Origin of the sequence: Pseudomonas sp. FP597, assembly GCF_030687435.1 — a bacterium.
In the GTDB taxonomy this organism is placed as follows: domain Bacteria; phylum Pseudomonadota; class Gammaproteobacteria; order Pseudomonadales; family Pseudomonadaceae; genus Aquipseudomonas; species Aquipseudomonas lactucae.
The window spans coordinates 6353152-6410822 of sequence record NZ_CP117432.1 but is presented as its reverse complement, the minus strand read 5'-3'; the positions used below and the strand labels follow the sequence as shown (position 1 = coordinate 6410822).

Sequence of the window (57671 nt, the reverse complement as noted above, 5' to 3'; positions counted from 1 at the left end):
AGGTCCGGGAACTGGCTGGAATCGAACACCGGGGTCTTGATGCCCGCCGCGCGCTGGTTGTCGTAATCGTTCAGGATGCGCATGGCAATCTTGAACAGGAACGCCAGGGCGAACAGGTTGACGAACGCCAGCAGGGTCATGGTGATATCGGCAAAGGCAAACACGGTGCTCAGGTTCTCGATGGAGCCCCAGAAAATCAGGACCAGCACCAGCGTGCGGTAGCCGATCAGCACCTTGCGGTTGTTGCCCACCAGGAAGCGCAGGTTGCTCTCGCCGAGGTAGTAGTTGTACATGATCGAGGTGAACACGAACAACGCCAGGGCCACCGAGATAAACATGCGGCCCCAGTCGCCGACGACCGCCGCCAGGGAGTTCTGGGTCAGGGCAATGCCATCGCCTTCAAAGCCTGGGGTGTAGAAGCCGGAGAGCAGGATCAGCAACGCGGTGCAGGTGCAGATCACGAAGGTGTCGAGGAACACGCTGAACGCCTGGACCACGCCTTGGGCGATCGGGTGTTCAACCGACGCTACCGCCGCCACGTTCGGCGCACTGCCCAAGCCGGCTTCGTTGGCGAACACGCCGCGCTTGACGCCCATGATGATCGCGCTGCCCACCAGGCCACCGAAGGCTTGGTCGAGGCCGAACGCGCTCTTGACGATGGTCGCGAGCATGGCCGGTACGTGGTCGAATTGCAGCACGATCACGTACAGGGTCACGGCGATGTAGACCAGGGTCTTGACCGGCACCAGCAGGTCGGCGATCGAGGCGATGCGCTTGATCCCGCCGATGAATACCAAGCCCAGCAATACGGCCAGGGCCAGCCCGGTATAGGTGGTGTCCAGGCCGAACGCGTTGTTCAGCGAGTGAGTCACGGCGTGGGCCTGCAGGCCGTTGAAGGCAAAGCCGAAGGTCACCAGCAGCAGGAACGCCATGACCATGCCCAGCCAGCGCTTGTGCAAACCGTGCTGGATGTAATAGGCCGGGCCGCCACGGTAAGTGCCTTCGGCGTCGGTGCGCTTGTACAGCTGGCCGAGGGAGCACTCGATAAAGCTCGAAGACATGCCCACCAGCGCGGTGACCCACATCCAGAACACGGCACCGGGACCACCCAGGGTCACGGCAATGCCGACACCGGCGATGTTACCGGCACCCACGCGGCCGGCCAGGCTGAGCATCAGCGCCTGGAACGAACTGAGTTGATCGGAGCTGCTTTTGAGGCTGTCGCGAAACACCGCGAACATGTGGAAGAAATGACGAAACTGAACGAAACGCGAGCGGATCGTGAAATAACCGCCGAGCCCGACAATGAGCACGATCAGTACTTTCCCTGAGAGGAAGTCGTTGATGACTTCGAGCATGGAGTGTTCCTCGCTGATTTTTCTAATGGCAAACGCAGGACGGTTCGACGCATCGCTCGGCACCAGGCAGTGCACGACGCTTCGGCCCCAATCCTTTTGCGGGTGTTGTTATTCATGCGCTTTCGCTGCGTGCTAGCCGTTGTCGACGGCCGCAGATGCGAAGAGGGGCGGCACTATACCTAGGCGAACGTGATCCGTCTGCCCGGGCCGATTAAAGGTTTCAGCCAAGCCATTACAGGGGAGGTGGGTTTGCGGTGCGATATTGGATTTTTTATGGGCGTCATTTCACAACCTCGGAGCAAAAAAAAGGGCCTGAAGAACGAGCCTTCAGGCCCTCAAAAGGTGAGAGGTGTCTAGTCCCTCAACCTGGTGAGCGGTGCAACAAGCGCTTAGGCCTTCAGCGGGACCAAACGTGGAGCGATCATATTATCGGGGCGCAGGATGTCGTCGAGCATGGCGTCGTCGAGCAAGCCTTCTTCGCGCACCAGTTCCAGTACCCCACGGCCGCTTTCGAGGGCGATACGTGCGATACGGGTGGCGTTTTCATAGCCGATGTACGGGTTCAGCGCAGTCACCAGGCCGATGGAGTGCTCCACCAGTTCGCGGCAGCGCGCTTCGTTGGCGGTGATACCGACGATGCAGTGCTCGCGCAGCATGTCCATGGCGCGTTGCAGCAGGCGGATCGAATCGAAGATCTTGAAGGCGATCAGCGGCTCCATCACGTTCAGTTGCAGTTGGCCACCTTCGGCTGCCATGGTCAGGGCCAGGTCGTTACCGATAACTTGGAACGCTACCTGGTTCACGGCTTCCGGAATCACCGGGTTGACCTTGCCGGGCATGATCGAACTGCCTGGCTGGCGCGCCGGCAGGTTGATCTCGTTGATGCCGGTGCGTGGGCCGCTGGACAGCAGGCGCAGGTCGTTGCAGATCTTCGACAGTTTCACGGCGGTACGCTTGAGCATGCCGGAGAACAGCACGAAGGCGCCCATGTCGGAGGTGGCTTCGATCAGGTCGGCTGCCGGAACCACGGGCTGGCCGCTGATGATCGCCAGGCGTTGTACGGCCAGGGCCTGGTAACGCGGGTCGGCGTTGATACCGGTACCGATGGCGGTGCCGCCCAGGTTGACTTCGGTGAGCAGCTCCGGCGCCAAGGTTTTCAGGCGTGCCAAGTCTTCACCCAGGGTGGTGGCGAAGGCACGGAATTCCTGGCCGAGGGTCATCGGCACAGCGTCTTGCAATTGGGTGCGGCCCATTTTCAGCACATGGCTGAACTCGACGCCTTTGGCGGCGAAGGACTGGATCAGGCTGTCGAGACTGGCCAGCAGCGCGTCATGGCCCAGCAGCAGACCCAGGCGGATCGCGGTCGGGTAGGCGTCGTTGGTCGACTGCGCCATGTTCACGTCGTTGTTGGGGTGCAGGTACTGGTATTCGCCTTTCTGGTGGCCCATGGCCTCCAGCGCGATGTTGGCGATGACTTCGTTGGCATTCATGTTGGTTGAAGTGCCGGCGCCGCCTTGAATCATGTCCACCACGAACTCTTCGTGGAAATCGCCGCGGATCAGACGGGCACAGGCTTCGCTGATGGCAGCGTGCTTGGCTTCGCTGAGCTGGCCCAACTCGCGGTTGGCATCTGCGGCTGCTTGCTTGACCATTGCCAGGCCGACCACCAATTTCGGGTAATGCGAAATCGGAACGCCCGAGAGGCGGAAGTTATTCACCGCACGCAGGGTCTGGATGCCGTAATACGCTTGAGCAGGTACTTCGAGTACGCCAAGCAGGTCTTTTTCTGTACGGAAAGATGCAGCAGAGGACATGACGGAAATCATCTCGATAGGGACCCGGAACTGGCCGGAACGCTGCGAATGCTAGGCGCGTACGAATTTTTGGGCCAATGCTGTTAAACACTGGCCTATGCATAAACGGCATAATGCAGGTGTGACCCGGCTATCATGGCGGGCGTGTGTGCCAAAATGGTGCGTACCCGTGGGAGGCAGTGATGAACCTTGAAAGCAAATGGCTGGAAGACTTCAGCGCCCTGGCCGCGACCCGCAGCTTTTCCCAGGCGGCGGAGCGGCGGTTCGTCACCCAGCCGGCGTTCAGCCGACGCATCCGCAGCCTGGAAGCCGCCTTGGGCCTGACCCTGGTCAACCGCTCGCGCACGCCCGTCGAGCTGACAGCGGCGGGGCAGCTATTTCTGGTCACCGCGCGCACCGTGGTCGAACAGTTGGGTGAAGTGTTGCGCCATTTGCATCATCTGGAAGGCGGGCAGGGCGAAGTCATGCAAGTCGCCGCCGCCCACTCTCTGGCGTTGGGCTTCTTCCCGCGCTGGATCGCGCAATTGCGCAACGAAGGCTTGAACATCGCCACGCGGCTGGTCGCCACCAACGTCGGTGACGCCGTGCACGCCCTGCGCGAGGGGGGCTGCGATCTGATGCTGGCGTTCTACGACCCGGACGCCGCGATGCAGATGGACGCCGAAATCTTCCCGTCGCTGCACCTGGGCGACACCGAAATGCTCCCGGTGTGCGCCGCCGATGCCGACGGCAAACCGCTGTTCGACCTCGAAGGCGAGGGCAGCGTGCCGTTGCTGGCCTACAGCGCCGGTGCATTCCTCGGCCGTTCGGTGCATCTGTTGCTGCGCCAGCGTGCGCTGCGCTTTACCACCGTGTACGAAACCGCCATGGCCGACAGCCTCAAGAGCATGGCCCTGGAGGGGCTGGGCATTGCCTGGGTGCCGCAACTGAGCGTGCGTGCCGAACTGGCCCGTGGTGAATTGGTGGTGTGCGGCGGGCCGCAATGGCATGTGCCGCTGGAGATTCGCCTGTATCGCTGTGCGTTGGTGCGCAAGGCGAATGTGCGGTTGTTGTGGCGCAAGTTGGAAGGGGGAGCGGCGCAAAGCACCTGAGCCCAATATCGGGCCGATTACGGTGTGTCAGGCACTGAATCTGGCACTTATACACCTCGATCGGGAGCAAGCCCCCTCCCATAGGGCTTTGTGGTGTTTTCGCTGACTCGGAAGTCAATAAAACCGCAGGTTTGTGCCGCTGGACGGATGGTCATTCCAGGGGCTGTTTATCTGCATTATTACGGTATACTGCGCGGCCTTCGGCCGGTCCAACCGGCCTAAATTCGTACACCAAGCCACGCCGGATTTCCCGCGTGGCTTGTTGTTTTTTGACGCGCCCGCGGGCGCCCAGAGAGAAGAGGCACGACGATGAGTGCATTGGTTGGCGTGATCATGGGCTCCAAGTCCGATTGGTCCACCCTTAGCCACACCGCCGATATGCTGGAAAAGCTCGGCATTCCGTATGAAGTGAAGGTGGTCTCCGCCCACCGCACCCCGGATTTGCTGTTCCAGTATGCCGATGAGGCAGAATCCCGTGGCATCGAGGTGATCATCGCCGGTGCCGGCGGTGCAGCGCATTTGCCAGGCATGTGTGCGGCCAAGACTCACCTGCCGGTGCTAGGCGTGCCAGTGCAGTCGGCGATGCTCTCGGGCGTGGACTCGCTGTTGTCCATCGTGCAGATGCCGGCCGGGATCCCGGTGGCCACCCTGGCGATCGGCAAGGCTGGCGCGATTAACGCAGCCCTGCTGTCGGCCAGCATCCTGGGCGCCAAGCACCCGCAGTTTCACGCGGTGCTGAAAAAATTCCGTGCTGAGCAGACAGACAGCGTGCTGGACAATCCAGACCCACGTATCGCCTGAGGTTGTTGACGATGAAAATCGGTGTAATCGGTGGCGGCCAACTGGGCCGCATGCTGGCGCTGGCGGGAACCCCGCTGGGGATGAATTTCGCTTTCCTTGACCCGGCGCCGGACGCCTGCGCGGCCGCCCTGGGTGAACACCTGCGCGCTGACTACAGCGACCCGGACCACTTGCGCCAATTGGCCGACGAAGTGGATCTGGTGACCTTCGAGTTCGAAAGCGTCCCGGCCGAAACCGTCGCGTTCCTTTCGCAGTTCGTACCGGTATACCCAAGCGCCGAAGCCCTGCGCATCGCGCGTGACCGCTGGTTCGAGAAGAGCATGTTCAAGGACCTGGGCATTCCGACCCCGGCCTTCGCCGATATTCAATCCCAGGCCGACCTCGACGCCGCTGTCGCCAGCATTGGCCTGCCGGCCGTGCTGAAAACCCGCACCCTGGGTTACGACGGCAAGGGCCAGAAAGTCCTGCGCACCGCTGCCGATGTGGTCGGCACCTTCGCCGAGCTGGGCAGCGTCGCCTGCCTGCTGGAGGGCTTCGTGCCGTTCACCGGCGAAGTCTCGCTGATTGCCGTGCGGGCTCGGGATGGCGAAATCCGTTTTTACCCGTTGGTGCACAACACTCACGTCAACGGCATCCTCAAACTGTCCGTGGCCAGCACCGACCACCCGTTGCAGGCGCTGGCCGAAGACTACTCCAGCCGTGTGCTCAAGCAGCTGGATTATGTCGGTGTGATGGCGTTCGAGTTCTTTGAAGTCGACGGCGGCCTCAAGGCCAACGAAATCGCCCCGCGTGTGCACAACTCCGGGCACTGGACCACCGAAGGCGCCGAGTGCAGCCAGTTCGAAAACCACCTGCGTGCCGTGGCAGGCCTGCCGCTGGGCTCCACGGCCAAGGTCGGCGAGAGCGCCATGCTCAACTTCATCGGTACGGTGCCGCCGGTTGAGCGGGTGATGGCGATCGACGATTGCCACGTGCATCACTACGGCAAGGCCTTCAAGGCCGGGCGCAAGGTCGGCCATGCCAACCTGCGCTGCAAGGACCGCGCGACGCTGCAGGCGCAGATCCTCAAGGTCGAAGCGCTGATCGCCGAGCAATAATTTGCCTGGCGATGGCGGGAACCATTCGGGGATCGCCATCCTCTGATTGCAGGATGCCAAAGCCTGTCTAGGCTTTGGCATAGTTCACTTCATTCAGAGGGAAATGCCATGGGTATCATCGGAACCATCGTTATCGGCTTTATCGTCGGTCTGCTCGCGCGTTTCCTCAAGCCAGGCGACGACAGCATGGGCTGGATCATGACCATTCTGTTGGGTATCGCCGGCTCCCTGGCCGCGACCTATGGTGGTCAGGCCCTGGGTATCTACCAGGCCGGTCAAGGCGCAGGCTTCCTCGGCGCGCTGGTCGGCGCCATTGTGCTGCTGGTGATCTACGGCTTGATCAAAAAGAAGTAATCAGCCGACGAAGTCCTCTGCGCTGCGTAGGCGCAGAGGGCTAGAATGCTCGGCACTTGTACTTGCCGAGCTTCTTCATGCGCCGTCTTCTCTTGACTCTTCTCTTGCTGGGCTCTGGCCTGGCGCACGCCGGTGAACTGCCGGAAACCGACTGGCTCGACCTCATGCCGCTTTCAGACCAGAAAGCCCTCGAAGCCATGCCCGAGATTGACCACAACTCCCCCGAAGCCCAGGGCACCTTTACCGATAAGGGCGGCCTGAAGCAGAGCAAAGGTCTGCCGGCGGTGATGTATTCCACCAAGACCGTGGCCGCCATGAACGGCAAGAACATCCGTATCGGCGGCTACCCGGTACCGTTGGAAACCGACGCCAAGGGCCGCAGCACGTTGTTCTTCCTGGTGCCGTACCCAGGCGCGTGCATCCACGTTCCGCCACCGCCACCTAATCAGTTGGTGCTGGTGCGTTATCCCAAGGGGTTGAAGTTGGATGATATCTACACACCGTTGTGGGTCACCGGCACCTTGAAGGTGGAGAAGGTGAACAACGACCTGGCGGATGCGGCGTATGCGCTGGATGCGGGGAAGGTGCGGGTGGTGAAGGAATCCGATCTCTAAACTAAAACACAAACCAATGTGGGAGGGGCGGTGCGACGATTCGGCTTGCTCCCGATAGCGGTCTATCAGTCACAAATGTGCTGACTGACCCTCTGCTATCGGGAGCAAGCCCCTCCCACATTTTGATTGGGTTTATAAAGTAGTACTGGTAATGCTCACGCCCAAGATGTGGCTTTTGCCGGGCGCCAATTCAACCACATCGTCCAGCACATTCGCCGTCTCGATGCACAGCATGCCCTGCCAGCCATCGTCGACCATATCGTCGAACGCCTTGGCGCGTTCGGTCCAGGGGTTCCAGATCACGGTCGACTTCGAACCTTCGCTGGAGAGCTGGATACGGCGCTGCCAGTCGTTGTCGACAATACTCAGCTCAGCGGGCGTGCCCAGGTAGATACGGTCAGTCTCTGCGGTAAAGCTCAGCAGCCCGGACTGGGTTTTCTCGCTCCAGCCATCGGCGGTGTCGATATACGTCGTCCCATCCAGGCCTTCGACCTGCACATTGCGCACATCGCTCACGGCGAAGTAGGTGTGCAGCGCCTGGCTGAGGGTCACGGTGTCTGTGCCACGGTTATGGCTGGTCAGGCGGATATGCAGGTGGTCGTCCAGCAGCAGGCTGAGTTTCAGGTCGACTTGATGGGGCCAGCCGGGGAAACCGCCTGCAGGCACCGGTAGTATCAGGTCGATGCGCAAAGCCTCGCCTTCAAACGCCGTCCCGGCCAATTCCCACAGCGCTGTACGCACAAAACCATGGGCGCCGGCCGGCTGATCGCTTTGGCGCATCGCCTTTACGCTGGGCGGGTTGCGGTCGAACACGCCAAACCACGGCCAGCACACCGGGACTCCGGTGCGGATGCCTTTGCCCTGCTTGAACACGGCTGCCGGGTTAGGCCAGATCAGCGGCTGCTCGCCGTCACGCTGGTAACTGAAGATGTGCGCGCCCTGCTGGGCCACCCTCAGTTCGGCGCCGTTGTGGCGGATGAGCCAGCAGTCCAGCTCGTCGATTTTCAGGGTTTCAACGTGGGGCAAAGGCATGACACAGCACTCTTGATAGCAGGCAATGGGGCAATTGACCGTCAAAACCCGGTGATGTTTAACGCGCGCGTGACGGCACCGAGCGTGTGCGGCCGCTACCATCGATGGCAACGAAGACAAACACCGCCTCGGTGACCTTGCGCCATTCGCTGGACAACGGGTCGTCGCTCCACACTTCGACCATCATCTGGATCGAGCTGCGGCCGATTTCCAGGGCCTGGGTATAGAAGGACAACTGCGCACCCACCGCCACCGGCACCAGGAACGCCATGCGGTCGATGGCGACGGTCGCCACACGGCCACCCGCGACCTTGCTGGCCATCGCTGTACCGGCCAGGTCCATCTGCGCCACCAGCCAGCCGCCGAAGATATCGCCGAAACCGTTGGTTTCACGCGGGAGCGCGGTGATTTGCAGGGCGAGATCGCCTTGCGGGATAGGATCTTCTTGTTCGAGTTCGATCATGCCGGGGGTGCCTCTGACCCGTGACGCTTCATGGGTATTTCAAGTGGATAGCCGTCTTGTAGAAAAACGTTTCAGCACCAACATACACCGCTCAATGCGTTTCTCGTAAGGCGTACTAAAGGGAAACTCTGCCAAATCGGCTGGGTGGCACCCAACGGCGTTTTGGCACAGCAGCCCCTCAAGACTGAGGTTCTTGCGCCTGCAAGGGCCGAGTATATCGACACCCTGGCATCACGACGACCTCTCGAGGCTCATTTGGTCGGTAAATAGGCGCTGTATCGGGGCTTTTGCGGGCAACTGTTCTCCTGGCGCTGTGCTTTTACAAGCGATTTGCTATCTTGCCAAACCCGCCGCCAGTCACGGGCGTGCCGTCCTTGATATCGATAATGACTATAAGAGAAGCCTTGCCATGTCCTCCGTGCCCGCAAGCAGTGCGCAACCCTCGCGCCCGCTGACCCGCAACGACTACAAAACCCTCTCGCTGTCTGCCTTGGGCGGGGCGCTGGAGTTCTACGATTTCATCATTTTCGTGTTTTTCGCCACCGTGGTCGGAAAACTGTTTTTCCCCGTCGACATGCCCGAATGGCTGCGCATGATGCAGGCCTTCGGCATCTTCGCCGCCGGTTACCTGGCGCGGCCCCTGGGCGGCATCATCATGGCGCACTTCGGCGACCTGCTGGGCCGCAAGAAAATGTTCACCCTGAGCATCTTCATGATGGCCGTGCCGACCTTGATCATGGGCCTGCTGCCGACCTACGCGCAGATCGGCTTGTGGGCGCCGGTCCTGTTGCTGTTGATGCGCATCATCCAGGGCGCCGCAATCGGCGGCGAAGTGCCGGGCGCCTGGGTGTTCGTCTCCGAGCACGTACCGCCGCGCCATATCGGCTATGCCTGCGGCACTCTGACCAGTGGCCTCACCGCCGGGATCCTGCTGGGTTCACTGGTGGCCACCGCCATCAACACGATTTACAGCCCGGAGCAGGTTTCGGATTACGCCTGGCGTATCCCGTTTCTGCTTGGCGGCGTGTTCGGCCTGCTGTCGGTGTACCTGCGCCGCTGGCTGCATGAAACGCCAATCTTCGCCGAGATGCAGCAACGCAAGACCCTGGCCGCCGAGTTGCCCTTGCGTGCCGTGCTGCGCGACCACCGCGGCGCCATTGTGCTGTCGATGCTGCTGACCTGGCTGCTGTCGGCTGGTGTGGTGGTGGTCATCCTGATGACCCCGACCGTGCTGCAAACTATCTACCACTTCAGCCCGACCGTTGCGCTGCAGGCCAACAGCCTGGCCATCGTCACCCTGAGCCTGGGCTGCATCGCCTCCGGCGCGTTGGCCGACCGCTTTGGCGCCGGCCGCGTGCTGATTACCGGTTGCGCCTTGCTGCTGGCGACGTCATGGACGCTGTACCACAGCCTGATGGCCCACCCGGACTGGCTGTTCCCGCTTTACGCGCTGACCGGTCTGTTCGTCGGCACTATCGGCGTGGTGCCGTATGTGATGGTCAAGGCGTTCCCTCCAGTGGTGCGTTTCAGTGGTCTGTCGTTCTCCTACAACGTGGCCTACGCCGTATTTGGCGGACTGACGCCGCTGGCGGTGTCGCTGCTGATGAAGGAAAGCCCGATGGGCCCGGCTTACTATGTTGCCGTCCTGTGCGTGATGGGGATGGTGGTGGGTGGGTATCTCTGGAAGCGCGGGCGGTAATACCCTGCCCGATTCACTGTGGCGAGGGAGCTTGCTCCCGTAGGACTGCGCAGCAGTCCCCCTCTTCAGGGCCGCTTCGCGACCCAGCGGGAGCAAGCTCCCTCGCCACAGGGACGGTGTTCATCCCACTTTTAGTCTTCTTAAACCTTTGCTTGCGATAGTGGCCTTTCATCTAATTGTCATATTCCAGACATAGAGTGTTCACACGGCCTCTCGATACTTGGCCCCGATCCAATTATCCCTATCTGCTAGGAGCAAGGCATGAAACTGAAACGTTTGATGGCGGCAATGACTTTTGTCGCTGCTGGCGTTGCGACCGCCAACGCGGTGGCCGCTGGTGTTGACCCGGCAATCCCGGCTTACGTTAAGACCACTGGTGTGTCGGGCAACCTGTCCAGCGTCGGTTCCGATACCCTGGCTAACCTGATGACCCTGTGGGCCGAGGGGTACAAAAAGGAATACCCGAACGTCAACATCCAGATTCAAGCTGCCGGCTCCGCCACCGCGCCACCTGCGCTGACTGAAGGCACCTCCAACCTGGGCCCGATGAGCCGCAAGATGAAGGACACCGAACTGGCGGCCTTCGAGCAAAAGTACGGCTATAAGCCTACCGCTATCCCGGTCGCCGTCGATGCCCTGGCCGTGTTCGTGCACAAGGACAACCCGATCCAGCACCTGACCATGGAACAAGTCGACGCGATTTTCTCCTCGACTCGCCTGTGCGGTGGCAAAGCTGACGTGAAAACCTGGGGCGACCTGGGTGTGACCGGCGACCTGGCCAACAAGCCGGTCCAATTGTTCGGTCGTAACTCGGTATCCGGCACCTACGGCTACTTCAAGGAAGAAGCCCTGTGCAAAGGCGACTACAAGCCTAACGTGAACGAACAGCCCGGCTCGGCTTCGGTCGTGCAGTCGATCAGCTCTTCGCTCAACGGCATCGGTTACTCGGGCATCGGCTACAAGACCGCCAGCGTGAAGACCGTGGCCCTGGCCAAGAAAGGCAGCACTGAATTCGTCGAAGACAGTGAAGAAAACGCCCTGAACGGCAAATACCCGCTGTCGCGCTTCCTCTACGTGTACGTCAACAAAGCCCCGAACAAGCCTCTGGCGCCGCTGGAAGCCGAGTTCGTGAAACTGGTTCTGTCCAAACAGGGCCAGGAAGTTGTAGTGAAAGACGGCTACATCCCACTGCCAGCCAAGGTCGCCGCCAAGGCCCTGGCTGACCTGGGTCTGAAAGAAGGCAACTGATTGCCTCTGCGGGGCCGGAATACCGGCTCCGCATCCGAATTTTACAATCCGCTGCCAGCCTTGCTTCGCGGCGGATTCGTTGCGTCACTGCACTGTCATCTTTCTGTCATACAGGATCGCTAGGGTGTGCGCATGAATGATCTGGCCAATTCCACCATGACGACGACTTCTCCTCCCAAGCGCATTGATTTCAATACCCCTGAGCTGCAACGCAAGCGCCGCATTCGCGCGCTCAAGGACCGCCTGACCCGTTGGTACGTGCTGGTGGGCGGCCTCGCTGTCCTTGGCGCTATCACCCTGATCTTCTTCTTCCTCGCCTATGTAGTCGCGCCGCTGTTCCAGGGTGCCTCGCTGACCAAGGAAGATGCGCTGACACCTGCCTGGATGCAGGACGCCGGCAAGCCGTTGCTGATCTCCCTCGAAGAACAGAACCAAGTCGCCATGCGGGTTTCCGACAAGGGCCAGGCGCTGTTTTTTGCAGTCGACACCGGTGCTGAACTCAAGCGTTTCGACCTGCCGCTTCCGGCCGGTGTCAGCGTTGCATCCATCGGCGAAGACCAGCCGGGCAGCCCGCTGGTGATTCTTGGTTTGTCCAATGGTCAGTCCCTGGTGTTCCGCCACACCTACAAGGTGTCCTACCCGGACGGCAAGAAGACCATCACCCCCGCGATCGAATACCCCTACGGTGAAACGCCGATCGTGCTGGACGAGGCCGGTCGCTCGCTGGAGCACGTAGCACTCAATGCCACCGACACCTCCCTGGTGGTGGCCGGTTCCGCCGGTTCGCACCTGAATGTGCTGACCCTGAGCCGCGAAGAAAACATGATGACCGGCGAAGTCACCAGCGAGCAGAAACGTGTCGAGCTGCCGCAGATGACCGAGCCGGTGAAGGCGATCTTCATCGACCCGCGCCAGCAGTGGCTGTATGTGATCAACGGCCGTGCCTTGGCCGATGTGTTCAGCCTGCGCGACAAGAGCCTCAATGGTCGATACAAGCTATTGGAAGACGGCAACGCCGAAATCACCGCCAGCACCCAGCTGGTGGGCGGTATCTCGCTGATCGTCGGTAACTCCAAAGGTGGCCTGGCCCAGTGGTTCATGGCCCGCGACCCGGATGGCGAGCAGCACCTCAAGCAAATCCGCACCTTCCAGATGGGCACCGCGCCGATTGTGGAAATCACCGCCGAAGAGCGTCGCAAAGGTTTCACCGCCCTCGACGCTTCCGGCAAATTCGGCGTGTTCCACAGCACCGCCCACCGCACTTTGCTGGTGGACCCGGTGGTTGACGGCCAGGGCGTGTTCGGTCTGTCGCCTCGCGCCAACCGCGTGATCGTGGAGGCCGACGGCAAGCTGCAACCGCTGCTGCTGGATAACCCGCACCCCGAAGTGTCCTGGAGCGCGTTGTGGAGCAAGGTCTGGTACGAAAACTACGACGAGCCTAAGTACGTCTGGCAATCGACCGCCGCCAACACCGACTTCGAACCCAAGATGAGCCTGGCGCCATTGACCTTCGGTACGCTGAAGGCGGCGTTCTACGCCATGCTGCTGGCGGCGCCACTGGCGGTTGCCGCGGCCATCTACACCGCTTACTTCATGGCCCCGAGCCTGCGCCGCAAGGTCAAGCCGGTGATCGAATTGATGGAAGCGATGCCGACGGTAATCCTCGGTTTCTTCGCCGGCCTGTTCCTGGCGCCGTATGTAGAGGGGCATCTGCCGGGGATTTTCAGCCTGCTGATGCTGCTGCCGATAGGCATCCTCGTCGCCGGTTTCGTCTTCAGTCGCCTGCCCGAATCGATTCGCCTGCGGGTTCCGGATGGCTGGGAGAGCGCGATCCTGATCCCGGTGATCCTGTTCGTGGGCTGGCTGTCGCTGTACATGAGCCCGTACCTGGAGACCTGGTTCTTCGGCGGCGACATGCGCATGTGGATCTCCCACGACCTGGGAATTACCTACGACCAGCGCAACGCACTGGTGGTGGGGCTGGCCATGGGTTTTGCAGTGATCCCGAACATCTACTCCATCGCCGAAGACGCCGTGTTCAGCGTGCCACGCGGCCTGACCCTGGGCTCGCTGGCCCTGGGCGCCACGCCGTGGCAGACCATGACCCGCGTGGTGATCCTGACCGCCAGCCCGGGCATCTTTTCGGCCTTGATGATCGGCATGGGCCGCGCCGTCGGCGAAACCATGATCGTGCTGATGGCCACCGGTAACACGCCAGTGATGGAGATGAACCTGTTCGAAGGCCTGCGCACCCTGGCGGCCAACGTCGCGGTGGAGATGCCCGAGTCGGAAGTGGGCGGCAGTCACTATCGCGTGCTGTTCCTCTCGGCGCTGGTGTTGCTGCTGTTCACCTTCATCATGAACACCCTCGCCGAGCTGATCCGTCAGCGTCTGCGCAAGAAATACTCGTCGCTTTAAGAAAGGTAGAAGTCTGTGAAACAGAACTCCCTGAATGGATGGTTCAAGAGCGGCGCCCCCGGCGTCTGGATCAGCGGTGGCGCGGTGTCCATCGCGGTCATCATGACCATTGGCCTGCTGGCTGTGATTGCGGTGCGTGGCTTGGGCCATTTCTGGCCGGCCGACCTGATCCAGGCCAACTACAGCGTGCCGGGCCAGGAAAACCATGTCGTCATCGGCGAAGTGGTGCAGAAGGAAGAAGTGCCGCGCGAGCGTCTGAAAAGCGCGGGCCTGCCGGTGCCGGACCAGGGCCCGGAATTCATGACCCGCGAGCTGATCAAGGTCGGCAACCGCGACCTGAACGGCAACGATTTCACCTGGATCGTCGGCGAATGGCTCAAGGATCAGACCAGGCCCGCGAACCTGATGACCATCGAACGGCGCGAGTGGGGTAACTTCTACGGCACCCTGGTCAACGTCAAGCAGGACGGCAAGGTCATCGCCGAAGGCGAGGCCGCGTGGCCGGAGCTGCAAGCCCGCGTCGACCGCGTCAACGCGTTGGCCGCCCAGCTCAAGACGCTGGAAAAAACCGATATCGGCGCGATCAACGCCGGGTTGGAGCGCATCCGCCTGCACGGTCGCAAGCTGGAGTTGGAAGGCAAGCTCGACGCCGCCGCCCAGGCCGACATGGACGCCGACCGCGCTGAGCTGAACGCCCGTTACCAGGACATCGAAGCGCGCCTGGCCGACCTGCACGCCCAGTTCAACCGCGACGCGTTGACGGCCCGTGACGGCAACGGCAAGGAAATTGAAATCGGCATCGGCAAAGTGGTGCACGCCTATCAGCCGAACGCCATGGGCACGCTGACCAAGATCGGCTTCTACTTCAGCAAGGTCTGGGAATTCCTCAGCGATGACCCACGGGAAGCCAACACCGAAGGCGGGATCTTCCCGGCTATCTTCGGCACCGTGATGATGACCCTGATCATGGCGATGATCGTGACCCCGTTCGGCGTACTGGCCGCGGTGTACCTGCGTGAGTACGCCAAGCAGAACACCCTGACCCGCATCATCCGCATCGCCGTGAACAACCTGGCCGGTGTACCGGCCATCGTCTACGGCGTGTTCGGCCTGGGCTTCTTCGTGTATGTACTGGGTGGTTCGGTTGACCGTCTGTTCTTCGCCGAGGCCCTGCCGGCCCCGACCTTCGGTACCCCGGGCCTGCTCTGGGCCTCGCTGACCCTGGCGCTGCTGGCCGTGCCGGTGGTGATCGTGGCCACCGAAGAAGGCCTGGCGCGGATTCCTCGCACCGTGCGCGAAGGCTCGCTGGCGCTGGGCGCGACCAAGGCGGAAACGCTGTGGAAGATCGTGCTGCCGATGGCCAGCCCGGCGATGATGACCGGCATGATTCTCGCCGTGGCCCGTGCCGCCGGCGAAGTCGCGCCGCTGATGCTGGTAGGCGTGGTGAAGCTGGCGCCGTCGCTGCCGCTGGACGGCAACTACCCGTACCTGCACCTGGACCAGAAGATCATGCATTTGGGCTTTCATATCTATGACGTTGGCTTCCAGAGCCCCAACGTCGAAGCCGCGCGGCCGCTGGTGTACGCCACCGCGTTGCTGCTGGTGCTGGTGATCGCCACGCTCAACCTGTCGGCGGTGTGGATTCGTAACCACCTGCGCGAAAAATACAAAGCGTTGGACAGCTAAAGCTATTAGCCACAAGCGGCAAGCTACACGCCGCTTTTGCTCAAATCTTGCGGCGTGCAGCTAAAAGCTTGCAGCTACGAACGGAGTGAGACCATGCAACAAGACACCCATTCCCACGGCATCAACATGTCTGCCCTGGGTCGCGACAAGCAGAGCCTGAGCCTGGCCCAGGAAACTGTGGCCATCGAAGTACCGGGCCTGAGCCTGTACTACGGTGAAAAGCAGGCGCTGTTCGACGTCAGCATGAACATCCCCAAGCAGCGTGTGACCGCCTTTATCGGCCCGTCGGGCTGCGGTAAATCCACGCTGCTGCGCACGTTCAACCGCATGAACGACTTGGTGGACGGTTGCCGTGTGGAAGGCGCCATCAACCTCTATGGCACCAACATCTACCGCAAGGGCGAGGACGTGGCCGAGCTGCGTCGTCGGGTGGGCATGGTGTTCCAGAAGCCCAACCCATTCCCCAAGACCATCTACGAAAACGTGGTCTACGGCCTGCGCATCCAGGGCATCAACAAGAAGCGCATCCTCGATGAAGCCGTCGAGTGGGCCTTGAAGGGCGCGGCGCTGTGGGACGAGGTCAAGGACCGCCTGCACGAATCCGCACTCGGCTTGTCCGGCGGCCAGCAGCAACGTCTGGTGATCGCCCGTACCATCGCCGTGGAGCCGGAAGTGCTGCTGCTCGACGAACCGTGCTCGGCACTCGACCCGATTTCGACGCTGAAAGTCGAAGAACTGATCTACGAGCTGAAATCCAAGTTCACCATCGTCATCGTGACTCACAACATGCAACAGGCGGCGCGGGTGTCCGACTACACCGCGTTCATGTACATGGGCAAGTTGGTGGAGTTCGGCGATACCGATACCCTGTTCACCAATCCGGCGAAGAAGCAGACCGAAGACTACATCACCGGTCGCTACGGCTAGGAAGCTGTGGTTCTGATTGCACTGACGCTGCGGTTCTCCGCACCTTACCGGACGCTCCAAGGACGCCAACATGATTAGCAAAGAAGGCCTTACCCATCACATCTCCGCGCAGTTCAACGCCGAGCTCGAGGAGGTGCGCAGCCACCTCCTGGCGATGGGCGGCCTGGTGGAGAAGCAAGTCAACGATGCGGTCACCGCGCTGATCGAGGCCGATTCGGGCCTGGCCCAGCAAGTGCGTGAGATTGACGACCAGATCAACCAGATGGAACGCAACATTGACGAAGAATGCCTGCGCATTCTCGCCCGTCGCCAGCCGGCGGCCTCGGACCTGCGTTTGATCATCAGCATCTCCAAGTCGGTGATCGACCTGGAGCGCATCGGCGACGAAGCCACCAAGATCGCCCGCCGCGCCATCCAGCTCTGCGAAGAAGGCGAAGCGCCGCGCGGTTATGTGGAGGTGCGTCATATCGGCGACCAAGTGCGCAACATGGTGCGCGATGCCCTTGACGCGTTTGCGCGTTTCGACGCGGACCTGGCGTTGTCGGTCGCGCAGTACGACAAAGTCATCGACCGCGAATACAAAACCGCCCTGCGTGAGCTGGCCACCTACATGATGGAAGACCCGCGCTCTATCTCAAGGGTCTTGAGCATTATCTGGGTGCTGCGCTCCCTGGAGCGGATCGGCGACCACGCGCGCAATATCTCGGAACTGGTGATCTACCTGGTTCGCGGTACCGACGTACGGCACATGGGCCTCAAGCGCATGAAGGCTGAAGTTGAAGGTTCAGCCGATCAAAACCCTAATGTTCCGGGCGAACCTGACGATAAGTAAGTTGCCCGAGAAATTAACGCCCGGCCTTTGGTCGGGCGTTTTCGTTTGTGGCACCTGAATTTTTACGAATCGGGTAAAAGAAAGTCCGAACGTGACTGCAGAGTTTTGGCAAAATGCCATCAGTCAGGCGTTTTGCGTGCCGAAGTTTTTATAGGATGAAGGGTCGATGAGTAAAGTCAGTGTATTGGTGGTGGATGACGCCTCGTTTATCCGCGACCTGGTGAAGAAGTGCCTGCGCAACTACTTCCCTGGGATCAAGCTTGAAGATGCGGTGAATGGCAAGAAGGCCCAGACCATCCTGATGCGCGAGTCCTTCGACCTGGTGCTGTGCGACTGGGAAATGCCGGAGATGTCCGGCCTGGAGCTGTTGACCTGGTGCCGCGAGCAACCGCACCTCAAGGCCATGCCATTCGTGATGGTGACCAGCCGTGGCGACAAAGAGAACGTAGTCCAGGCCATCCAGGCTGGGGTTTCCGGCTACGTCAGCAAGCCGTTCACCAACGAGCAACTGCTGAACAAGGTCAAGCAGGCCCTGCACAAGGTCGGTCGCCTCGACGCCCTGGTTGCCAGCGCACCGACCAAGATGAACTCGGCGTTCGGCAACGACTCTCTGAGCGCCCTGACGGGCGGCAAGCCTGAGGCCGCGCGCGCAGCGCCCGTTGCCGCCGCCGCACCTGCGCCAAGCAGAGGCCTGCTCAACAGCCCGCCGGTTCAAGCGCCCTCCGCCGCTGCGCCGTCCGCCGGCCGTGGCCAGGGCCAACTGCGCCTGTCCAGCGGCACCCAGCAATGCGTGATCAAGGCGCTGAGCATCAAGGAAGCGCTGCTGGTGGTGCGTCGAGGTGACGTCCTGCCTCAGGTACTGGAAAGCGCCGTGCTTGACCTGGAGCAAGGCGAGAACGCCGAAGTGGCCCGCCTCAACGGCTACCTGCACGCCATCGTCGCCTTCGAGCCCAGGCCCGACAGCGACTGGCTGCAGCTGACCTTCCGGTTTATCGACCAGGACGCGCAGAAACTCGACTACATTTCCCGCCTGATCGCACGGGGCACGGCGCAGAAGCATTTTGTGCCGGGTGCGTGATCTGAAGAGCAACGCCTAACCAATGTGGGAGGGGGGGCTTCTCCCACATTTGGTTTGCGTTCCTGCGGTCAGTCCAGCAGTAACACCTTGGCCAGCACGATTTTCGGCCCTTTCATCTTCTTGATGATGATGCGCAGGCCTTCAACCTCCAGCACTTCTTCCTCTTCCGGCACGCGCTTGAGCGTGTCGTAGATCAGGCCGGCCAGGGTTTCGGCCTCGATGTGGTCCAGGTCGACGCCCAGCAGGCGTTCGACCTTGAACAGCGGTGTATCGCCGCGCACCAGCAGCTTGCCCGGCTGGTAGGCCAGAATGCCGCGCTCGGCCTTGCGGTGTTCGTCCTGAATATCGCCCACCAGCACTTCCAGCACGTCTTCCATGGTGAGGTAGCCGATGATCTTGCCGTCGGCTTCTTCCACCAGGGCGAAGTGTGCGCCGCCTTTGCGGAACTGCTCCAGCAACTGCGACAACGGCATGTGCCGGGAAACGCGTTCCAGCGGACGGGTCAGTTCGGCCAGGTTGAACGACTCGGGGATGTGATCCAGGGCCGCCAGTTCCAGCAGCAGGTCCTTGATGTGCAGCAAGCCGACGAACTCGTTGCGCACCGCGTCATACACCGGGTAGCGGCTGAACTTGTGGCGGCGGAACAGCGCCAGGATCTCTTTGAGCGGGGCGTTGAAGTCCAGGGTGACGAGGTCTTCCCGGGAATTGGCCCAGTCCACGACTTCCAGCTCGCCCATTTCCACGGCCGAGGCCAGCACACGCATGCCTTGGTCGCTCGGGTCCTGGCCACGGCTGGAGTGCAGGATCAGCTTGAGTTCTTCGCGGCTGTAATGGTGTTCGTGATGCGGGCCAGGCTCGCCTTGGCCGGCAATGCGCAAAATAGCGTTGGCGCTGGCGTTGAGCAGGTAGATCGCCGGGTACATGGCCCAGTAGAACAGGTACAGCGGCACCGCCGTCCACAGCGACAGCAGCTCGGGCTTGCGGATGGCCCAGGACTTGGGCGCCAGTTCACCGACCACGATGTGCAGGTAGGAAATCACGAAGAACGCGGCAAAGAACGACACGCCCTTGATCACTTCCGGGGATTCGACGCCCACGGCGCCCAACAGAGGCTCAAGGATATGCGCAAAGGCCGGCTCACCGACCCAGCCCAACCCCAGGGAGGCGAGGGTGATACCCAGCTGGCAGGCCGACAGATAAGCGTCGAGCTGGCTGTGTACGGTGCGCAGGATCTGCCCGCGCCAGCCGTTGGTGTGGGCGATGGCTTCGACCCGGGTCGAGCGCAATTTGACCATGGCGAATTCCGCCGCAACGAAGAAACCGTTGAGCAGTACCAGGATCAGAGCAAAAAGAATCATGCCGAAGTCGGCGAAGAGGGTCGCGAGGGTGATGCCAGGGGAAGGGTCCATGATGGGGTTTTGCGGGTTCCGTGTGTTCAATAAGGGATGACAGAAGGGCCTGAAAGGCAGGCGCAAGTCGGCCAATGTAGCCGCTGACGGGGCGCTTGCCTAGTGGTTGCTGCCGGGTGGGGTGTGGAATCCGCCCCTCCCACATTTCCAGCTGTGTTGTGTTTGGATTATTCGTCATTCCCGACGAGGCGCGAACGCGTTACCTGCGTCGTTGGAAAATGGCAGGTAAACGTACTGCCATGCCCCAGCACACTGCTGATTTCCAGGCGTGCGCGATGGCGCAGCAACACATGCTTGACGATCGCCAGGCCCAGCCCGGTGCCGCCGGTGTTGGAGTTGCGGCTGGAATCGACGCGGTAGAAGCGTTCGGTCAGGCGCGGCAGGTGCTTGGCGTCGATGCCGATGCCGGAGTCCTGCACGCTCAGGTGCGCGCCCTGCGCGTCGGCCCACCAGCGGATGCGGATAGTGCCCTTGTCCTGGGTGTACTTCACGGCGTTGAACACCAGGTTGGAGAACGCACTGCGCAGTTCGCCCTCACTGCCCTTGAGCATCACTGAAGCGTCAGCTTCCAGGCTGATCTGCTGTCCGCGCTCGCCGGAGAGGGCCTGGGCGTCATTCTTGATGGTCTGCAGCAGGCTTTGCACGGCCACCGGGTGGTTGTCCGAGGGGTAATCGGTGGCCTCAAGCTTGGCCAGCAACAGCAGGTCGTTGAGCAGGGTCTGCATGCGCGAACCCTGTTGCTGCATCTGTTGCAGGGCGCGGCTCCAGCGCGGGTTGATCTCGTCGACATTGTCCAGCAGCGTCTCCAGATACCCGCAGATCACCGTCAACGGCGTGCGTAGTTCGTGGGAGACGTTGGCGACGAAGTCTTTGCGCATCTGTTCCAACTGGTGGATGCGGGTCACGTCGCGCACCAGCATCAGGTGCTCGTTGTTGCCGTAGCGCGTCAGGTACAGCTGGATACGCACGCGGTCGTTGGTCGGCGAGGGGATTTCCAGGGCTTCTTCGTAGTTGTCCTGCTCGAAGTACTCCTTGAAGCGCGGGTGGCGCACCAGGTTGGTCACCGGCTGACCGCTGTCCTGGGGCGTCTTGAGGCCCAGCAGGGTTTCGGCCGCGCGGTTCCACCATTCCAGGTTGCCGTCGCTGTCGAGCATGATCACCGCGTCCTTGAGCGCGGCGGTGGACTCCTGCACCCGGTCGATCACCGCTTGCAGGCGCCCGCGTACCCGTTGGTCGCGGCGTTGCAGGTGATAGATGCTGTCGAACACCTCGCCCCACAGGCCGTAGCCGTCGGGTGGCGCTTCGTCGGGTTTGTGCTGGCGCAGCCATTCATGCAGGCGCAGCAGTTGCTTGAGGGTCCAGCCCAGGTACAGGCCGATGCCGATGGCCAGGCTCCAGCCGTAGTAGCCGCTGATCAGCCCGACCAACAGGCAGCCGGTGATCAACAGAAGCATGTGGCGGATCAGGGTGCCATGCCAGTTTTGGTTCACTTGAACATGCGTCCTTGTCAGCTGTTTAAGTCAGGCTCTTGAGTCACGAAGCGGCTGGCTCAGCCTTTGGTTGAAAACCTATAGCCCGTGCCGCGCACGGTTTGTACCAGATTCTCATAGGCATCGCCCAAGGCTTTGCGCAGACGGCGGATATGCACGTCCACGGTGCGCTCTTCGACGTAGACGTTGCCGCCCCAGACCTGATCGAGCAACTGGCCACGAGTGTAGGCGCGCTCCTGGTGGGTCATGAAGAACTGCAGCAGGCGGTATTCGGTGGGGCCCATTTCGGCCGGCTTGCCGTCGATGGTCACGCGGTGGCTGATCGGGTCCAGCAGCAGCCCACCGACTTCGATCGGCGCTTCGCCATCCGTCGGGCCGGCGCGGCGCAGTACGGCTTTGAGGCGTGCAACCAGCTCGCGTGGGGAAAACGGCTTGGTGATGTAGTCGTCGGCGCCCACTTCCAGGCCCTGGATCTTGTTGTCCTCTTCGCCCTTGGCGGTAAGCATGATGATCGGGATGTCCCCGGTCAGCTCGTCGCGCTTGAGACGGCGCGCCAGTTCGATGCCGGAGGTGCCGGGCAGCATCCAGTCCAGCAGGATCAGGTCCGGCTTACGGTCGACGATAATGGCATGGGCCTGCTGGGAATTTTCCGCCTCCAGGCAGTCGTAGCCGGCCATTTCCAACGCAACGGCGATCATCTCGCGGATGGGCGCTTCGTCGTCAACAATCAGAATGCTCCTGCCAACCATGCTCAAAAATCCTCTTGTCATTTAACTGTCTTGCGCCGCATTAGATAACGGAATTATTGCAGTCGTGTGACAGTAATTTAGTCGTCCGGGCAATTCGCGGCACTCTGGACTACCCTTTGGGTCCGAATCCTGACAACCACAAAAGGAAGGTTCCGATGACTTACAGCACTGTTTCCTGGAAAGCCCTGCTGCTATCGGCGGCGTTGATGCTGCCAGGCCTGGCCTTTGCCGCAGAGCCGGCGATGAAAAAAGATGGGATGTTGGTGGATCACAAGGGGATGACGCTCTATACCTTCGACAAGGATGCCGACGGCAAGTCGGTGTGCAAGGACCAGTGCGCGACCAACTGGCCGCCGCTGAAGGCGGAGTCTACGGATACCAAGGCTGGCGACTGGACAGTGATTACTCGCGACGATCAGACCAGTCAATGGGCCTACAAAGGCAAGCCGGTCTACACCTACAAGGATGACAAGAAAGCCGGTGACAAGACAGGGGATGGCAAGGGTGGGGTTTGGCATATCATCAAGCCTTGACTGCGCGGCGCTGCTGAAATCATCGGGGGCGAGCCCCCTCCCACAGTTGATGGGTGAACACCTTCAAATGTGGGAGGGGGCTTGCCCCCGATGGCGTCGCTACAGCCACCGCAACCCTCTCAGCGAACCGCGTAATCCACCACAATCCCCACAAAAATCGCCAACCCGGCCCAGTGGTTGTGCAAAAACGCCTTGAAGCACTTCATGCGGTCCCTGTCGCGGGTATACCAGAACTCCCAGGCAAAACAGCCCGCCGCCGCCAGCAGCCCCAGGTGGAACCAGCCGCCCAGCTCAAACCGCACGCCCGCCAGCAACAGGCACACCAGCGCCAGGCCCTGCAACGTGAGGATGATCACCCGGTCGGCATCGCCGAACAGAATTGCGGTGGATTTCACGCCGATCTTCAAGTCGTCGTCGCGGTCGGTCATTGCGTAATAAGTGTCATAACCCACCGTCCACAGCAGGTTGGCGATGTACAGCAGCCATGCAGTGGCGGGCAAATCGCCTGTTTCGGCGGTAAACGCCATCGGCATGCCCCAGGAAAACGCCGCGCCCAACACCACCTGCGGGTAATAGGTGTAGCGCTTCATGAACGGGTAGCTCGCCGCCAGCGCCAGGCCGCCGAGGGACAGCAGGATGGTGGTGGCGTTGGTCAGCAGCACCAGCAGGAAACTGACGCCCATCAACAGCGCAAAGAACACCAGTGCCTCTTTTGAACTGATCTTGCCGCTGGCCAGCGGACGTTGTGCCGTGCGCTTTACATGGCCGTCCACCTTGCGGTCGGCCCAGTCATTGATCACGCAGCCGCCCGCTCGGGTGAGTACCACGCCCAGTACGAAAATCACGATATTGGCGAGCGACGGCGAACCCTTGCCGGCAATCCACAGCGCCCACAGCGTCGGCCACAACAGCAGGTAGATGCCGATGGGCTTGTCCATGCGGGTCAACTGAATGAAGTCCCAGGCCCTTGGGTTCAAGCGGTTCAAGGATTTGAGCGCACGTTGATACATCAGCAGTTCTCCGGATGGTCATGCAGCGCCTGCCAGAAACCCGGCAAGAAGACTTCCGCCACCAGCACGCTCAGCGCGCCACGGTCGAAGCGCGAGCGACGGGCCCATAGCCCATCAGCCTGGTCGACGTTCGGCAGCCATTGCCGAGGGTAACGGCACACCTCGATCGCCTGGCGGGTAAACGCCTGGTCGCAGAACAACAACTCGCCCAGCGAGCGGCTGCCCAGTTCGTCCATGTGCAAACCGTCGCCCTGCAGCGCACTGCGTGATGCCACGCTGCGGGCAAATACCCACGGCTGGCCATGCCCGCGTAAATACACCTCGCGCGCCCAGCCGACCGTGGCCGGGGCCAGGTCCAGGGCCGCACACTCATCGTCCCGCAGCGGTTGCCAGCCTTCGAACAGTGGGGTGACGCTGAAGCCGTCGTTCGACAGCCGCGTCAACCGGCGCGTCAGTGAGCCTTCATCGAACAGCCAATCGAGGGTCAAGGGCGTGGGCAGGGGGCTCAAATGGCTCTGGATCAGCCATTGGCAAGCCTCGGGGAGGGCGATTGAGTGCGGCACGGAGAGTCAGTAATTGGCAGCGAAAGAGGCGGCGAGCTTACCATGGCGCCTTGGACTTTTGCCGGGCTGAGCCGGCACCTTGCGTCGATCGCGCTTGCATCTGCAGGCTCCGATCAGTACAAAACGCCCTGAGCCGTACGGCAACGCTGGTCTATCGACCGTCGGCCAAGATGCCTGGACCCTGAGGAAGCAAGAATGAAGAAGTGGCAATGTGTAGTCTGCGGCCTGATCTATGACGAGAAAGACGGCTGGCCGGATGACGGAATCGCTCCGGGCACCCTGTGGCAAGACGTCCCTGAAGACTGGCTGTGCCCGGATTGCGGCGTGGGCAAAATGGATTTCGAAATGATCGAAATCGCCTGATCTGAACATTTAAGAACCGTACTACAAGGAGAATGGAATGAACGCACCTGTCGTGATCATCGGCACAGGGTTGGCCGGTTACAACGTGGCCCGGGAATTTCGCAAGCTCGACAGCGAAACCCCCTTGCTGCTGATCACCGCGGATGATGGGCGTTCCTACTCCAAGCCCATGCTCTCCACCGGCTTTGGCAAGAACAAGGAAGCCGACGGCCTGAGCATGGCTGAGCCTGGCGCCATGGCCGAGCAACTCAAGGCCGAAGTGCGCACCCACACCCGTATCAGCGGCATCGACCCAGGCCACAAGCGCCTGTGGATCGGCGAGGAAGCCGTGGCTTACCGCGACCTGGTCCTGGCCTGGGGCGCCCAGACCGTGCAGGTGCCCGTCGAGGGCGATGCGGCCGAGCTGATTTTTCCGATCAACGACCTTGAAGACTACGCACGCTTTCGCACTGCCGCGGCCGGCAAGCGCCGCGTGCTGCTGCTCGGCGCCGGCCTGATCGGCTGTGAATTCGCCAACGATTTGATCCTGGGCGGTTATGAAATCGACCTGGTCGCCCCCTGCGAGCAAGTCATGCCGACCCTGCTGCACCCGGCGGCGGCCGCCGCAGTACAGGCCGGCCTTGAAAGCCTGGGCGCGCGTTTCCACCTGGGGCCGGTGCTCAACCGCCTGCAGCGTACGGCGGACGGCCTCGAAGCCCACCTGTCGGACGGTGCAGTGATCCCCTGCGACCTGGTGGTCTCGGCCATCGGCCTGCGCCCACGCACCGACCTGGCCGCCGCCGCCGGCCTGCAGACCAACCGCGGCATCATGGTGGACCGCCACCTCAAGACCTCCCACGCCAACATCTACGCCCTGGGCGACTGCGCCGAGGTCGATGGCTTGAACCTGCTGTACGTGATGCCGCTGATGACCTGCGCCCGAGCGCTGGCCCAGACCCTGGCCGGCAACGCCACGGCGGTCAGCTACGGCCCGATGCCCGTCACCGTGAAAACCCCGGTCTGCCCGCTGGTGGTCTCGCCACCCCCACGCGGCACCGAAGGCGTATGGAGTGTCGAAGGCGAGGGCGCCGACATCAAGGCGCTGTGCCGCGATGCCAGTGGCCGCCTGCTGGGGTATGCGCTGACCGGCACCGCCGTGATGGAAAAACTGGCGCTCAATAAGGAACTTCCGCCGTTGCTGGCGTAAATACCGGTCGTTCTGTCGGAATAAGCCCGTTTTTCCCCCCAGAAAGCTCGCCGCGAGACTGGCGGAGCGTGCGAGGGCATGCCATCCTCACTCCCGTCTGCCGCAGAGTAGAGCCTGCGGCGCTTTGGGCGCCGCTCCGTCAGAGAGTGGCACGGACATAACAACAAAAAACCGTCAAAGAGGCTTCACATATGCGTAAACCAGAACTCGCCGCCGCCATCGCTGAAAAAGCGGATCTCACCAAAGAGCAGGCCAACCGCGTCCTCAACGCCGTTCTCGAAGAAATCACCGGCGCCCTGCACCGCAAGGACAGCGTCACCCTGGTCGGCTTCGGCACTTTCCTGCAACGCCACCGTGGCGCCCGCACCGGCAAGAACCCGCAAACCGGTGAGCCTGTGAAAATCAAGGCCAGCAATACCGTTGCGTTCAAACCGGGTAAATCGCTGAAAGATACCGTTAACGCTTAACGCGCAGTACCGTCTCGAAGGGAGGCGGGGCGGTAAGAAAAAATGGGCACGCCGACTGGGTTGGTTGGGTGCCCATTTTTTGTGAGCGCTGATGAGTGCTTTAGCGAATGCCTTCGACGAGTGCCTGGTCTTTCTCGCCACCCCACGGATCGTCCAACAGGTACGTGGGTGAGGGGGCGAGTCAATTTAGAAAGCTAAATAAATTGCCCCATTCTCCGACGCTGTTTTCCCTTATCAAAATTGCAATGGTGAGGTTAGCGCAATGCTTTTCCAGCTGGCTTTACGTTTTTTCTCAAGAAGGCTGTCCAAGGCGGTACCTTGTGGTGGTCCCTTCTTCGGCAATTTAAGTGGCACCAAAACGAAGAGTTTTACCGAGTCATCGTGATGGTCGACCTCTGCATTTGTAGTCCAGATCTTGTCCACGACAACCAGCGCGTCAATATCGGCTGGCCAGCCCAGCGAGCTTAAGCATGGTTCTGAGCGCAATATGATTTGGCCCTCAGATAAAGGAGCCTTTTCCATTGTACGTTTTGAAAGCTCAGAAAGTAGGCCTTGAGGAAACATCCAGGGACTATCGATAGGAAAGCCTTGTCTGGGCATCCGCCAATTTCCAGGCAGGCAGATAAAAAGTTCTGTTCGTGGCTTTTGCATAAACAGCCCAAGGGTGAACAGTAGCTTGTAGTCGTTTTTGTCGGCGATGCAACTGATTCTGAGTTTCACACCCGCACCTTGCAGTTGGGGAGTGACCTTTTCAGGAAGCACCCAGCCGGCGGTTTCACTGACAAAGTTGACTATAGGCGCGCCGGGAATTGATTCTTCATCGGCGTCTTTTTCAATCGCGGAAACAGCTCCCTGTGCTTCAAGACGTTCGGCGATCTTCGGGAAATCCCAAGATCGAGCTAGGTCCAAAGCGGTTCGGTTGAATTTGGCGTGCAGTTGATTGACGTCTGCATGGTGATCCAGCAATAGATCAACAGCCGCAGCCTGTCCGAACGTGACGGCTGTTATCAGGGGCGATGTCACCGAGAGAGGTGAACCGTCGACTTCTGCACCAGCCTCCAATAGCCATCGAACGATTTCCAAGTGCCCATTTTCGGCCGCCACCGCTAGCGGCGTCGTGTTTCCTGAGCCTACGGTGGGTTGATTGATATCGATACCCAGCTCAACTAGCAATTGGCATATGGCAAGTTGGTTATATTCGGCAGCGTGATGAAGGAGGCCAGGGTAACTGACTAGATTCAAACAAGGAGGCTCAATAAGCTGCGGGCGCTTGGTTAACTCGGTACGTATAAAGGCAAGATCCCCGGATTCGATATGAGCATAAAGTTCTCGAATAAGGGGGGCATCCTCACCATATGTTTTCTCTAGGCTAGTCATCTAGAAACACTCCCTTTCTCATTTCTTTGCCCATGGATTGTAATGTCTTGATTACCTCGCTCTTACCGCCTTTGCGGGCTATAGCAAGGGCTTCAGAGACCTTTTTCGATGCTGCGATTGTATGGTTTCCGCTACCGTTGGGTGCCCATACAAAGTTGCGCGGATCGTCGTTCAAGCCAATACCGAATTTTTTCAGAATTCCCTGGGCGTGTGCCACATAGCGACGATTACTGTCCGTCCAATTCTTGGGTGCTTTTTCGCGCACGATGTGGTGACGATGCGGGTTCGTCATTTCGTGTGCCTTGGGTTTAGGTCCCATCTTCGCTTTGTCGGCCTTGGACAGTCGGCAGGTTTCCCAACCAAGTGGGTCAATCCAACCAATAGGGTTTGGTGAGTACTGGTAGAGGTTCAGACCACCCGTCAGCGCTATAGGATCTCGGGTCGTAAACCGCCCCACATCCGGATCATAAAACCGAAACGTGTTGTAGTGCAGCCCAATCTCCCGATCCAGATACTGCCCCTGGAACCGCAAATTCTGCTCTTCGATAAAGTACGCTTCACGCACTTCTTCGTCCGCATTCCCCCACACCTGATACCGCGCCTGCCACACCGTTTTTCCATCAGCTTCGGTCAGTTGCTCAGGCAATCCATTCAGGTCGTTGTGGTAGTAGCGCACGCTTTGATGCTCGCCCGTGCCGTCCACTCGAGCCAGCGGTGCATAGCCGTCTTCTTCATAGAGATAGAGGCTGGTCTGGCTGTGCCGGTGTTCCTGCAGCAGGCGCAGGCCTTCCCAATCAAAGCGGGTTTCACCCAACGGGTAGCCATTGTTGTCATGTTCGGTTTTAGCGATGCGCCGCCCAAGCGGGTCATAGGTCATTTTCACGACCGTTTCGCGTCCATCCTTCTGGCTACGGATTTCAATCAAGCGATGCTCGGCATCGTAGGCGAAATATTGCACACCACGCACAGCGCTGCGCTTTTCGATCATTCGACCGAAACCGTCATAACGGTAGCGCTTGTCCTGATAGGTCAACAGCTTGTTATGCACGACCAGCCCTGCACCTGCTGGCGGGCCGTCGAGCAGGTTGGCTGCGGCGTCGTAGGTGAAAGTTTCCTGCTGGCCCTGGGCGTTGTCCTGGCTGGCGATGATGCGGCCGGTCGCGTCGTAGTGCAGCAGTTGACGCTGGTCCCGATGCTTGTCGCGGTTGCGCTCCAGGCGGCCGATCAGGTTATCGGCCGGGTCATAGTCGAAGTGTTTTTGCTGGGCAGCCGGCAGTTGCGTGGGCTGGCCACTGGGACGGCGTATCCGCGAGCGCAGGCGGCCGCTGCGGTCATATTCGCTGCGCGTGGTGATCTGGCCTTGGGTGCGCAGCACTTCACGGTGCAGGCGGTCGCGTTCGAAGTCGCAGATGACGCGCCCGTCGAGGTTGATCTGGTGCAGGTGGCCGCTGCCGTAGTACAGGCGGTTGAGCCAACGGCCGTCGGGCAACTGCGTCTGGATCAGGTTGCCGAGCTCATCGTAGTGGTAGTTCAGGCTGCCGGCGGCGCTTTGTTCGATGAGCAGTTGGCCGCGCGCGTCGTAGGCGAAGGCCAGTGCCTGGGTGGTTTCGTCATTGCCGATGAAGGTGACAGCGGTAAGTTGGTCCAACGGGTCGTAGGCGTATTCGGTGCGACCATCATCGGTTTGTTTCAACAGCAAGCGGCCCACTGCATCTCGTTCGAGTCGATGCACAATTGAAGGCTCAGGTGTCTGCCCGGTGGGCACGTACTCAACGGCGGCTACGTTATCCAGAAGGTCATAGGCATAACGTCGGGCGCTACCGTCGAGGTCTTGTTGCTCCACCAGACGGTCGCACGGGTCCCATGTAAAGCGGTAACTCTCACCATTTTCATTGGTCAGGGTTTGGAGGTGTCCGTAGGCGTCGTAGCGGAACTCAATCTGCCGGCCGTGTGCATCTATTCGTTGCCGCACTTGCCCGCGGCGCCCGTATTGGTAGCGGGTGGTGTGTCCCGCTGCATCGGTATAGCCGATCAACAGACCGCTGGTGTCGCGCAGGTACTGTTCGGTGCGACCGTCCGGCATTTCGGTCTGCAACAGCCGGCCTTGGCCGTCGTGTCGATAACGCTGTCGTTCACCCAAGGCGTCGACGACCACCTGCAGATGGCCCTGGCGGTCGTACTCGAACGCTGTGGGATACCCTGAACAATCGATATGCTGGATTAATTGCCCGGTTTCATTCCAGCGCAGGGTTTTGCTTTTACCCGTGGCATCGATGATCTCCACCACCTGTCCAAACGTATCGTAGCGATACCGCGTGACATGCCCCAACGGGTCGATTTCACTGACGCAATTGCCCCGCTGGTCGTACTGATATTGCCACGCGTGGCCTGCCGCATCGGTCTCCACCAGCGGCAGCGACCAATGCTCCAGCCACAACGTCGACTCGATACGCCCCAACGGATCCTGAGTGCTGCACAGGTTACCGGACTCGTCGTAGCCGAACTGCCATTTGCCGCCTTGTGGGTCAGTCGCGCTGAGCAACTGACGCTCCTCATTCCATTCGAATTGCCACGTCTTTCCCAGGTTATCGGTGTATTCGGTGATCTGGTACTGCGAGTTCCAGCGGCGTGTGCTGAGACGCTGCAAGCCATCAGTAATGCGCGTCACGCCGGCCGGCAGGTCATAGTCGAACAGGTATTCGTCACCCTCATCGGTCCAGTGCCGCACCACGCGCCATTCGCTGCCGTCCACGCAGCCCCATTGGTAGTAACAACGCAGCCCGGTGGGCAGCTGATGCTCGACCATGCGCTGGCCGCTGTCGTAGGTGAAGCGGCGTTGCACATGTGCGTCGGGATCGCGAACTTCGGCGAGGTCGCCGCGAGCATCGTAGCCGTAACTGACAAGGGTTTCGCGGCTGTGATCGGGGTATAGCCGCTCGACTTGTTCCACTCGCGCCGGCCATTTCTGGCTGTAAACAAGTTCGACACGCACATGGTCGAACGTATCTCGTAAGTGGCTCAGCCGACCCTGAATGTCATAGTCGAGGAAGATTCGATTGTCGTTGCGATCCCCCAATTGGCTAAGGCGCAGGCGTGAGGCGGTGCCCGGCGTTGGTTCGAATAGCCGATAGAGCCCATCAACGCTTTCAATCAGTAGTTGGCCATTGGTATTGCGCCGTACGCTCAAGCCTTCTCCTGCGCTGAATACGGCACCGCCAAGCGGGATGACGCCCATGTCGATCTGTCGCGCTTGCTCATCGGTATAGACCAGCCGTTCCCCACCTTCCGGGTGTACGCCAATCTCGACGCAGACCTCGTAGATCACGCTCCAGCTGGCACCGAACAGACCGCCGCGACGCTCGTCCCGGCTGCTGTAGTAGCGCTGCCACTCGATAGGGAGCAGGCCGGGCAGGGCGAAGTCCAGATCGTCTTCCCCATCAAGAATTTTCGCGCCAGTGGAGCTGTGTACCGGGTTGGGCGAGCCTGCTACAGCAGAGGTAATGGCATTGGTCACTTGGCTGGTGCCCCACGACACCAGTCCACCAACGACCATGCACGGCAGCTTGCTGAAAAACTTGGAGCCGCCACCACGCAGCATCAACAGTGCGGTCACCGCCAGCCCGACACCGGGTGTCTTGCCACTGCGGATCTCGCGCACCACCACGGGGCTTCCGCCAATACGGACGTTGCTGGAGATCATCCCCGACTCGACAATCGAGGCGTCGCAGGTGCTTCGGTCACCGCTGCGGGCGGCCGGCTGACCGTTGATAGTGACCTTGCTGGAGCCTTCGGCAATAAACTGCGGCGGCATCGGTGGATGTTTGGTGCAGATCACAATATCCAGCGGTTTGGGTACTGCGCCTGGTGCAGGAACCGCCACCGTGGGTCGCCACATCTGCGAGAAGAAACCCTTGGCCATGTCAAGGTAGCTGGCTTCTTCGGGACTACCACCTTCGGCGGGTTGCGAACTGACCGGGCCGATAGCGCCTGCGGCACGTGCCGAGGGTATGCCGTTGGTAAAGGTGTTGTGGGAGCCGGTGGCGATGGTTGCCATCACCACCGGCGGGAATAACGCATTGCCTATCCAGTCACAGACCTTTGTCAGTCCCTTGTCCGCCCCCGTCTTGCTCATGCCTATACCGACGATGATGCCCACCACCGCGCCGAGCACAAAGCAGCCCAGACCGCCGGTAACGACGGTAATACCGGTGGCGGCCACAATCGCAGCCGTGGCGACGGCCGTAATAGCGATGTTGGCCGCAATTTCCAGCACGCCGCCCAGGATGTCGGCCATCGCCGAGGTGTGCAGCAGGCCGTCGCCGAGACGTGCCGCCCAGAGAGCGTCAGACATGGATTAGGGACTTCAAGGCTTGGGATTCAGCTGCAGGGTGCTTTTGATGGTTGCCCAATGGGCGCTTTCAGCATCTCCCAGGGGTAGGGCTTTGACATAACTCAGGGCAAGCATCTGCCGAGTGCCGGGTATGACAAGCGCTAACTGGTATTGATGAATACGCTCGGTGCCCTTGCTGAACTGGTTATGCACTTCGATGGCGTCTATATCCTGCGCCGCGCCTACACGAAGTGCCTTGGCCGGTTGGTAGCGCAAGTCCTGTACCTGCTTCTCCAGCTTCGCCAGTTGCTCTTCGAAGTTGCTTTGCAGCGTTTCACTCTCATCTAGAAGGCTACGGCTGACGATCAACGACGTACCCAGAGCAGCGAACTTCAGGATATTGATGGAAGCATCTTGAACGTCATCGCTGGGCAGCGTGAATTGCAGTTCATTGAGTTGATAGGTCATGAAACGGAATCTCGTTATTGGCCGGAAGGCGGCTTGGGAAACATGGAGTTGACGGCCGCGTCGATTTCACCCTTGACCCCTTGGCCCATGGGTGTGGTACCGCCTTTGCCGCCAATGTTCAAATGCAGATTGCCGCCGGTGTTGATCTCGGAGCTGCCCTCGGAATACACATTGATCTGCACACCCGTGAGATTGATCTGGCCGCTGGCGTTGAGCTCCAGCACGCTTTTGCCGCAAACCAGGCGCAAGTTTTCGCCCACTTCAATTAGATAGCTCTTGCTGATGGCGTCGGTTTTGCTGAACCCCACCATAAGCATGTCGTCATGCTTGACCGCACGCACGCGGTCGTTGCCAATCGTCACTACCTCGTCATGGCCAATGCTTTTATTCCGGTCATGCCCCACCGAATGGCTCTCATCCACCTCCACCACAATGTCCTGATTACGCTCGGCATGGATGTACAACTGCTCCAGGCCCTTCTTGTCCTCCATGCGGATTTCATTGAAGTTGGCCGGCGTGCCGCCTTTGCTCGAACGGCTCTTCATCCCGCTCTGGGTAGCGTTCTCGGGCAAATCGTAAGGCACCGTCTGCTCGGCGTTGTACACCCGGCCCGTAATGATCGGTCGGTCGGGGTCGCCTTCCAGAAAACTCACGATCACTTCCTGGCCAATCCGTGGAATCTGCATCGAGCCCCAGTTCTTGCCGGCCCAGGATTGCGACACGCGAATCCAGCACGAGCTGTTTTCGTTGGATTGGTCGTGACGGTCCCAGTAGAAGTGCACCTTCACCCGGCCGTACTGGTCGGTCCAGATTTCTTCGCCTTTGGGGCCGACGACCAGGGCGGTTTGCGGGCCTTTTACGATAGGGCGGTGGGTGGTGGCCAACGGGCGGAAGCTTTGCTGGGCGTCGATGCAGGTGAGGCTGCTTTCGAACTGCGCGGAACCTGAGCCGCCGCCGCTTTCCAGGTTTTCCTGGACGATGTAGTAACGGATGCCAACGATCAGGTATTCGCGGTTCTGGTCCTGGCGGCTGAAGCCGGTGAGGCTGAACAGGTGGCCGGAACCGAGGCCACGGGCGTTGCCGGCGAACTCGATCTGTTCGTGCAGGGTTTGCAGGGCTTCGATGCGGGTGCGCGCGTAGTGTTCGCCGTCGGCGCTTTGTACGTAGGTGCCGGGGTAGTCGTACAGCGGGTAGTCGCCGGCGGTGTGCGGGCGCGGCATCGCCGAGCGTACGTCGATGCTGGCGCTGGGGCGCTGGAAGTCGTAGTCGTTGAGCTCCAGCGAACCCGGCTGCACCTCGTGCGCCAGGTGCCAGTTGTGCATATGGTCGCGTTCGCGCTGTTGCTCGTCCTTGGGGTAATACGGGATGGACGCATAGCCCGGCACCGTGGTGTGGGCGCCATAGGCGTCGGCCAGCACCAGCACATGGCGGTCCTGTTCATGGCGGAAGAAGTAGTAGATGCCTTCCTGTTCCATCAGGCGGCTGACGAAATCGAAGCTGGTCTCGCGGTACTGCACGCAGTATTCCCACTCGCGGTACGGCCGGCTCAGGGCGTCTTCGAAGTCGGAGAAACCCAGGTCGCGGAACACCTGCTTGATGATCTGCGGGATGCTCAGGTTCTGGAAAATCCGGCAGTCCGAAGTGCGGCTCAGCAGCCAGAACCACGGGCGCAGCGTCACCTGGTAACTGGCGAACTGGCCCTTGTCGATGTTCTGGCTGCAGCGCGCGACGATACCGTGAAAGTGCCGTTCGCCGCCGTCCGCCAGTTGCAGGCCGACGCTCATCGGCTTGCCCAGCAACTGGTTAAGGTCGATGTTGGCGTCCAGGGACGTCAGTTGCAGCTCATAGTTGAACAGCCGCCCCAGTTCTTCGCCGCCGCCCATTTCATTGAGCAACAGCACATCCGGCCCGAGGGGGCTGGTGATTTTGGCCAGGCGTGAGGCTTGGTTGAATAGCATCGAAGTACCTTAATAACTGAAGGAGCCCAGTCCAAATGTGGGAGGGGGCTTGCCCCCGATAGCCATAGGTATCTACACAATTTTTAAAAGCTGAAAATCCTCCCTGTGGTGAGCGGGCTTGTCCCGCGCTGGGCTGCGCAGCGGCCCCAATAAGGCCAACACCGTGTGTCAGGATAAACCGAGGTGCGGGTTTTGGGGCTGCTGCGCAGCCCAGCGCGGGGCAAGCCCGCTCACCACAACAGCCCATTGACCCTAGATTATTCGCTCAGCGGAAGTTGTGTAGATACCTATGCCCCGATAGCAGTGTGTCAGTTGATGTATCAGGCGACTGATTCACCGCCATCGGGGGCAAGCCCCCTCCCACATTTGCATTGCATTCCAACAGTCGTTATTCGGCGTCGCTGAAGTTGTAATGCAGCTCGTTATCCCGACTGCTGATCCGCACCCCGGCCAGCGCCTTGCCCTCAAGCATGCGCGTGAGGAACTCACGGCTCATGTCCGGCAGCAGGCTGTTGGTGAGGATGGTGTCGATCATGCGTCCGCCGCTTTCGGTCTCGGTGCAGCGCGAGACGATCAGGTCGACCACCGCGTCGTCGTAGTCGAAGACCACCTTGTGGGTGTTCTCCACGCGCTTCTTGATGCGGTTCAGTTGCAGGCGGGTAATCGCCTTGAGCATCTCGTCACTCAGCGGGTAGTACGGAATAGTCACCAGGCGCCCGAGCAGGGCCGGCGGGAAAATCTCCAGCAACGGCTGGCGCAGGGCCTTGGCGATTTCTTCCGGTTCGGGGATGTTCGCCGGGTCTTTGCACACGTGGGAAATCAGCTCGGTGCCGGCGTTGGTGGTCAGCAGGATCAGGGTGTTCTTGAAGTCGATCACCCGGCCTTCGCCGTCTTCCATCACGCCCTTGTCGAACACCTGGAAGAAAATTTCATGCACGTCCGGGTGGGCTTTTTCCACCTCGTCCAGCAGCACCACGCTGTAGGGTTTGCGCCGCACCGCTTCGGTCAGCACGCCGCCTTCGCCGTAGCCGATATAACCCGGTGGCGCGCCCTTGAGGGTCGACACCGTGTGGGCTTCCTGGAACTCGCTCATATTGATGGTGATGACGTTCTGCTCGCCGCCGTACATGGCTTCAGCCAGGGCCAGGGCGGTTTCGGTCTTGCCCACGCCGGAGGTGCCGGCGAGCATGAACACGCCAATCGGCTTGCTCGGGTTGTCGAGGCCGGCGCGGGAAGTCTGGATGCGCTTGGCGATCATCTGCAAGGCGTGGTCCTGGCCGATGATGCGTTTTTTCAGGTGTTGGTCGAGGTTGAGCACGGTTTCCAGCTCGTTGCGCGCCATGCGACCCACCGGAATCCCGGTCCAGTCGGCGACCACCGAGGCCACGGCCTGGTAATCCACGGTCGGCAGGATCAGCGGGGTTTCGCCTTGCAGCGCGGTGAGGCGCTGTTGCAGGTCGACCAATTGCGTACGCAATTCATCGCTGCCGCTGTCCACCACACCCGCTTTTTCACGCAGGGTCGCGCGGGTCGCGAGCAACTCATCCACCAGGGTTTTCTCTTCGGCCCAACGGCTTTCCAGCGTGGCCAGGCGCTCGCGCTCGGCGCTCAGCAAGGCTTCGCTGTTGCTCTGGCGCGCACCGATGGCGATACCGATCGCATGCTCACGGGCGATGATTTGCAGCTCGGTTTCCAGGGCTTCGATGCGACGGCGGCTGTCGTCCACTTCGGCCGGTACGGCGTGCAGGCTGATGGCGACGCGGGCGCAGGCGGTGTCCAGCAGGCTCACGGATTTGTCCGGCAACTGGCGCGCTGGAATATAGCGGTGGGACAGCTTCACCGAGGCTTCCAGGGCTTCGTCGAGGATCTGCACCTGGTGGTGCTTTTCCATGGTCGAGGCCACGCCGCGCATCATCAGCAGGGCTTTGTCTTCCGACGGCTCGGCGACCTGCACCACCTGGAAACGGCGGGTCAGGGCCGGGTCTTTTTCGATGTGCTTCTTGTACTCGGCCCAAGTGGTGGCCGCCACGGTGCGCAGGGTGCCGCGCGCCAACGCGGGTTTGAGCAGGTTGGCCGCATCGCCCGTGCCGGCGGCGCCACCGGCACCCACCAGGGTGTGGGCCTCGTCGATAAACAGGATGATCGGCTTGGGCGACGCCTGTACGTCTTCGATGACCTGGCGCAGGCGCTGTTCGAACTCGCCTTTCATGCTGGCGCCGGCTTGCAGCAGGCCCACGTCGAGGCTGCGCAGCTCCACGTCTTTCAGCGCTGGTGGTACGTCGCCGGCGACGATGCGCAGGGCGAAGCCTTCAACCACCGCGGTTTTGCCTACGCCGGCCTCACCGGTGAGGATCGGGTTGTTCTGGCGCCGACGCATGAGGATATCCACCAACTGACGGATCTCTTCGTCACGGCCGACGATCGGGTCGAGCTTGCCGCTACGGGCCTGTTCGGTCAGGTCCACGGTAAAGCGCTTGAGCGCTTCCTGTTTGCCCATCGCACTCGGCGCCATGGCGCCGCTGGCTTCGCCCGGCACGGCGCCGGCATTGAAACCGTCGCTGGCAGTCAGGGTGTTTTCCGGAGAGTCGCCGACGTACTCGTCAAAGCGTTCGCTCAGGGCTTCGGCCTTGATCTTGTCGAACTCCGACGACAAGCCCAGCAGCGCATGGCGCAGGCTCGGCGTCTTGAGGATACCCAGCACCAGGTAACCGGTGCGCACCTGGCTTTCGCCGAACATCAGGCTGCCGTACACCCAGCCGCGCTCGACGGCTTCTTCCACATGGGACGACAGGTCGGTGATCGACGTCGAGCCACGCGGCAGCCGGTCCAGGGCCTCGGTGAGGTCGCGGGCCAGACGTGCCGGTTCCACGTTGAACTGGCGGATGATGCGGTGCAGGTCCGAGTCCTGCAGTTGCAGCAACTGGTGAAACCAGTGAGCCAGTTCCACATACGGGTTGCCCCGCAGTTTGCAGAACACGGTGGCGGCTTCGATGGCCTTGTAGGCCACGCTGTTGAGTTTGCCGAACAGTGCGGCGCGACTGATTTCACCCATGCTCTGGATTCCTTGAGGTGGTGGCTTGATCGGCGTAGTGCCGGGCCAGGATTAGGTCGTTGGCGTCATGCTCAGGGTTACCGAGCCAGGTATTGAAGCCCAGGCGGAACTGGCCGTTGAGTTGCAGCGCAGGGACTTCGGGTTGTTGCAAAACCAGGTTGAGATCCCAGTCCAGTTCATGGCCCAGGTATTCGGCCACCCACGCCACCAGCTCGTTGAACGGCTGATGACCGGGCAGCATGCCCATATAATCGTCGAGCGTAAGCGGGCCCAGGCGGATGCGGAATTTATGCTGGCGGTCCCACACATGGCTACCTAGGCAAAAGTCCACGCCCAGGCGGTTGGCGCTCACACCGATGCGGCTGCGCTCGGGCAGTTCCAGCCATTGGCCGACGTACTCTTCGATCTCCACCGGCAGGCCGAAATACTCGCTGAGAATCGCCTTGAGGCCATCCGGGTAGCGGGTTTGCGCCGACAGGTGGCCGCTGTAATGCAGCTTCGCGGTGTCGGGAATCAGCCCCTGGTTGAGCAGGCTCGGCATGCCCCGCCCACTCAAGGCGGCGAGGCGCGCGGACCAATAGTCATCGTTCGGGCGGTCGTGGCTGATCGTCGGCCGCGCCTCGGCCCAGGCCCGGTAAAACAGGCTGAGCAGGCGATGGTGGAACACGTCCAGGAACTGCTTGCTGGTGCTGTCGGCGTTGTTGCGCTGGCGTTCGCGCACGTACTCGGTGATGTGCAACGGCAGCGGGCCGTTGGGGCCGCCGAGGCCGAAGAAGAACTGCTCCAGCCGCGCCGGCTTGCCATCGCCACCGGGTTCGACCGAGGCCAGGGTGGCCGGGGCGAAGGTGCAATCGGCCTGTTGTCCCAGGCGCAGCGGATCATCCGCCAGGCGCAGGGAATGGCCCAGGCGTGGCAGGTGTGGCGACTCGCACTCGATACGCCGCAGCGCCTGGAAGAAATCGTATTCCCAGGGCGCCTGATGCATCGCATCGAGGGTACTCACAGGGTCGGACGACGTCCGGGCTTGGCTTTCCATCGCATGATCTCGCCGCGTTCGGTGGTACGGATCACCGTCTCGGTAAAACTGTTGATCGACACGTAGCGTGCCAGGAAGCGTTCCAGTACAGCGCCGAGCAGGAACACGCCGGTGCCGCGAAACGCGTTTTCATCGAATTCCAGGGTGATTTCCAGGCCCCGCCCAAACACAATCGGGCCGGGCATCGGCAGGCGCCGGGTCACGGCTTTGCTGCTGACTTCGCGCAGGCCTTCGATCTGCAATTGCAGCGCCGCGTCGTTGCTGTCGCCATACAGGCGCAGCAGTTCACGCAAGGCGCCGGCGCCCTGGCCCTGTTCGCTCAACGACAGGTAGTTGAGCGACAACTGACTGATCAGGCGCCAGGCCTTGGCGTCATGGGCATGGCTGGCGCGTGGGCGGCTGGGGCCGGCGACGCAACGCACGGCCAGTACCGGCGCGCTGTCGGCCAGGGTGAAGTCGGTCTTGCTGTTGCCCACACTCATGAACAGCGGCAGGTCGCGGTTGGTACACAGCGCGGTCACACCGAGTTGGCGCAGGTCATGGCGATACGGCGCCTGGCGGCTGTCCACCAGGCTGACGAAGGTTTCGCTGCCCACATAGGTCGAGCGCGGGCCGTTACGGCGTTGGTCGCTGGACAATACGCGTGGCTCGCGCCGCACGGTGTAATACGCCTGGTCGCGGCCATAGCGGGAAGGATCGCGTACCGCGTAGAACGGCAAAAACGGCTGCTCCGGCCCGGTGCCGTGGCCGGTGATGCCGGTCAACGAGTGAATCTCGAAATCCATCGGCCGCGTGCGGTCGGCGATCACGTGGTGTTCGTTGACCCGGTCGGACAAGTGGATCCGGTCCACGCGTTTGGGAAACAGGTTGATCGCCGGCGTGCAGAACGGCAGGAACTGCGCTGCGCCGACGCTGCCTTCCAGGCTCGGCTCGTGGCGGTCGAACAGCACGATCAACTCCAGTTCCTGGCCGTCGCAGCGTTTGACCGCGCGGCTCAGCTCGGCGAATTCGACGAACAGGTAGCGGTGGGGCAGGGCGAAGTATTCCTGCAACAGCCGATAGCCCTGGAACGCCCGCGCCACCACCGGCATGGCCGCGTCGGCATCGTCAAAGCCACGCGAGCGCAACGCGTCTTGTGGCAAGCGCTCGACCCAGTCACCGCCGGGCTTGCGTGCAAACACCGCGCAGGCGTTGCCCAGCAGTTGTTCGTAGAGGCGGAACGGTTGCTCGTCGGCGCCGCTGAGGTACAGCGGCAGGTTGTCCAGGTCGAGGCTGTTGAACGGCAATTCGGCACCGGTGCGCAGGGTCAGGCGCAAGCCCGCCTTGGCTTTGGGCTCGCTGGCGGCCAGGCGCCCGAGCACGGCGGCGGGGTTGCCGAAATATTCGGCGCTGCTGACCTGCAACGGCCACAACGTCACCGGGTGCGCGGTGCGGTACTCGCAGCAGGTCTGGGTTTCGCGGCCCAGTGCGGCACGCAATACCGTGTCGCGGGGCAAGGGGAAACCGCTGGCGAGGGAGCCTTCGTCGGGGTCGGTCTGCAGTTGCACCACGGTCATCGACGGAGTCGGCGCCAGGTAGTGCGGGTAGGCGATTTCCAGCAGGTTGTGGGTGAACGTCGGGTACTCGGCGTCGAGCTTGAGCTGCACGCGCGCGGTGAGGTAGGCAAAACCTTCGAGCAAACGTTCGACGTACGGGTCGGCGCAGTCCATACCGGACAGGGTCAGCCGACTGGCGATCTTCGGGTATTCCTTGGCGAATTCGGCGGCGCTTTCGCGCACGTGGTGCAGTTCCTGGTTGTACAGTTCCAGCAGGCGCGGGTTCATGGGCGTCTCCGCTGGTCGGCGTTCACCACGCGCACATGGCCGGACTCCAGGTCCAGGTCGGTTTGCAGCAGCAGGCGCAACGGCACCGGCTGTGCCCACAGGTCGCCTTCGATCTCGAAGCTCAGCGCGTTGTGGTTCATCTCGCCCTGGCCGACACGGGCTTTGACGCGCAACGTGTGGCGCAGGATGCGCGGCTCGAACGTCGCAATGGCCTGGTAGATCAGGGCTTCCAGGGCCTTGATGTCGACACTGGAAACGCTGTTGCCCGCCAGCGCCGGCAGGCCGTAATTGACCACTGAGGTGCCGGCCGGGGTGTGCAGGGTGGCATCGGCATCGAGCAACGACGTGGTGTTGAGCAGCCACGCCAGGTCACGCAGTACCGAGGCTTTCAATTGGGTCAGGGACAGCACGCGTTTGTCGGCGCTTTCCTTCGGGTTGGTCGGATCGTCGTCGGTCAACCGGTCCAGCAGGGACGGTTGCAGACGGTCGCGGGAAGCGATTTCAGTTACCACCAAAGCAGCTCCACGGACGGGTTGCGAGAGGGACAAAATGCTGCACTTGAGACCGTAGTGCCGTGGCGCAGGGCCACGGCACCAGGGCTATCAGCGCTTGGTGTTGGAACGGATGTTCCAGCCAAACTTGACCGCGCCGCCGTCTTTGGTGCCGTCGGCTTTCTGTGGCTGGTAGTCCACCATCACTTGGGCGAAGTTCAGCGTGACGTTTTCGGTCAGGCGGTCATCGGTACCCGAACCGCCGGTGCTCAGCGACGTTACCAGTACTTCTTCCAGGTTGATCACCATGTACTCGACCTGGCTTTCGCCACCGGCCTTGCGCACGGTCAGCTTGACCTTGTCGATGTGCTTGCCGCTGGCGCACAGCATCATCAGGTTTGGCGAAGCCTTGTCGACGTACTTGGTCAGCGACAGGTCCTGGATGTTCACCTTGCCCGCACCGCCGCCACCGCCTACGTGCATGTTGCCGGACTGGGACATGCCCCAGCTCCAGTTCAGCACGTCGATTTCGTCCTTGTGGGCCTTGTCCATGGACTCGCCCTTGATGTCGCCGATCTTGATGAAAATATCAACAGCCATGTTTTCTCCCTGTGTGGCACCGGCCACTTGATTTGGTTTGTGTGGGAGGGGGCTTGCCCCCGATGCAGGCAACTCGGTCTGTCAGTCAAACCGAGTTGATGCTATCGGGACAAGCTCCCTCCCACAGAAGAGCAAGTTACTTACGCGCCTTTTGCAGATGGCAGCTTCGATACCAGGCGCAACGACACCGTCAGCCCTTCGAGCTGGTAGTGCGGACGCAGGTAGAACTTGGAGTTGTAGTACCCCGGGTTGCCTTCGACTTCTTCCACGATCACCTCGGCGGCGGCCAACGGGTGCTGGGCCTTGGTGGTTTCGGTGGAGTGCGCCGGGTCACCGTCGACATAGTTGAGGATCCAGTCCTGCAACCAGCGTTGCATCTCGTCCTTCTCTTTGAAGGAACCGATCTTGTCGCGCACGATGCACTTCAAGTAGTGAGCGAAACGGCAGGTGGCGAACAGGTACGGCAGGCGCGCGGCCAGGTTGGCGTTGGCGGTGGCGTCCGGGTCGTCGTATTCGGCCGGTTTCTGCAACGACTGCGCGCCGATGAACGCGGCGAAGTCGGTGTTTTTCTTGTGCAGCAGCGGCATGAAACCGTTCTTCGCAAGTTCGGCTTCACGGCGGTCGCTGATGGCGATTTCGGTCGGGCACTTCATGTCCACGCCACCGTCATCGGTAGGGAACGTGTGCGCCGGCAGGTTTTCCACTTCACCGCCGGACTCGATGCCGCGGATGCGCGAGCACCAGCCGTAGTGCTTGAACGAACGGTTGATGTTCACCGCCATCGCGTAGGCGGCGTTGGCCCAGGTGTACTTGGCGCTGTCGGCACCGTCGGTGTCTTCTTCGAAGGCGAAGGCTTCCACCGGGTCGGTCTTGGCGCCGTACGGCAGGCGCGCCAGGAAGCGCGGCATGGTCAGGCCGATGTAGCGCGAGTCTTCCGATTCACGCAGCGAGCGCCAGCCGGCGTATTCCGGGGTGGTGAAGATCTTGGTCAGGTCGCGCGGGTTCGACAGTTCTTGCCACGAGCCCATGCCCATTACGGTCGGCGAAGCCGCCGCGATGAACGGGGAGTGCATGGCCGCGCAGACTTTCGACAGCTCGCCCAGCAGCTCGACGTCCGGTGGCGATTGGTCGAAGTAGTAGTCGCCGACCAGGCAACCGTAAGGTTCGCCGCCGAACTGGCCGTATTCTTCTTCGTACATCTTCTTGAAGATCGGGCTCTGGTCCCATGCAGTACCCTTGAATTTCTTCAGGGTCTTGTGCAGTTCGGGTTTGGCGATGTTGAGCACGCGGATCTTGAGCTGCTCGTCGCTCTCGGTGTTATTGACCAGGTAGTGCAGGCCACGCCAGGCGCTTTCCAGCTGCTGGAAATCCGGGTGGTGAATGATCTGGTTGACCTGGGCGGTGAGCTTGGCGTCGATGGCGGCGATGATCGACTCGATCGACTTGATCGCGTCGTTGGACACCAGGTCGGTCTGGGCCAGGGCCTGTTCCGCCAAGGTGCGCACGGCGGTTTCCACGGCTTCGCGGGCGCGCTCGGTCTTGGGTTTGAATTCCTGCATCAGCAAGGATGCGAATTCGCTGGTTTCTTCAGTAGCGCCCAGGTTCTGGACGCCTTCGCGTGCGGTGTTGTCGGTCATGATTACTGGTCCCCTGCAGGCTTAGGCGCACTGGCAAGTGCCTGAAGCAGTGCCGGGTCCTTGATCGCCTTCATGATGATTTCTTCAGCGCCGGTCTTGCCGTCCATGTAGGTCAGCAGGTTGGCCAGCTGGGTGCGGGCTTCGAGCAACTGGTTCAGCGCGTCGACCTTGCGGGCCACGGCGGCCGGGCTGAAGTCGTCCATGCTTTCGAACGTGATGTCCAGGCTCAGGTTGCCTTCGCCGGTCAGCTCATTGGGTACGTGGAACGCTACGCGCGGCTGCATGGCCTTGAGGCGCGAGTCGAAGTTGTCGACATCCACTTCAAGGAACTTGCGGTCGGCCACGGGCGCCAAAGGCTCGACAGGCTTGCCGGCGAGGTCGGCCATTACACCCATCACGAAGGGCAGCTGGACCTTTTTCTCGGCGCCGTAAAGCTCGACGTCGTACTCGATCTGCACTCGAGGCGCGCGGTTGCGCGCGATGAATTTCTGAGAACTTTGCTTCGCCACGTTGCTGCTCCTGGTCGCTTGAGCGACGGTGTTGTTACTGCAAAGCCTGGCGACTTAGTCGCCGTCCGGGCCACGCAGGTTTTCAAATTGGGACATGCCATCGGGAATCAGATTGCGCACGATCGCCGCAAAATCGGCGTGCACCAGATTTTTCGCACGGTTCAACAGCACCGGCAGCGGGCTCGAAGGCTCGTGCCGGGTGTAATACGCAAGAATCTTGTCGAGGCTGCGCAACACGTCATCGCGGCTGGCGATATCACCGGCCGGGCGTGGTGCGGCGGGGGCGGCGGCGAAGTCGACCGAGGGGGCATTGTCGTCACTGACGGCCTCGGGTTCGCTGCTGCTGTCGGTGCCTGGCACCGCTTGATTGAGGATTTGCAGGGCCTGCTTGAGCGGTTGCTTCAACAGGCTCAGGTCCACGCCCTGGGCCGAACCGACCTGATCGTTGACCTGTTGTTCGATGGCTTCACAGGCCGAACGCGCGGCGCTCAACGCGTCGCGGGTGGCTTGCAGCTGTTCGGGATCGCTGTCGAGGAACGCGGCATTCAACTGCTGCGTGCCCAGTTGTTCGTCCGGGAAACTCATCAGGCCGCTGGCATTCAGCGCGGCGCGCAGGCTTACCGGGCCGAAGGTGCGTGAGCGCGTGAGGATACTTTCGCGCAGCAGGCGAATGGTCGCGTCGCTGGTCAAGCCGGCCAGGGCGTTGATGCGCACGGTAGGGTCGTTGTCGTCGTCGGCATCCAGGCGCGGGTGCAACTCGGCCCAGTATTCGCGCAGCAGCGCATCGATCAGCGTAAGGACTTCGGCCAGCCCGGCCACACCCTGGAGGGCGAGGGAGCTTTGCAGCAGGAAATGGGTGATGCGCAGGTCTTTGCTGCGCTGCAGCAAGTCGAGGCTTTGCTGCTGGATGCTGCGCCACTCCGGCGGTTCAGCGGGCAGGATGGAGTCGCCCATGCTGCGCTCGGGTTGGCCCTTGGCATCACGCTCAAGCTGGAGAAAATCCGCGTCATACTCCATGTCTTCGCCACAGGGCGAGCTCGCGGAAACGGCGGTGAGCAGCAACGGCACATCCACTGAAATCGATCTCCCTATCAGCCCGTTAGATGCCGGGCAATTCATGCATTAGTTGCCAAATGAACTTTGCATGGTTTCTTGGTCATATAAGCACATTGCTATTAATGTGCCATCATTGGTATTCAAGAAGTTGTGCATTTTTGGTGTAGTACTTATGCCTTGTCAAGGTAAGCTATTCGCCCTCTGTGACAGATGTGCGGTGATTAACAACCTGCGCGACTGGTGGGTCGAACGGCACACCCTGACAGGATTTTTGTCATGGAGCCCAGTTAAGATCAGCGATCATGCTGGCTTGGCAGGTTGTGAACGGTCGCTTGCACGACCTGATGGGGATTTCTCGGGAACCGCTGCCCCGGGAATCGACCGCGCGCGAAGTATCAGCAAGGAGGCAAGATGTCGCTGTGTTTGACTATCACTAGTTATCACAAGATCACCCCAGGGCAATGCGCCGAAAAGTCCATGCACCAGGGCTCGATGGCTATTGGCCGCAGTTCGGAGAATGACTGGGTATTGCCTGATCCTGAGCGGCTGGTGTCTTCACAACATTGCGTTATCCAGTACAAAGACGGTCGTTATTATTTAACCGATAACAGCACGAACGGTGTGGAATTGGTCAAGGCCGGTCTGCGTATGCGCCGGGGCAACAGCGAGCCGCTGCAGGATGGCGAGTTGATCCGCATCGGCGACTACGAAATCCAGGCGCGTATCGACTTCAACGTGCAAGCCATTGATAGCCAACCGTTTGCCGGTGATTCGCCGAACAGCTTTGAAGCGCTGATGGGTGCCGTGGCCAGCCCGTCGATGCCGACGCCGGTGATTGCGCCGCAGTTCCACGGCGCCTCCTCGATGGACACCCTGCCGGACCTGTTCGACTTCCTCAGCCCCACCGCCGTGCCGCCGCCGACCGTGCCGGATCATGTGCCGTCCGAACAGCACGACTTCCGTCCGCCGACGCCAGTGGCTGTGCCGGTGGTTGAAGCGCCGGTGGTCTCGGGTTCGGTGATTCCCGAGGACTGGGACCTGTTCGGCGACGCCCCGGCGCCAGTGGTCAGCGCGCCACCGCCGCCGCCACCCGCGGCGATCGTCCCGCCGCCACCTGCGGCAGTCGTCCCACCGCCACCTGTGGTCGAGCCTGTGCTCCCCGTGGCCGATGACAGCCAGCAACCCGATCTTCTGCAAGCCTTCCTGCGCGGCGCCGGCCTGGACCAATTGCGCCTGGACAAGGCCCAGGCGCAAGCGCAGATGGAAAACATCGGTCGCAGCTACCGGTTGATGGTCGAAGGCCTGATCGACGTATTGCGTGCCCGCGCCAGCCTCAAGGGCGAATTCCGCATGCAGCAGACGATGATCCAGCCCGCCGAAAACAACCCATTGAAATTCGCACCGAATGCCGATGAAGCGTTATTGCTGCTCCTGCGCCACGGCAACCAGGCATTTATGGCGCCGGACATCGCGGTACGCGACAGTTTCGATGACCTGCGCGCCCACCAACTGGCGGTGATGGCGGGCGTGGAAGCGGCGATCAAACACCTGCTCAAGCGTTTTGAACCGGCACAGTTGGAAGAGCGCATGGGCAAGCCGGGCGGGTTGTCGAGTCTGTTCAACGGTTCGCGCCAGGCCCAGTACTGGCAGCAGTTCACCGAGCTCTACAGCAATATTTCCCGCGAGGCCCAGGAAGACTTCCAGGACCTGTTCGGCCGCGAATTCAGCCGGGCCTACGAAGAACACAGCGCACGACAGCGTCGCTGAACACGGCGTCGCAAAGGATTCAACGGATAGCTAAGTACGTCATTGAGGACGCAGGATGATTCCCAGGTTTTTACTCGCAGTTGCCACATCGCTTCTGCTGACGGCGTGCGCCAAGGATGCCGTCAAACCCGAAGCCGCCGTCGAGGCAGACGTGGATACCGCGGCCGTCGAGCTGCATTTCCACGCCATTGCCGGGCTTAACCCCGGCGCCAACGGCCAGCCAGCCCCGGTGCGGGTGCGCATTTTCGAACTGAAAAACGCCGCCACCTTTGCACGCTCCGATTACTTCGCCCTGGCCGACCGTGCGCAATCCACCCTCGGCCTGGACCTGCTGGACCAGGATGAAGTGATGGTGCAGCCCGGCCAACAGTTGAGCATCCAGCGCGACCTTGACCCGTCCACGCGCCAGATCGGCTTGCTGGTGGGGTATCGCGAGTTGGACCGTGCGCAATGGCGCACGGTGATCAACGTGCCGGCGCGCCAATACACCGAATACCAGATCAGCCTCGATGTGCGTGCCGTGCGCGCCGACGTCGTGGTTCCCCCATCCAGCCCTGCCCAATAACAAGCAATCGGAGCCCCCATGTCCTGGAACAATCGCGTGGTCTGGTCGGAAGGCATGTTCATCGGAACGCAGCACTTCCAGCAGCATGACCGTTACCTGGAAAACCTGATCGACGCCCGCAGCCGCCCGTTGTCCGCGGGCGCCTGGGGCTTTTCCGAGTTGCTGATCGACCAGGGCCTGCTGGCCCAGGGCAAACTGGCCATCGTCTCGGCCCGAGGCCTGTTGCCCGATGGCACGCCGTTCAATATCCCCCAGGACGACCTGGCGCCGAGTCCGTTGAATATCGACGACAACCTGCGTGACGGCCTGGTGTACCTGGCCCTGCCGCTCAAGCGCGCGGGTGCGCGTGACACGGTGGACGAAGGCCAGGCGCTGGAAGCCGCGCGCTACGTGAGCCAGGTACGCGAAGTGCGCGACGACAACGCACCGTTCGAAAACCGCGCGCCGGTGGCCGTGGGTTCGCGGGCGTTACGCCTGTTGACCGCGCAGGATGGCATCAGCGACTACGCCGCCGTGGGCCTGGTGCGTATCAAGGAAAAACGCGCCGACCGCGCCCTGGTGCTCGACGACAGCTACATCCCGCCAGTATTGGACGTGGCCGCGAGCAAACCGCTGACCGCGTTTCGCAGCGAGTTGCTGGGCCTGTTGCACCAGCGCGGCGAAGCCTTGGCCGGTCGTGTCGTCGCCTCGGGTGCCGGTGGCGCGTCGGAGATCGCCGACTTCATGTTGCTGCAACTGGTCAACCGCGCCCAGCCACTGATCCAGCATTTCAGCCAGTTGAGCCCGCTGCACCCGGAGCGTTTCTTCAGCGAACTGGTGAGCCTGGCCGGTGAGTTCTCGACCTTTTCCACGTCGGGCCGCCGCCCCCAGGAATACCCGCAGTACCAGCACGACGACCTGGCGCTGAGCTTCGCCCCGGTGATGGCGGCGTTGCGTGAAGCGCTGTCGATGCTGATCGACAGCAAGGCCACGCCAATCCCCATCGTCGAGAAAGCCTACGGCATCCACGTGGCGATGCTGGCGGACAAGACCCTGCTCGACAACGCCAGTTTCATCCTGGTGGTGCGTGCCGATGTGCCCGGCGAAACCCTGCGCGGGCGCTTCGGCCAGCAGAGCAAGGTCGGCGCGGTGGAGCACATCCGCGACATGGTCAACCTGCAACTGCCGGGCATCGGCCTGGTGCCGTTGCCAGTGGCGCCGCGCCAATTGCCTTACCACGCGGGCAGCACTTATTACGAGCTGGACCGGGGCAGCGAACACTGGCAACAGTTGAGTAATTCCGGCGGTTTTGCCTTCCATATCGCCGGGCAGTTCCCGGGTTTGAACCTGGCCTTCTGGGCGATCCGAGGATAATCCGCGATGCATCCCAATGATGACGACCGCACCCAGTTCATGCCGCGCCCGGGGGGCCGTGCGCCGGAGCCTGCGCGCGCCGAACCCGCGCCCTTGTCGATGCCGGCCGCGCCGATGCTCACCGGCAAGAGCCAGGGCCTCAACCCGCTGGAAAGCGCCGCCGGCCCGCTGTTGGCCTTGCTGACGCGCCTGCGCAACACCATTGCCCACCCGGCGCCGGCGAGCCTGCGCGCGCAATTGCTGGCGTACCTGCGCCAGTTCGAAGAGCGTGCCGAGGCCGCCGGCGTGGCGCGCAACGAAGTGCTGCTGGCGCGTTACGCGCTGTGCACCGCCCTCGATGAAGCGGTGTTGAGCACGCCATGGGGCAGCACCAGCGAGTGGGGCAAGCAGAGCCTGCTGATCACCGTGCACAACGAAGCCTGGGGCGGCGAGAAAGTCTTCCAGCTGCTCGATCACTGCCTGCAAAGCCCACGGGAACGCCTGTACCTGCTGGAGTTGTTGTACCTGTGCATGTGCCTGGGTTTCGAAGGCCGCTACCGCGTAATGAACGACGGTCGCAGCCAGCTGGAGGCCCTGCGCGAGCGCACGGCCGCTGCAATTCGCAGTGCCCGTGGCGATCACGAGCGCGAGCTGTCGCCGCACTGGCGCGGCGTGACCGTGGCGCGCGACCGCCTGGCGCAATTCATGCCGCCGTGGATCGCCGTGGCCATCGGCCTGGCGTTGCTGCTGGCGTTGCTGTTCGCCTTGCGCATGCTGCTGGCGGCGCAGGCGGAACCGGTGTTCAAGAATATCCATGCCCTGGGCGAGATCCCGGTGCAGGCCATCGACCGTCCGGTGGCGCAGCCCAAAGTCATCGAGCGGCCGCGTCTGGCGGGCTTCCTGGCCGAAGAGATCAAGGCCGGGCGCGTCGCGGTGGAAGACAAGGTCGACCGCTCCGTGGTGACCATTCGTGGCGATGAGCTGTTCGCGTCCGCCAGCGCCAGCATTGTCGATGACTACCAGCCGCTGATGCTGCGCATCGCCGACGCCATCCGCAAGGTCAAGGGCCAGGTGCGCGTCACCGGCCACAGCGATAACCGCCCGATTGCCACGTTGCGCTTCCCGTCCAACTGGGCGTTGTCCGAGGCGCGGGCCAAGTCGGTGCTGGAAATCCTTGCGGCCAAGACCGGCCAAGCCGACCGTTTCAGTGCCGAGGGCCGCAGCGACACCGAGCCGCTGGCCACCAACAGCACAGCCGAAGGCCGCGCCCGCAATCGTCGGGTTGAAATCACCGTATTGGCGGAGGGCGTCGAGTGAAGGCGTTTTTCAGTTTCATGATTCGCTGGGTGATCCCGGTGCTGGGCCTGATCGCCCTGAGCCTGATCATCTGGTTTGTCGGGCCGCTGCTCGACGTGCTGGTGCCACAAGGGCGCCGTTGGGCGCTGATCATCCTGATGTTCGGGGTGTGGATCGCTTACCGCGTGTTCCGCATCATCCAGGCGCGCCGCCAGGCCGCCGAAGTGATGCGCAGCCTTGCCGCTGAAACCCCGGCCGACCCCAACAGCGTGGCCACCGCCGAAGAGTTGTCGACCCTGCGCCAGCGCATGGACGAAGCCCTCGCGCTGTTGAAAAAAGCCAAGCTCGGTGGCGATGAGCGGCGCAACCTCTACGAGCTGCCGTGGTACGTGATCATCGGCCCGCCGGGTTCGGGCAAGACCACCGCGCTGGTCAATTCCGGCCTGCACTTCCCGCTGGCCGCGCAGTTGGGGGCCGGTGCGGTGCGCGGCGTCGGCGGTACGCGCAACTGCGATTGGTGGTTTACCGATCAGGCCGTCTTGCTCGACACCGCTGGCCGCTATACCACCCAAGACAGCAACTCCACGGTGGATAAAGCCGCGTGGCTGGGCTTCCTCGACCTGCTGAAAAAGCAGCGCTCGCGCCGCCCGATCGACGGGGCATTCATTGCGATCAGCCTGTCGGACCTGCTGCTCGGCACCGACGCCGAGCGCGCCGCCCACGCCGCTGCGATTCGCCTGCGTATCCAGGAGCTGTACACCCAACTGGGCGTGCGTTTCCCGATCTACCTGATGCTGACCAAGCTCGACCTGGTGCCGGGCTTCATGGAGTTCTTCGACAACCTGAGCAAGGAAGACCGTGCCCAGGTGTGGGGCATGACCTTTGCCCTGGACGACGGTAAAAACAGCGACAGCCCGCTGGCCCATCTGCAAAGCGAGTTCGCCGGCCTCGAACAGCGCCTCAACGAACGCCTGGTGGAGCGCCTGCAACAGGAACGCGATCCGGCGCGACGCGACCTGATCTACGGCTTCCCACAGCAGTTCGGCGCATTGAAGGACTGTCTGCAAAGCTTCCTCGAAGGCGTGTTCAAACCCAACGCCTTTGAAGAGCGTGTGTTGCTGCGCGGTGTGTATTTCACCAGCGGCACTCAGGAAGGCAGCCCGATCGATCGCCTGATCGGCGCCATGGCCCAGAGCATGAACCTGGACCGCCAGCACCTGGCGCGCCAGAGCGGCACCGGACGCAGTTATTTCATCGAAAAACTCTTTACCGCCGTGGCATTTGCCGAGCGCGGGCTGGTGGGCGTCAACCCGAAGGTCGAGCGGCGGCGCAAATGGATTGCACGCGGTGTCCTTGCGGCTACCGTCGCCCTGGTGGTCGTGGTCAGCGGCCTGTGGTGGGTGAGTTATCGCGCCAACCAGGCGTATATCGCCCAGGTCGACCAAAAGGTCGCGCCGCTGGGCCAGACCGTGCAGAACCTGAGCCCGGCACAGCGCGAAGTCCTCGCGGTGCTGCCGTTGCTCAACGCGGTGAAGAACCTGGCGGGCGATTCGCCGAGCTGGTCCGAAGGCCTGGGCCTGTATCAGGGCGACATGCTCGAAGCCGAGTCCGCCAGCGTCTACCGCAAGCTGCTGATCGCTGTGTTTGCGCCACGCCTGGTGACGCGCATCGAAGAACAATTGCATGGCGGCGGCAACTCGGACTTCCTCTACGAAGGTCTCAAGGCCTACCTGATGCTGGCCGACAGCGAGCATTACGACCCGGACTTCATCAAAGCCTGGATCGCCCTCGACTGGGACCGCAACCTGCCGCGCGACTTGCCGGCCGATCAGCGCCAGGCATTGACCGGGCACTTGCAGGCGTTGTTCGAGCGCCACCCACCGAGTGCGCGCCTTGACCCGCGCCTGATCGACGACCTGCGCCGCCAACTGCAACAACTGCCGGTGGCCCAGCGTGTCTACGACCGGGTCAAACGCCAGAAACTGCCGGAAGGCATTCCGGACTTTCGTATCAACGAAGCCGCGGGTCGCGACGCCGCGTTGGTGTTCAGCCGCAAGAGCGGCAAGCCGTTGGGCGAGCCATTGAGCGGGTTTTTTACCGCCAAGGGTTATCGCCAGGCGTTCCTGCTGAGCAGCCTGAACCAGACCGGCACCCTCGCCGAAGAGCAATGGGTGCTTGGCCATGAACAGGCCGACCAACAGAACGTGGTGAGCCTGGCCGCCGATGTGCGTCGCCTGTACTTCCAGGACTACCAGCGCCAGTGGGATGCGTTGCTCGCCGACATCGACTTTGTGCCGATCACCAGCGTGGCCCAGGCGGCCGATGTGCTGCGGGTGATTTCCGGGCCGACCTCGCCGCTGAAAAAGCTGCTGGTGGCGGTGGCCAAGGAAACCGACCTGCAAGCCGAAGAGCGCCAACTGGCGGCCAAAGGCGTCCCGGTGGAAGGCGGCGTCGACAAGCTCAAGGAGCGCCTCGGTAGCCTGCTCGGCCAGGAACAACCGAACACCAATGCGCCGCAGGCGGCGGATGATCCGGTGACCGCGCACTTCGCCGAACTCAACGGCATCGTCAGCAAAAACGAAGGCGAGCCGGCGGCCATCGACGGTCTGCTCTCGGACATGAATGCCCTGTATGTGCAGGTCAGCGCCATGGTCGGCGCCAGCGGCGACGCCTTGCTCGGCGAAGCCAAGAACCAGGCGGCGGCCGCTGCGACGCGGGTCAGCCTGAATGCCGAGCGCCAGCCGCCGCTGGTGCAGGGCATGGTCAAGTCGGTAGTCAACTCCACCACCAACAGCATGATGGGCGGGGTGCGTAACCAACTGAACGCGGCATGGGTCAGCGAAGTGGTCAACGTGTACCGCCAGTCCCTGGCCGGGCGTTACCCGATGTCGCCGGGCAGCGCCCGCGATGCCACCCTGGATGACTTCGGTCAGTTCTTCGGCGTGGGCGGGGTGATGGACAACTACTTCCGCAAATACCTGCAACCCTATGTGGACACCTCCGCGCCGACCTGGCGCTGGCAGCCGGGCGCGGCGCAGAAATTGGGAATTGCACCGGGTGTGCTGCAAACCTTCCAGCGTGCCGCGACCATTCGTGACGCGTTCTTCAGATCGGGTGGCACCCAGCCTATCGTGCGTTTCGAGCTCAAGCCGGTGTCGATGGACCCGACCATCACTCAGTTCCTGCTCGACCTCGACGGCCAGCAATTGAGCTACGACCACGGCCCGAGCCGTCCGGTAGCCATGCAATGGCCGAACCCCGGCAGCATTGGCGTGGTGCGTATCTCCATCATGCCGCCGTCGGCCAGTGGCCGTTCCGGCGTGACCCTCGATGGCCCGTGGGCGTGGTTCCGTCTGTTGGAGCAATCGGACCTTACCGCCGGCAACTCACCGGACCGTTTCAACCTGCGTCTGCGGGTCGATGGCGCGAGCATCGCCTACGAGTTGCGCGCCAACAGCGCCTTCAACCCGTTCAAGAGCCGCGTGCTCAGTGGCTTCAGCCTGCCGGAGCGGCTATGACGAGCCTGGGTTTCTACGGCAAATTGGCCAGCCGCGGGGATTTTGTCAGCCGCGCCTTGCCGCAGAGTTTTATCGGCCCGTGGGACAGTTGGCTGGCTGCGGGGTTGCTCGCCAGCCAGAACCGCCTGGGCGGTGATTGGCTCAATGTGTACCTGGTCAGCCCGTTGTGGCGCTTTGTCCTGGCGCCGGGCGTGTGCGGGCCGGATGCGGCGACGGGCGTGGTGATGCCGAGCATCGACCGGGTGGGGCGCTACTTTCCGCTGGCGGTGGTGGCCCTGCTCGATCACGACACCAACCCTGCTTCGCTGGTGGGCGGGTCGGACGCCTGGTTCGAGCAGGCTGAAGAGTTGCTGCTCAGCACCTTGGACGCCGGCGCGACGTTTGAAGGTTTCAACGACGGCCTCGATAGCCTCGGCCCGCCGGCGACTGAACGGCGTGCGGTCGACAGTCGTTTCGCCGGCCTGCAACGCGTGGCCGCCACCGAGCCCCACGGGCGCCTGGCCGCGCTCGCCGAACAGGCTTGCGCAGGCGCCAGCCTCTGGTGGGGACGTGGCTCGCAACGGATTTCCCCTGGTTTATTGCGGTGTCAGGGCTTGCCTGCCGCCGACGATTTTGCGCAGTTTTTGCTCGGACAAGAAGGTGTGGTGTAGATGGGGGCGACGTACAAATCCGCAAGCAAAAGCCATGTTGGCATGGTGCGCCAGGTTAACGAAGACGCCTGTCTGGACTTGCCGGAGAACCGCCTGTGGGTGGTGGCCGACGGCATGGGCGGGCACGCGGCGGGGGATTATGTCAGCAGCCTGATCGTTGACAGCCTGCGTAATGTGCCGACAGGCCGCTCCCTCGACGAATACTCGGCGGCCTTGCGCAACGACCTGATCCGCATCAACGCCGCCGTGCGCGAAGAAACCGCCAACCGTGGCGTGACCATGATGGGCAGCACCGTGGTGGCGCTGGCCGCCCGTGGCTTGCGCGGCGTGTGTTTGTGGGCCGGTGACAGTCGCCTGTATCGCCTGCGCGACGGCGTGCTGGACGGCATCTCCCGCGACCACAGCTACGTGCAGGACCTGCAAGACAGCGGTCTGCTCAGCGAGGCCGACGCCCGCACACATCCGCGCGCCAATATCGTCACCCGCGCCGTGGGTGTGGAAGCGCAGCTGGAGGTGGCGGTGCTCGACCTGTTGATCGCCCCCGGCGACAGCTACCTGTTGTGCAGCGATGGCCTGAACAAGACCGTTGAAGACCACGAAATCCGCGAAGTGCTCAGCCACGATGCGCCGGATGAAATTGTGCGCAGCCTGGTGCACCTGGGGCTCAATCGCGGCGCACCGGACAACATCACCGCCATCGTTGTGAAGGTATCGGCATGAACATTGTGATTCCGGGCTACGACATCGAAGGCGAGATCGGCGAAGGCGCGATGGCCAGCGTGTACCTGGCGACCCAGCGCTCGCTGGAACGCAAGGTGGCGTTGAAGGTGATGGCGGCGGCACTGGCGGCCGACCCGACGTTCTGCGAGCGCTTTTTGCGCGAGGGCAAGACCCTGGCGCGCCTGTCGCACCCGCACACGGTGACCATCCATGACATCGGCAATGTCGGTGAGCTGTATTACATGGCCATGGAATACCTGCCCAACGGCACGCTCAAGGAGCGTATCGCCGCCGGCATGACGCCGGAGCAGGGCGTGACCTTGATTCGCCAGATTGCCTCGGCGCTGGGGTACGCCCATGCCCAGGGCCTGGTGCACCGCGACGTCAAGCCGGCGAACATTCTGTTTCGCGCCGACGGCACGGCGGTGTTGTCCGACTTCGGCATCGCCAAGTCGCTGGATGACCGCACCCAGTTCACCCAGGCCGGTTTCGCCGTGGGCACGCCGAGCTACATGAGCCCGGAACAGGCGCGGGGCCAGGAGATCGATGGTCGCGCCGACCTGTATGCGCTGGGCGTGGTGCTGTATGAAATCCTCGTCGGCAAGCTGCCGTACAGCGGCACCGATGCGCTGTCCACCGCACTGGCGCACCTGACCGAGCCGTTGCCGGAATTGCCGGTGCACCACGGCCGTTATCAGGGCGTGTTGCGCAAGCTGCTGGCCAAGGACCCGGCCGAACGGTTCCCGGATGCGGCGGCGTTGCTGCTGGCGCTGGAGCAACTGCCGGCAGAATCGCCGGAAGCCACGTTGGTGCGGCCGCTGCCTATTCCGATGAATTTTGATTTGGCGGGGATCACGCCGGAGTCCATCGAGATCCCCACCGCGAAACCCCAGCCGCAGCCTGTGCGCCAACCGGTGGTGACCCCGACGCAGCACAAGCCTGTGTCCGAACAGCGGCGTGGGCCGGTGTTGGCGCTGGCGGCGGTGGCCGTGGCGGTGGCCCTGGCGATTGGCGGCGCGAGTTACTGGTGGATGAGCGGCAGCGACGAACCGGCGAAACCGCCTGCGGCCGCTGTTCCGGCAGCCACACCTGCGGCCACGCCGCCAGCCACTTCAGCCGTGCTCCCTGCGGCGGTGGTTGAAGTGGATGACGGCCAGCGCCCGCTGTTGATGGCCGGTAAAAAGACCTTGTTCCAGCGGGTGCTGAGCAAGCCCGGCGCCAAGCTTTCCACTGATGCAGGCAGCGCACCCGGCAAAGCCCTGCCGGCGTTCTCCGTGCTCTACGTGTACCAGCGCAAAGACGCCAACGGCCAGCCTTGGGTGCGCGTCGGCGCCGCCACCGATGGGCGCAGCGACGGTTGGTTGCCGGCCGCTCAGGTCAGCGATTGGAAGCAGAGCCTGGTGCTCAAGTTCACCGAGCGCTCGGGGCGTGCGCCGGTGATGTTCCTGCGCCAACCGGGGGAAGTGGAAAAGCTGCTGGCCGACCCCGCCGCCGCCAAAGGTGTGCTGGCCAAGGCGCAGAAGAACAGCGACGACAACGGCCAGGTCCTGGCCCTGGAACCGGCTGCCAGCGCGGTGCCGCAGAACCAGTTCTACCTGTTGCCGATCTTCGATTCCAAAGAGAGCTTCGACGAGAACGGCCAGCCGGTGCAGTTGCTCAATGTCGCCTCCATCGACCCCGGCAGCAACGCGGTGGCCAAGCCGGCCACGCCAGTGATCAATGCGAACGCCGACGCCTTCCGCACCGCCGTGGTGCTGGTGGTGGACACCACGGTGTCGATGCAGCCCTACATCGATCAGATTCGCGACGTGGTGCACGAACTGCAAACCCGCATCGCCGAGCGCGGCGAGTTGGACAGCGTCAGCTTCGGCATGGTCGGCTTTCGCAACAGCATCAAGAAAACCCCCGGCCTGGAATACGTGGCCAAGACCCTGATCACCCTGGATCAAGGCCGCGACCCGCAACGCTTCCTCGACATGGCGCGGCAGGTCAAAGCTTCCAGCGTGTCCAGCCATTCGTTCAACGAAGACGCGTTTGCCGGGGTGATGCAGGCAGTGAACGGCATGGACTGGTCCGGCTATGGCGGACGCATCATCCTGCTGGTCACCGACGCCGGTGCGCTGCGCAAGAACGACCCGTTTGCCACCACCCAGATGAACGAGGCCGAAGTGCGCCAGGCCGCGCTGGGCAAGCAGATCAAGATCTACGCCCTGCACCTGCGCACCGACGCCGGCAAGAAAACCCACGCCGGCGCCGAGACCCAGTACCGCGTGCTCACCGCCGACGCCAACCCGCGGATCGGCGACCTGTACACACCGGTGCCCGGTGGCGATGTGCGCAAGTTGGGCGAGCGTGTCGACGAGATCGGCACGGTCTTCGCCAACCTGGTGCATCAGGTGCGCAGCGATACGCCGCAACCGGTGCCGTTGCTGAGCGCCGCGCCAAGCCTGGCGGACAAGTCCGCGGCAGTCGGTTATGCGATGCACATGGATTTCCTCGGCCGCAAGAGCGCGAGCCAGGCGCCGCAATTGGTCAGCGCCTGGACCGCCGACCGCGACCTGACCAACCCGGCACTGCCGGCGTTCCAGGTGTGCGTGATGCTGACCAAGTTGCAGCTCAACGATTTGCAGCAGTCGCTGAAGCTGATCGTCGACGCGGCGCGCAAGACCCAGACCTCACCCAAGGATTTCTTCCAGGAAATTGCCAGCGCCTCGGCCTACATGAGCCGCGACCCGCAAGCCTTGCGCAAGGGCGGCAATCTGGCCGACGGCGGCATCCTTGGTGAATACCTGGAAGGCCTGCCGTACCGCAGCAAGTCGCTGAACATGACCCAGGATTTGTGGTTGTCGTTGAGCGTGGCCGAGCAGGAAGACTTTATCGACGAGCTGGATTCGAAAATCCGCCTCTACGAAACCTTCCACAATGACTTGGCCAATTGGGTCCGTTTCGGCGATGCCGAGCCGGGCGATGCGTTGTACCGCGTGCCGTTGTCGACGCTGCCGTAATGCTGAACCTGAGCGCGGTGCACAAGAGCCGGGGCGTCGGTAGCCAGCGTTATAGCCTGGTGATCCCGGCGCTGACGCTGCGCGCGGGCGAGCAAGTAGCGATTGTCGGGCCCAGCGGTTGCGGCAAAAGCACCTTGCTGGATTTGCTCGCGCTGGTGCTGGCGCCGGATCAGGTGGGCGGCTTTGAATTCAATCGGCA

Annotated in this window: 46 protein-coding genes (2 of these 46 only partly in view); 25 read left to right on the top strand and 21 right to left on the bottom strand. The window is 62.0% G+C overall.

The window, feature by feature from the left end:
• Positions 1-1358, bottom strand: partial view of a sodium:alanine symporter family protein gene (locus PSH66_RS29500; protein ID WP_078826612.1) — the 5' portion only. It extends 88 nt beyond the left edge of the window; only the first 1358 of its 1446 coding nucleotides appear in the window; its start codon is at positions 1356-1358; the stop codon falls past the left edge of the window.
• Positions 1359-1747: 389 nt separating this feature from the next.
• Entirely contained in the window at positions 1748-3172 is a 1425-nt protein-coding gene (aspA, locus tag PSH66_RS29495; protein ID WP_305428111.1) for an aspartate ammonia-lyase, read from the bottom strand.
• 182 nt (positions 3173-3354) lie between these two features.
• On the opposite strand from aspA, the gene PSH66_RS29490 reads away from it, so the two are divergent.
• The 5 genes from PSH66_RS29490 (at position 3355) to PSH66_RS29470 (ending at position 7129) form a co-directional block, all read left to right on the top strand.
• On the top strand, positions 3355-4263 hold the full coding sequence (locus PSH66_RS29490; RefSeq protein ID WP_078735269.1) for a LysR substrate-binding domain-containing protein: 909 nt from the start codon (positions 3355-3357) through the stop codon (positions 4261-4263).
• A gap of 309 nt (positions 4264-4572) precedes the next feature.
• Entirely contained in the window at positions 4573-5064 is a 492-nt protein-coding gene (gene purE / locus PSH66_RS29485; RefSeq protein WP_003176980.1) for a 5-(carboxyamino)imidazole ribonucleotide mutase, read from the top strand.
• Between the two features lie 11 nt (positions 5065-5075).
• Positions 5076-6161, top strand: coding sequence for a 5-(carboxyamino)imidazole ribonucleotide synthase (locus PSH66_RS29480; RefSeq protein WP_003176979.1), 1086 nt, complete (start codon positions 5076-5078; stop codon positions 6159-6161).
• 108 nt (positions 6162-6269) lie between these two features.
• Complete coding sequence (locus PSH66_RS29475; protein ID WP_003176978.1) at positions 6270-6515, top strand: GlsB/YeaQ/YmgE family stress response membrane protein; 246 nt, start codon at positions 6270-6272, stop codon at positions 6513-6515.
• Between the two features lie 77 nt (positions 6516-6592).
• The gene (locus PSH66_RS29470) at positions 6593-7129 is read left to right on the top strand and encodes a DUF3299 domain-containing protein (protein ID WP_050784921.1); all 537 of its coding nucleotides are present in this window, start codon (positions 6593-6595) and stop codon (positions 7127-7129) included.
• 132 nt (positions 7130-7261) lie between these two features.
• On the opposite strand, the gene PSH66_RS29465 is transcribed toward PSH66_RS29470, so the two are convergent.
• On the bottom strand, positions 7262-8161 hold the full coding sequence (locus PSH66_RS29465) for a D-hexose-6-phosphate mutarotase (RefSeq protein WP_141062839.1): 900 nt from the start codon (positions 8159-8161) through the stop codon (positions 7262-7264).
• 58 nt (positions 8162-8219) lie between these two features.
• Complete coding sequence (locus PSH66_RS29460; RefSeq protein WP_003176975.1) at positions 8220-8624, bottom strand: acyl-CoA thioesterase; 405 nt, start codon at positions 8622-8624, stop codon at positions 8220-8222.
• Positions 8625-9033: 409 nt separating this feature from the next.
• Between PSH66_RS29460 and PSH66_RS29455 the strand changes: the two genes are divergently transcribed.
• The 7 genes from PSH66_RS29455 to PSH66_RS29425 all read left to right on the top strand — a co-directional run bounded on the left by PSH66_RS29455 (position 9034) and on the right by PSH66_RS29425 (position 18512).
• On the top strand, positions 9034-10323 hold the full coding sequence (locus PSH66_RS29455) for an MFS transporter (protein WP_305428109.1): 1290 nt from the start codon (positions 9034-9036) through the stop codon (positions 10321-10323).
• A 261-nt stretch (positions 10324-10584) separates the two neighbouring features.
• On the top strand, positions 10585-11571 hold the full coding sequence (locus PSH66_RS29450; protein WP_003176973.1) for a phosphate ABC transporter substrate-binding protein PstS: 987 nt from the start codon (positions 10585-10587) through the stop codon (positions 11569-11571).
• 384 nt (positions 11572-11955) lie between these two features.
• A complete protein-coding gene (locus PSH66_RS29445; RefSeq protein WP_198140494.1) occupies positions 11956-13989 on the top strand; it encodes an ABC transporter permease subunit in 2034 nt (677 codons plus the stop codon).
• 15 nt (positions 13990-14004) lie between these two features.
• Complete coding sequence (gene pstA / locus PSH66_RS29440; protein WP_141062841.1) at positions 14005-15675, top strand: phosphate ABC transporter permease PstA; 1671 nt, start codon at positions 14005-14007, stop codon at positions 15673-15675.
• Positions 15676-15768: 93 nt separating this feature from the next.
• The gene (gene pstB / locus PSH66_RS29435) at positions 15769-16602 is read left to right on the top strand and encodes a phosphate ABC transporter ATP-binding protein PstB (RefSeq protein ID WP_049710890.1); all 834 of its coding nucleotides are present in this window, start codon (positions 15769-15771) and stop codon (positions 16600-16602) included.
• Between the two features lie 70 nt (positions 16603-16672).
• Positions 16673-17434, top strand: coding sequence for a phosphate signaling complex protein PhoU (gene phoU / locus PSH66_RS29430; protein ID WP_003176968.1), 762 nt, complete (start codon positions 16673-16675; stop codon positions 17432-17434).
• Positions 17435-17600: 166 nt separating this feature from the next.
• Positions 17601-18512, top strand: a complete 912-nt coding sequence (locus PSH66_RS29425; protein WP_305428108.1) for a response regulator — start codon at positions 17601-17603, stop codon at positions 18510-18512.
• A gap of 68 nt (positions 18513-18580) precedes the next feature.
• Here the strand turns inward: PSH66_RS29425 and PSH66_RS29420 are convergent, their stop codons facing one another.
• From PSH66_RS29420 to phoB, 3 genes are all read right to left on the bottom strand, one after another.
• On the bottom strand, positions 18581-19921 hold the full coding sequence (locus tag PSH66_RS29420; RefSeq protein ID WP_078826606.1) for a hemolysin family protein: 1341 nt from the start codon (positions 19919-19921) through the stop codon (positions 18581-18583).
• Between the two features lie 167 nt (positions 19922-20088).
• Positions 20089-21375, bottom strand: coding sequence for a phosphate regulon sensor histidine kinase PhoR (phoR, locus tag PSH66_RS29415; protein WP_254854518.1), 1287 nt, complete (start codon positions 21373-21375; stop codon positions 20089-20091).
• A gap of 95 nt (positions 21376-21470) precedes the next feature.
• Entirely contained in the window at positions 21471-22160 is a 690-nt protein-coding gene (phoB, locus tag PSH66_RS29410) for a phosphate regulon transcriptional regulator PhoB (protein WP_003176964.1), read from the bottom strand.
• A 155-nt stretch (positions 22161-22315) separates the two neighbouring features.
• On the opposite strand from phoB, the gene PSH66_RS29405 reads away from it, so the two are divergent.
• The gene (locus PSH66_RS29405) at positions 22316-22693 is read left to right on the top strand and encodes a hypothetical protein (RefSeq protein WP_141062843.1); all 378 of its coding nucleotides are present in this window, start codon (positions 22316-22318) and stop codon (positions 22691-22693) included.
• Positions 22694-22812: 119 nt separating this feature from the next.
• On the opposite strand, the gene ubiA is transcribed toward PSH66_RS29405, so the two are convergent.
• The gene (gene ubiA, locus PSH66_RS29400) at positions 22813-23703 is read right to left on the bottom strand and encodes a 4-hydroxybenzoate octaprenyltransferase (RefSeq protein WP_141062844.1); all 891 of its coding nucleotides are present in this window, start codon (positions 23701-23703) and stop codon (positions 22813-22815) included.
• A complete protein-coding gene (locus tag PSH66_RS29395; RefSeq protein WP_003176961.1) occupies positions 23703-24266 on the bottom strand; it encodes a chorismate lyase in 564 nt (187 codons plus the stop codon). The genes ubiA and PSH66_RS29395 overlap by 1 nt, the downstream gene beginning before the upstream one ends.
• A 195-nt stretch (positions 24267-24461) precedes the next feature.
• On the opposite strand from PSH66_RS29395, the gene PSH66_RS29390 reads away from it, so the two are divergent.
• The 3 genes from PSH66_RS29390 to PSH66_RS29380 all read left to right on the top strand — a co-directional run bounded on the left by PSH66_RS29390 (position 24462) and on the right by PSH66_RS29380 (position 26282).
• Positions 24462-24629: a rubredoxin gene (locus PSH66_RS29390; RefSeq protein WP_003176960.1), complete on the top strand. Its 168-nt coding sequence runs from the start codon at positions 24462-24464 to the stop codon at positions 24627-24629.
• Positions 24630-24666: 37 nt separating this feature from the next.
• A complete protein-coding gene (locus PSH66_RS29385; RefSeq protein WP_305428106.1) occupies positions 24667-25815 on the top strand; it encodes an NAD(P)/FAD-dependent oxidoreductase in 1149 nt (382 codons plus the stop codon).
• 191 nt (positions 25816-26006) lie between these two features.
• Positions 26007-26282 carry an HU family DNA-binding protein gene (locus tag PSH66_RS29380; RefSeq protein WP_003176958.1) on the top strand — a complete coding sequence of 92 codons (276 nt, stop codon included), beginning with the start codon at positions 26007-26009 and terminating at the stop codon, positions 26280-26282.
• Positions 26283-26516: 234 nt separating this feature from the next.
• Here the strand turns inward: PSH66_RS29380 and PSH66_RS29375 are convergent, their stop codons facing one another.
• The 12 genes from PSH66_RS29375 to tssA form a co-directional block, all read right to left on the bottom strand.
• Positions 26517-27659: an ankyrin repeat domain-containing protein gene (locus PSH66_RS29375; protein WP_003176957.1), complete on the bottom strand. Its 1143-nt coding sequence runs from the start codon at positions 27657-27659 to the stop codon at positions 26517-26519.
• Complete coding sequence (locus PSH66_RS29370) at positions 27652-32010, bottom strand: RHS repeat-associated core domain-containing protein (protein ID WP_305428104.1); 4359 nt, start codon at positions 32008-32010, stop codon at positions 27652-27654. Before PSH66_RS29370 ends, PSH66_RS29375 begins: the two co-directional genes overlap by 8 nt.
• A gap of 12 nt (positions 32011-32022) precedes the next feature.
• Positions 32023-32457, bottom strand: coding sequence for a DcrB-related protein (locus PSH66_RS29365; protein ID WP_305428103.1), 435 nt, complete (start codon positions 32455-32457; stop codon positions 32023-32025).
• 14 nt (positions 32458-32471) lie between these two features.
• A complete protein-coding gene (locus PSH66_RS29360) occupies positions 32472-34415 on the bottom strand; it encodes a type VI secretion system Vgr family protein (protein ID WP_305428102.1) in 1944 nt (647 codons plus the stop codon).
• Between the two features lie 388 nt (positions 34416-34803).
• Entirely contained in the window at positions 34804-37467 is a 2664-nt protein-coding gene (gene tssH / locus PSH66_RS29355) for a type VI secretion system ATPase TssH (protein ID WP_305428101.1), read from the bottom strand.
• Positions 37460-38503 carry a type VI secretion system baseplate subunit TssG gene (gene tssG / locus PSH66_RS29350; RefSeq protein WP_305428100.1) on the bottom strand — a complete coding sequence of 348 codons (1044 nt, stop codon included), beginning with the start codon at positions 38501-38503 and terminating at the stop codon, positions 37460-37462. Before tssG ends, tssH begins: the two co-directional genes overlap by 8 nt.
• Positions 38467-40326 (bottom strand): type VI secretion system baseplate subunit TssF, encoded by a 1860-nt coding sequence (gene tssF / locus PSH66_RS29345; RefSeq protein ID WP_003176950.1) that lies wholly within the window; start codon positions 40324-40326, stop codon positions 38467-38469. Before tssF ends, tssG begins: the two co-directional genes overlap by 37 nt.
• Entirely contained in the window at positions 40323-40838 is a 516-nt protein-coding gene (gene tssE, locus PSH66_RS29340) for a type VI secretion system baseplate subunit TssE (protein ID WP_042945974.1), read from the bottom strand. Before tssE ends, tssF begins: the two co-directional genes overlap by 4 nt.
• A 90-nt stretch (positions 40839-40928) precedes the next feature.
• Entirely contained in the window at positions 40929-41417 is a 489-nt protein-coding gene (locus PSH66_RS29335) for a type VI secretion system tube protein Hcp (protein ID WP_017526783.1), read from the bottom strand.
• Between the two features lie 140 nt (positions 41418-41557).
• Positions 41558-43054, bottom strand: a complete 1497-nt coding sequence (tssC, locus tag PSH66_RS29330; protein ID WP_078735238.1) for a type VI secretion system contractile sheath large subunit — start codon at positions 43052-43054, stop codon at positions 41558-41560.
• Between the two features lie 2 nt (positions 43055-43056).
• Positions 43057-43563, bottom strand: a complete 507-nt coding sequence (gene tssB / locus PSH66_RS29325; RefSeq protein ID WP_003176946.1) for a type VI secretion system contractile sheath small subunit — start codon at positions 43561-43563, stop codon at positions 43057-43059.
• 54 nt (positions 43564-43617) lie between these two features.
• On the bottom strand, positions 43618-44637 hold the full coding sequence (gene tssA / locus PSH66_RS29320; RefSeq protein WP_003176945.1) for a type VI secretion system protein TssA: 1020 nt from the start codon (positions 44635-44637) through the stop codon (positions 43618-43620).
• A 393-nt stretch (positions 44638-45030) separates the two neighbouring features.
• On the opposite strand from tssA, the gene tagH reads away from it, so the two are divergent.
• The 9 genes in view from tagH to PSH66_RS29275 are tightly spaced (at most 55 nt apart) and all read left to right on the top strand, a layout consistent with a single transcriptional unit that may run on beyond the window.
• Entirely contained in the window at positions 45031-46386 is a 1356-nt protein-coding gene (gene tagH, locus PSH66_RS29315; RefSeq protein WP_305428099.1) for a type VI secretion system-associated FHA domain protein TagH, read from the top strand.
• Positions 46387-46441: 55 nt separating this feature from the next.
• Positions 46442-46951, top strand: coding sequence for a type VI secretion system lipoprotein TssJ (gene tssJ, locus PSH66_RS29310; protein WP_003176943.1), 510 nt, complete (start codon positions 46442-46444; stop codon positions 46949-46951).
• Between the two features lie 18 nt (positions 46952-46969).
• Entirely contained in the window at positions 46970-48304 is a 1335-nt protein-coding gene (gene tssK / locus PSH66_RS29305) for a type VI secretion system baseplate subunit TssK (protein ID WP_003176942.1), read from the top strand.
• 6 nt (positions 48305-48310) lie between these two features.
• On the top strand, positions 48311-49600 hold the full coding sequence (locus PSH66_RS29300; RefSeq protein WP_078735233.1) for a DotU family type VI secretion system protein: 1290 nt from the start codon (positions 48311-48313) through the stop codon (positions 49598-49600).
• On the top strand, positions 49597-53097 hold the full coding sequence (tssM, locus tag PSH66_RS29295; RefSeq protein ID WP_003176940.1) for a type VI secretion system membrane subunit TssM: 3501 nt from the start codon (positions 49597-49599) through the stop codon (positions 53095-53097). The genes PSH66_RS29300 and tssM overlap by 4 nt, the downstream gene beginning before the upstream one ends.
• On the top strand, positions 53094-53747 hold the full coding sequence (gene tagF, locus PSH66_RS29290; RefSeq protein ID WP_141062852.1) for a type VI secretion system-associated protein TagF: 654 nt from the start codon (positions 53094-53096) through the stop codon (positions 53745-53747). Before tssM ends, tagF begins: the two co-directional genes overlap by 4 nt.
• Complete coding sequence (locus tag PSH66_RS29285; protein ID WP_078826590.1) at positions 53748-54467, top strand: PP2C family serine/threonine-protein phosphatase; 720 nt, start codon at positions 53748-53750, stop codon at positions 54465-54467.
• Positions 54464-57472, top strand: a complete 3009-nt coding sequence (locus tag PSH66_RS29280) for a serine/threonine-protein kinase (protein ID WP_305428098.1) — start codon at positions 54464-54466, stop codon at positions 57470-57472. The genes PSH66_RS29285 and PSH66_RS29280 overlap by 4 nt, the downstream gene beginning before the upstream one ends.
• Positions 57472-57671, top strand: partial view of an ABC transporter ATP-binding protein gene (locus PSH66_RS29275; protein WP_078826588.1) — the 5' end (the start) only. 505 nt of this gene lie beyond the right edge of the window; 200 of the gene's 705 nt are visible here — the first part of the coding sequence; the start codon lies at positions 57472-57474; its stop codon lies beyond the right edge, outside the window. The genes PSH66_RS29280 and PSH66_RS29275 overlap by 1 nt, the downstream gene beginning before the upstream one ends.

Coding starts and splice junctions, on each gene's coding strand:
- aspA (WP_305428111.1), bottom strand. CDS start 3,172: ATGTCCTCTGCTGCATCTTTCCGTACAGAAAAAGACCTGCTTGGCGTA.
- PSH66_RS29490 (WP_078735269.1), top strand. CDS start 3,355: ATGAACCTTGAAAGCAAATGGCTGGAAGACTTCAGCGCCCTGGCCGCG.
- purE (WP_003176980.1), top strand. CDS start 4,573: ATGAGTGCATTGGTTGGCGTGATCATGGGCTCCAAGTCCGATTGGTCC.
- PSH66_RS29480 (WP_003176979.1), top strand. CDS start 5,076: ATGAAAATCGGTGTAATCGGTGGCGGCCAACTGGGCCGCATGCTGGCG.
- PSH66_RS29475 (WP_003176978.1), top strand. CDS start 6,270: ATGGGTATCATCGGAACCATCGTTATCGGCTTTATCGTCGGTCTGCTC.
- PSH66_RS29470 (WP_050784921.1), top strand. CDS start 6,593: ATGCGCCGTCTTCTCTTGACTCTTCTCTTGCTGGGCTCTGGCCTGGCG.
- PSH66_RS29465 (WP_141062839.1), bottom strand. CDS start 8,161: ATGCCTTTGCCCCACGTTGAAACCCTGAAAATCGACGAGCTGGACTGC.
- PSH66_RS29460 (WP_003176975.1), bottom strand. CDS start 8,624: ATGATCGAACTCGAACAAGAAGATCCTATCCCGCAAGGCGATCTCGCC.
- PSH66_RS29455 (WP_305428109.1), top strand. CDS start 9,034: ATGTCCTCCGTGCCCGCAAGCAGTGCGCAACCCTCGCGCCCGCTGACC.
- PSH66_RS29450 (WP_003176973.1), top strand. CDS start 10,585: ATGAAACTGAAACGTTTGATGGCGGCAATGACTTTTGTCGCTGCTGGC.
- PSH66_RS29445 (WP_198140494.1), top strand. CDS start 11,956: ATGCAGGACGCCGGCAAGCCGTTGCTGATCTCCCTCGAAGAACAGAAC.
- pstB (WP_049710890.1), top strand. CDS start 15,769: ATGCAACAAGACACCCATTCCCACGGCATCAACATGTCTGCCCTGGGT.
- phoU (WP_003176968.1), top strand. CDS start 16,673: ATGATTAGCAAAGAAGGCCTTACCCATCACATCTCCGCGCAGTTCAAC.
- PSH66_RS29425 (WP_305428108.1), top strand. CDS start 17,601: ATGAGTAAAGTCAGTGTATTGGTGGTGGATGACGCCTCGTTTATCCGC.
- PSH66_RS29420 (WP_078826606.1), bottom strand. CDS start 19,921: ATGGACCCTTCCCCTGGCATCACCCTCGCGACCCTCTTCGCCGACTTC.
- phoR (WP_254854518.1), bottom strand. CDS start 21,375: ATGCTTCTGTTGATCACCGGCTGCCTGTTGGTCGGGCTGATCAGCGGC.
- phoB (WP_003176964.1), bottom strand. CDS start 22,160: ATGGTTGGCAGGAGCATTCTGATTGTTGACGACGAAGCGCCCATCCGC.
- PSH66_RS29405 (WP_141062843.1), top strand. CDS start 22,316: ATGACTTACAGCACTGTTTCCTGGAAAGCCCTGCTGCTATCGGCGGCG.
- ubiA (WP_141062844.1), bottom strand. CDS start 23,703: ATGTATCAACGTGCGCTCAAATCCTTGAACCGCTTGAACCCAAGGGCC.
- PSH66_RS29390 (WP_003176960.1), top strand. CDS start 24,462: ATGAAGAAGTGGCAATGTGTAGTCTGCGGCCTGATCTATGACGAGAAA.
- PSH66_RS29385 (WP_305428106.1), top strand. CDS start 24,667: ATGAACGCACCTGTCGTGATCATCGGCACAGGGTTGGCCGGTTACAAC.
- PSH66_RS29380 (WP_003176958.1), top strand. CDS start 26,007: ATGCGTAAACCAGAACTCGCCGCCGCCATCGCTGAAAAAGCGGATCTC.
- PSH66_RS29375 (WP_003176957.1), bottom strand. CDS start 27,659: ATGACTAGCCTAGAGAAAACATATGGTGAGGATGCCCCCCTTATTCGA.
- PSH66_RS29370 (WP_305428104.1), bottom strand. CDS start 32,010: ATGTCTGACGCTCTCTGGGCGGCACGTCTCGGCGACGGCCTGCTGCAC.
- PSH66_RS29365 (WP_305428103.1), bottom strand. CDS start 32,457: ATGACCTATCAACTCAATGAACTGCAATTCACGCTGCCCAGCGATGAC.
- PSH66_RS29360 (WP_305428102.1), bottom strand. CDS start 34,415: ATGCTATTCAACCAAGCCTCACGCCTGGCCAAAATCACCAGCCCCCTC.
- tssH (WP_305428101.1), bottom strand. CDS start 37,467: ATGGGTGAAATCAGTCGCGCCGCACTGTTCGGCAAACTCAACAGCGTG.
- tssG (WP_305428100.1), bottom strand. CDS start 38,503: ATGGAAAGCCAAGCCCGGACGTCGTCCGACCCTGTGAGTACCCTCGAT.
- tssF (WP_003176950.1), bottom strand. CDS start 40,326: ATGAACCCGCGCCTGCTGGAACTGTACAACCAGGAACTGCACCACGTG.
- PSH66_RS29335 (WP_017526783.1), bottom strand. CDS start 41,417: ATGGCTGTTGATATTTTCATCAAGATCGGCGACATCAAGGGCGAGTCC.
- tssC (WP_078735238.1), bottom strand. CDS start 43,054: ATGACCGACAACACCGCACGCGAAGGCGTCCAGAACCTGGGCGCTACT.
- tagH (WP_305428099.1), top strand. CDS start 45,031: ATGTCGCTGTGTTTGACTATCACTAGTTATCACAAGATCACCCCAGGG.
- tssJ (WP_003176943.1), top strand. CDS start 46,442: ATGATTCCCAGGTTTTTACTCGCAGTTGCCACATCGCTTCTGCTGACG.
- tssK (WP_003176942.1), top strand. CDS start 46,970: ATGTCCTGGAACAATCGCGTGGTCTGGTCGGAAGGCATGTTCATCGGA.
- PSH66_RS29300 (WP_078735233.1), top strand. CDS start 48,311: ATGCATCCCAATGATGACGACCGCACCCAGTTCATGCCGCGCCCGGGG.
- tagF (WP_141062852.1), top strand. CDS start 53,094: ATGACGAGCCTGGGTTTCTACGGCAAATTGGCCAGCCGCGGGGATTTT.
- PSH66_RS29285 (WP_078826590.1), top strand. CDS start 53,748: ATGGGGGCGACGTACAAATCCGCAAGCAAAAGCCATGTTGGCATGGTG.
- PSH66_RS29280 (WP_305428098.1), top strand. CDS start 54,464: ATGAACATTGTGATTCCGGGCTACGACATCGAAGGCGAGATCGGCGAA.